The 56,715-nt window shown below is 72.6% G+C and carries 53 protein-coding genes (1 of these 53 running past the window's edge); 35 read left to right on the plus strand and 18 right to left on the minus strand.

Features of this window, described 5'->3' with window-relative positions:
- The 5 genes from Sri02f_RS05355 to Sri02f_RS05375 form a co-directional block, all read left to right on the plus strand.
- Positions 1–954 carry the 3' portion of a TraR/DksA family transcriptional regulator gene (locus Sri02f_RS05355; protein WP_174855587.1) on the plus strand. 63 nt of this gene lie to the left of the window's left edge, so the window shows 954 of its 1,017 coding nt (coding positions 64–1,017); its start codon lies beyond the left edge, outside the window; its stop codon occupies positions 952–954.
- Positions 955–1,021: 67 nt separating this feature from the next.
- Complete coding sequence (gene lspA, locus Sri02f_RS05360; RefSeq protein WP_108999911.1) at positions 1,022–1,618, plus strand: signal peptidase II; 597 nt, start codon at positions 1,022–1,024, stop codon at positions 1,616–1,618.
- 74 nt (positions 1,619–1,692) lie between these two features.
- Complete coding sequence (locus Sri02f_RS05365; RefSeq protein ID WP_108999912.1) at positions 1,693–2,637, plus strand: RluA family pseudouridine synthase; 945 nt, start codon at positions 1,693–1,695, stop codon at positions 2,635–2,637.
- Positions 2,634–3,104: a GNAT family N-acetyltransferase gene (locus Sri02f_RS05370; protein WP_108999913.1), complete on the plus strand. Its 471-nt coding sequence runs from the start codon at positions 2,634–2,636 to the stop codon at positions 3,102–3,104. Before Sri02f_RS05365 ends, Sri02f_RS05370 begins: the two co-directional genes overlap by 4 nt.
- A 65-nt stretch (positions 3,105–3,169) precedes the next feature.
- Entirely contained in the window at positions 3,170–4,756 is a 1,587-nt protein-coding gene (locus Sri02f_RS05375; protein ID WP_108999914.1) for a Na+/H+ antiporter, read from the plus strand.
- Positions 4,757–5,117: 361 nt separating this feature from the next.
- Here the strand turns inward: Sri02f_RS05375 and Sri02f_RS05380 are convergent, their stop codons facing one another.
- Positions 5,118–6,230, minus strand: coding sequence for a mechanosensitive ion channel family protein (locus Sri02f_RS05380; protein WP_108999915.1), 1,113 nt, complete (start codon positions 6,228–6,230; stop codon positions 5,118–5,120).
- Between the two features lie 98 nt (positions 6,231–6,328).
- Between Sri02f_RS05380 and Sri02f_RS05385 the strand changes: the two genes are divergently transcribed.
- A complete protein-coding gene (locus Sri02f_RS05385) occupies positions 6,329–6,898 on the plus strand; it encodes a dienelactone hydrolase family protein (protein WP_108999916.1) in 570 nt (189 codons plus the stop codon).
- Between the two features lie 36 nt (positions 6,899–6,934).
- Here Sri02f_RS05385 and Sri02f_RS05390 read toward each other — a convergent pair whose 3' ends face one another.
- The 4 genes from Sri02f_RS05390 to Sri02f_RS05405 form a co-directional block, all read right to left on the minus strand.
- On the minus strand, positions 6,935–8,614 hold the full coding sequence (locus Sri02f_RS05390) for an alkaline phosphatase D family protein (RefSeq protein WP_108999917.1): 1,680 nt from the start codon (positions 8,612–8,614) through the stop codon (positions 6,935–6,937).
- Between the two features lie 109 nt (positions 8,615–8,723).
- Entirely contained in the window at positions 8,724–9,533 is an 810-nt protein-coding gene (locus Sri02f_RS05395; protein ID WP_108999918.1) for a DsbA family protein, read from the minus strand.
- A gap of 97 nt (positions 9,534–9,630) precedes the next feature.
- Positions 9,631–10,323 (minus strand): hypothetical protein, encoded by a 693-nt coding sequence (locus Sri02f_RS05400; protein ID WP_108999919.1) that lies wholly within the window; start codon positions 10,321–10,323, stop codon positions 9,631–9,633.
- Between the two features lie 67 nt (positions 10,324–10,390).
- Positions 10,391–11,731 (minus strand): DUF2252 domain-containing protein, encoded by a 1,341-nt coding sequence (locus tag Sri02f_RS05405; RefSeq protein ID WP_108999920.1) that lies wholly within the window; start codon positions 11,729–11,731, stop codon positions 10,391–10,393.
- A gap of 213 nt (positions 11,732–11,944) precedes the next feature.
- Here Sri02f_RS05405 and dnaE point away from each other — a divergent pair, with 213 nt between their 5' ends.
- A complete protein-coding gene (dnaE, locus tag Sri02f_RS05410; RefSeq protein ID WP_108999921.1) occupies positions 11,945–15,484 on the plus strand; it encodes a DNA polymerase III subunit alpha in 3,540 nt (1,179 codons plus the stop codon).
- Between the two features lie 92 nt (positions 15,485–15,576).
- On the opposite strand, the gene Sri02f_RS41655 is transcribed toward dnaE, so the two are convergent.
- Positions 15,577–15,741 carry a hypothetical protein gene (locus Sri02f_RS41655; protein WP_167467490.1) on the minus strand — a complete coding sequence of 55 codons (165 nt, stop codon included), beginning with the start codon at positions 15,739–15,741 and terminating at the stop codon, positions 15,577–15,579.
- A 223-nt stretch (positions 15,742–15,964) separates the two neighbouring features.
- Here Sri02f_RS41655 and Sri02f_RS05415 point away from each other — a divergent pair, with 223 nt between their 5' ends.
- The 4 genes from Sri02f_RS05415 to Sri02f_RS05430 all read left to right on the plus strand — a co-directional run bounded on the left by Sri02f_RS05415 (position 15,965) and on the right by Sri02f_RS05430 (position 19,919).
- Positions 15,965–17,185: an NYN domain-containing protein gene (locus Sri02f_RS05415; protein WP_108999922.1), complete on the plus strand. Its 1,221-nt coding sequence runs from the start codon at positions 15,965–15,967 to the stop codon at positions 17,183–17,185.
- Positions 17,186–17,292: 107 nt separating this feature from the next.
- Positions 17,293–18,267, plus strand: coding sequence for an ABC transporter ATP-binding protein (locus tag Sri02f_RS05420; protein ID WP_108999923.1), 975 nt, complete (start codon positions 17,293–17,295; stop codon positions 18,265–18,267).
- 103 nt (positions 18,268–18,370) lie between these two features.
- Complete coding sequence (locus Sri02f_RS05425; protein ID WP_108999924.1) at positions 18,371–19,195, plus strand: ABC transporter permease; 825 nt, start codon at positions 18,371–18,373, stop codon at positions 19,193–19,195.
- Between the two features lie 34 nt (positions 19,196–19,229).
- On the plus strand, positions 19,230–19,919 hold the full coding sequence (locus Sri02f_RS05430) for a DUF2567 domain-containing protein (protein WP_108999925.1): 690 nt from the start codon (positions 19,230–19,232) through the stop codon (positions 19,917–19,919).
- A 125-nt stretch (positions 19,920–20,044) separates the two neighbouring features.
- On the opposite strand, the gene ybaK is transcribed toward Sri02f_RS05430, so the two are convergent.
- The 4 genes from ybaK to Sri02f_RS05450 all read right to left on the minus strand — a co-directional run bounded on the left by ybaK (position 20,045) and on the right by Sri02f_RS05450 (position 24,117).
- Complete coding sequence (ybaK, locus tag Sri02f_RS05435; protein ID WP_108999926.1) at positions 20,045–20,551, minus strand: Cys-tRNA(Pro) deacylase; 507 nt, start codon at positions 20,549–20,551, stop codon at positions 20,045–20,047.
- Between the two features lie 19 nt (positions 20,552–20,570).
- Complete coding sequence (locus tag Sri02f_RS05440) at positions 20,571–21,311, minus strand: LON peptidase substrate-binding domain-containing protein (RefSeq protein WP_108999927.1); 741 nt, start codon at positions 21,309–21,311, stop codon at positions 20,571–20,573.
- A gap of 11 nt (positions 21,312–21,322) precedes the next feature.
- Positions 21,323–22,375, minus strand: a complete 1,053-nt coding sequence (locus Sri02f_RS05445; protein ID WP_108999928.1) for a hypothetical protein — start codon at positions 22,373–22,375, stop codon at positions 21,323–21,325.
- A gap of 152 nt (positions 22,376–22,527) precedes the next feature.
- A complete protein-coding gene (locus Sri02f_RS05450) occupies positions 22,528–24,117 on the minus strand; it encodes an oxidoreductase (RefSeq protein WP_108999929.1) in 1,590 nt (529 codons plus the stop codon).
- A 167-nt stretch (positions 24,118–24,284) separates the two neighbouring features.
- Here Sri02f_RS05450 and hisD point away from each other — a divergent pair, with 167 nt between their 5' ends.
- From hisD to Sri02f_RS05495, 10 genes are all read left to right on the plus strand, one after another.
- Positions 24,285–25,610 carry a histidinol dehydrogenase gene (gene hisD / locus Sri02f_RS05455; RefSeq protein WP_108999930.1) on the plus strand — a complete coding sequence of 442 codons (1,326 nt, stop codon included), beginning with the start codon at positions 24,285–24,287 and terminating at the stop codon, positions 25,608–25,610.
- Positions 25,607–26,716 carry a histidinol-phosphate transaminase gene (locus Sri02f_RS05460; RefSeq protein ID WP_108999931.1) on the plus strand — a complete coding sequence of 370 codons (1,110 nt, stop codon included), beginning with the start codon at positions 25,607–25,609 and terminating at the stop codon, positions 26,714–26,716. Before hisD ends, Sri02f_RS05460 begins: the two co-directional genes overlap by 4 nt.
- Entirely contained in the window at positions 26,713–27,306 is a 594-nt protein-coding gene (hisB, locus tag Sri02f_RS05465; protein WP_108999932.1) for an imidazoleglycerol-phosphate dehydratase HisB, read from the plus strand. Before Sri02f_RS05460 ends, hisB begins: the two co-directional genes overlap by 4 nt.
- A 4-nt stretch (positions 27,307–27,310) precedes the next feature.
- Entirely contained in the window at positions 27,311–27,475 is a 165-nt protein-coding gene (locus tag Sri02f_RS41660; protein WP_167467491.1) for a CG2302 family histidine operon protein, read from the plus strand.
- Entirely contained in the window at positions 27,472–28,125 is a 654-nt protein-coding gene (gene hisH / locus Sri02f_RS05470; protein WP_373865070.1) for an imidazole glycerol phosphate synthase subunit HisH, read from the plus strand. The genes Sri02f_RS41660 and hisH overlap by 4 nt, the downstream gene beginning before the upstream one ends.
- The gene (gene priA, locus Sri02f_RS05475) at positions 28,122–28,847 is read left to right on the plus strand and encodes a bifunctional 1-(5-phosphoribosyl)-5-((5-phosphoribosylamino)methylideneamino)imidazole-4-carboxamide isomerase/phosphoribosylanthranilate isomerase PriA (protein ID WP_108999934.1); all 726 of its coding nucleotides are present in this window, start codon (positions 28,122–28,124) and stop codon (positions 28,845–28,847) included. The genes hisH and priA overlap by 4 nt, the downstream gene beginning before the upstream one ends.
- Positions 28,844–29,242: a RidA family protein gene (locus Sri02f_RS05480; RefSeq protein ID WP_069772618.1), complete on the plus strand. Its 399-nt coding sequence runs from the start codon at positions 28,844–28,846 to the stop codon at positions 29,240–29,242. Before priA ends, Sri02f_RS05480 begins: the two co-directional genes overlap by 4 nt.
- A complete protein-coding gene (gene hisF / locus Sri02f_RS05485) occupies positions 29,239–29,994 on the plus strand; it encodes an imidazole glycerol phosphate synthase subunit HisF (protein ID WP_108999935.1) in 756 nt (251 codons plus the stop codon). Before Sri02f_RS05480 ends, hisF begins: the two co-directional genes overlap by 4 nt.
- Before the next feature lie 133 nt (positions 29,995–30,127).
- On the plus strand, positions 30,128–30,715 hold the full coding sequence (locus Sri02f_RS05490; RefSeq protein WP_108999936.1) for an ArsR/SmtB family transcription factor: 588 nt from the start codon (positions 30,128–30,130) through the stop codon (positions 30,713–30,715).
- 11 nt (positions 30,716–30,726) lie between these two features.
- Positions 30,727–31,983 (plus strand): MFS transporter, encoded by a 1,257-nt coding sequence (locus Sri02f_RS05495; RefSeq protein ID WP_108999937.1) that lies wholly within the window; start codon positions 30,727–30,729, stop codon positions 31,981–31,983.
- Between the two features lie 28 nt (positions 31,984–32,011).
- Here Sri02f_RS05495 and Sri02f_RS05500 read toward each other — a convergent pair whose 3' ends face one another.
- On the minus strand, positions 32,012–32,647 hold the full coding sequence (locus Sri02f_RS05500; protein ID WP_108999938.1) for a TIGR03085 family metal-binding protein: 636 nt from the start codon (positions 32,645–32,647) through the stop codon (positions 32,012–32,014).
- Positions 32,648–32,772: 125 nt separating this feature from the next.
- On the opposite strand from Sri02f_RS05500, the gene hisI reads away from it, so the two are divergent.
- The 11 genes from hisI (at position 32,773) to lgt (ending at position 41,882) form a co-directional block, all read left to right on the plus strand.
- Positions 32,773–33,204: a phosphoribosyl-AMP cyclohydrolase gene (gene hisI / locus Sri02f_RS05505; RefSeq protein ID WP_108999939.1), complete on the plus strand. Its 432-nt coding sequence runs from the start codon at positions 32,773–32,775 to the stop codon at positions 33,202–33,204.
- 11 nt (positions 33,205–33,215) lie between these two features.
- Positions 33,216–34,700: an anthranilate synthase component I gene (locus tag Sri02f_RS05510; RefSeq protein ID WP_108999940.1), complete on the plus strand. Its 1,485-nt coding sequence runs from the start codon at positions 33,216–33,218 to the stop codon at positions 34,698–34,700.
- A gap of 86 nt (positions 34,701–34,786) precedes the next feature.
- Positions 34,787–35,437 (plus strand): TIGR02234 family membrane protein, encoded by a 651-nt coding sequence (locus Sri02f_RS05515; protein WP_108999941.1) that lies wholly within the window; start codon positions 34,787–34,789, stop codon positions 35,435–35,437.
- Positions 35,438–35,582: 145 nt separating this feature from the next.
- A complete protein-coding gene (locus tag Sri02f_RS05520) occupies positions 35,583–35,843 on the plus strand; it encodes an HGxxPAAW family protein (RefSeq protein ID WP_108999942.1) in 261 nt (86 codons plus the stop codon).
- Positions 35,844–35,922: 79 nt separating this feature from the next.
- On the plus strand, positions 35,923–36,357 hold the full coding sequence (locus Sri02f_RS05525) for a DUF2752 domain-containing protein (RefSeq protein ID WP_108999943.1): 435 nt from the start codon (positions 35,923–35,925) through the stop codon (positions 36,355–36,357).
- A 198-nt stretch (positions 36,358–36,555) separates the two neighbouring features.
- Positions 36,556–37,365, plus strand: a complete 810-nt coding sequence (gene trpC / locus Sri02f_RS05530; protein WP_108999944.1) for an indole-3-glycerol phosphate synthase TrpC — start codon at positions 36,556–36,558, stop codon at positions 37,363–37,365.
- A 23-nt stretch (positions 37,366–37,388) separates the two neighbouring features.
- Positions 37,389–37,634: a tryptophan biosynthesis modulator TrpM gene (gene trpM, locus Sri02f_RS44005; protein ID WP_373865071.1), complete on the plus strand. Its 246-nt coding sequence runs from the start codon at positions 37,389–37,391 to the stop codon at positions 37,632–37,634.
- 68 nt (positions 37,635–37,702) lie between these two features.
- Positions 37,703–38,986: a tryptophan synthase subunit beta gene (gene trpB, locus Sri02f_RS05540; RefSeq protein WP_108999945.1), complete on the plus strand. Its 1,284-nt coding sequence runs from the start codon at positions 37,703–37,705 to the stop codon at positions 38,984–38,986.
- The gene (gene trpA / locus Sri02f_RS05545) at positions 38,983–39,801 is read left to right on the plus strand and encodes a tryptophan synthase subunit alpha (RefSeq protein ID WP_108999946.1); all 819 of its coding nucleotides are present in this window, start codon (positions 38,983–38,985) and stop codon (positions 39,799–39,801) included. The genes trpB and trpA overlap by 4 nt, the downstream gene beginning before the upstream one ends.
- Positions 39,802–39,878: 77 nt before the next feature.
- Positions 39,879–40,655 (plus strand): thioredoxin domain-containing protein, encoded by a 777-nt coding sequence (locus Sri02f_RS05550; protein ID WP_108999947.1) that lies wholly within the window; start codon positions 39,879–39,881, stop codon positions 40,653–40,655.
- 96 nt (positions 40,656–40,751) lie between these two features.
- On the plus strand, positions 40,752–41,882 hold the full coding sequence (gene lgt / locus Sri02f_RS05555; protein ID WP_245970454.1) for a prolipoprotein diacylglyceryl transferase: 1,131 nt from the start codon (positions 40,752–40,754) through the stop codon (positions 41,880–41,882).
- A 69-nt stretch (positions 41,883–41,951) separates the two neighbouring features.
- On the opposite strand, the gene Sri02f_RS05560 is transcribed toward lgt, so the two are convergent.
- From Sri02f_RS05560 to Sri02f_RS05590, 7 genes are read right to left on the minus strand one after another with little or no spacing between them, the layout of a single operon-like run.
- Complete coding sequence (locus Sri02f_RS05560; RefSeq protein WP_108999948.1) at positions 41,952–42,785, minus strand: HpcH/HpaI aldolase/citrate lyase family protein; 834 nt, start codon at positions 42,783–42,785, stop codon at positions 41,952–41,954.
- Positions 42,782–43,978, minus strand: coding sequence for a CaiB/BaiF CoA transferase family protein (locus Sri02f_RS05565; RefSeq protein WP_108999949.1), 1,197 nt, complete (start codon positions 43,976–43,978; stop codon positions 42,782–42,784). The genes Sri02f_RS05560 and Sri02f_RS05565 overlap by 4 nt, the downstream gene beginning before the upstream one ends.
- Positions 43,975–44,349, minus strand: a complete 375-nt coding sequence (locus Sri02f_RS41665; protein ID WP_167467492.1) for a carbohydrate kinase family protein — start codon at positions 44,347–44,349, stop codon at positions 43,975–43,977. The genes Sri02f_RS05565 and Sri02f_RS41665 overlap by 4 nt, the downstream gene beginning before the upstream one ends.
- Positions 44,346–45,758, minus strand: coding sequence for an ADP-ribosylglycohydrolase family protein (locus tag Sri02f_RS05575; RefSeq protein WP_108999950.1), 1,413 nt, complete (start codon positions 45,756–45,758; stop codon positions 44,346–44,348). Before Sri02f_RS05575 ends, Sri02f_RS41665 begins: the two co-directional genes overlap by 4 nt.
- Positions 45,746–46,921: an ADP-ribosylglycohydrolase family protein gene (locus Sri02f_RS05580; protein ID WP_108999951.1), complete on the minus strand. Its 1,176-nt coding sequence runs from the start codon at positions 46,919–46,921 to the stop codon at positions 45,746–45,748. The genes Sri02f_RS05575 and Sri02f_RS05580 overlap by 13 nt, the downstream gene beginning before the upstream one ends.
- A gap of 8 nt (positions 46,922–46,929) precedes the next feature.
- Entirely contained in the window at positions 46,930–48,174 is a 1,245-nt protein-coding gene (locus Sri02f_RS05585) for an ADP-ribosylglycohydrolase family protein (protein WP_245970455.1), read from the minus strand.
- On the minus strand, positions 48,171–49,256 hold the full coding sequence (locus Sri02f_RS05590) for an ADP-ribosylglycohydrolase family protein (protein WP_245970457.1): 1,086 nt from the start codon (positions 49,254–49,256) through the stop codon (positions 48,171–48,173). Before Sri02f_RS05590 ends, Sri02f_RS05585 begins: the two co-directional genes overlap by 4 nt.
- 282 nt (positions 49,257–49,538) lie before the next feature.
- Here Sri02f_RS05590 and Sri02f_RS05595 point away from each other — a divergent pair, with 282 nt between their 5' ends.
- The 3 genes from Sri02f_RS05595 (at position 49,539) to Sri02f_RS05605 (ending at position 56,707) form a co-directional block, all read left to right on the plus strand.
- The gene (locus Sri02f_RS05595) at positions 49,539–50,270 is read left to right on the plus strand and encodes a VIT1/CCC1 transporter family protein (RefSeq protein WP_108999952.1); all 732 of its coding nucleotides are present in this window, start codon (positions 49,539–49,541) and stop codon (positions 50,268–50,270) included.
- A gap of 382 nt (positions 50,271–50,652) precedes the next feature.
- Positions 50,653–55,251, plus strand: a complete 4,599-nt coding sequence (gene gltB / locus Sri02f_RS05600; RefSeq protein ID WP_108999953.1) for a glutamate synthase large subunit — start codon at positions 50,653–50,655, stop codon at positions 55,249–55,251.
- Positions 55,244–56,707: a glutamate synthase subunit beta gene (locus Sri02f_RS05605; RefSeq protein ID WP_108999954.1), complete on the plus strand. Its 1,464-nt coding sequence runs from the start codon at positions 55,244–55,246 to the stop codon at positions 56,705–56,707. The genes gltB and Sri02f_RS05605 overlap by 8 nt, the downstream gene beginning before the upstream one ends.
- Positions 56,708–56,715 lie beyond the last annotated feature (8 nt).

The raw sequence follows: 56,715 nt of genomic DNA on the forward strand, positions 1-56,715 counted from the left end.
GCGGCCGGGGATCTGAAGGCCGGGCGGGCCGTGAAGACGGTGCGGTCGGCCGCCGCGGAGGGGACCGGGAAGACGACGGCCGGGAAGACGACGGCCGGGAAGGCGACGGCCGGGAAGGCGGCCGCCGCGAAGAAGTCCACGGCGAAGAAGACCGCCGCGGCGGGGACCGCCCAGGAGGGGGCCGCCGGGAAGAAGGCGGTCGCCGACCGGGCTCTCGCCAAGAAGGCCGTCGCCAAGAAGGCCGTCGCCGGGAAGACGGCCGTCAGGAAGGCGACTGCGAAGAAGGCGGTCCCCGGGAAGGCGGTCCCCGGGAAGGCGGTCCCCGGGAAGGCGGTCCCCGGGAAGGCCGCCGCCAAGAAGGCGGCGGCCAAGAAGGTCGCCGGTGCCAAGGGCGTGGCCGCGACCAGTGCGGGCAGGAAGAACACGGCCAAGAAGGTGGGCGCGGCCTCGGCCGCGGAGCAGACGGGAGCCACGACTGTGGTTGCGAAGAAGACTCCGGGTACGGCCATGGCGGCGAAGACCGCCGTCCCCAAGGCACGCCTCGCCGCGGCGGAGCCGGGCGAGCTCGCGGTGCGCCCGGGCGAGGAGCCCTGGACGCCCGAGGAGGTGGAGGAGGCGCGCGCGGAGCTGCAGTCCGAGATGGAGCGGCTGCGCGCGGAACTCGCCTCGTCCGAGGCGGCCCTGGTGGGCCTGATGCGCGACTCGGGGGACGGCGCCGGCGACGACCAGGCCGACACCGGCACCAAGAACATCACGCGCGAGCACGAACTGGCGCTGGCCGCCAACGCGCGCGAGATGCTGATCCAGACCGAGCACGCCCTGGAACGGCTGGACGCCGGCACCTACGGCCTGTGCGAGAACTGCGGGAACGCCATCGGCAAGGCCCGGATGCAGGCATTCCCGCGGGCCACGCTGTGCGTCGAGTGCAAGCAGAAGCAGGAGCGCCGGTACTGATCACCTGACGGCCGGGGGGTGTGCCGTACCCTCGTCCTCAGTCAGGCACCTAGGTTGAGGGACTCACGTGGCAGAGGCGGAGCGCGTCATCGGTACGCCGGACCCCCCAGAGACGGGATCCGAGCCGGAGCAGTCGTCCGGCCCGGCCGGGCACGAGAGCACCGGGACGCGGCCCAGGGGCAAGCGCCGCATCGCCGTGCTCTTCGTCGTGTCCGCGTTCGCTTACGCGCTCGACCTGGTGAGCAAGATGCTCGTGGTCGCCAAACTGGAGCATCATGCGCCGATCGAGATCGTCGGGGACTGGCTCCGGTTCGAGGCCATCCGCAACGCCGGCGCGGCCTTCGGCTTCGGCGAGGCCTTCACCGTGATCTTCACGGTGATCGCCGCGGCCGTGATCGTGGTGATCGCCCGGCTCGCCCGCAAGCTCTACAGCCTGCCCTGGGCGATCGCCCTGGGCCTGCTGCTGGGCGGTGCGCTGGGCAACCTCACCGACCGGATCTTCCGCACTCCGGGGGTCTTCGAGGGCGCGGTCGTGGACTTCATCGCGCCGAAGCACTTCGCGGTCTTCAACCTCGCCGACTCGGCGATCGTGTGCGGCGGCATCCTGATCGTGCTGCTCTCCTTCCGGGGGCTGGACCCGGACGGGACCGTCCACAAGGACTGAGATCCGACCGGGATCCGGGGCGATCGTCCACAGGCCCGTACGGCGGTGTCGCGCCCGTCCGGCATACTCGACGGGTGAGCACGATTCCCGAGATCCGTACCCTGCCCGTGCCGGACGGCCTGGAGGGCGAGCGCGTCGACGCCGCCATCTCCCGCATGTTCGGCTTCTCCCGTACGAAGGCCGCCGAGCTGGCCGCGGCGGGGAAGGTCACGGTCGACGGCTCGGTGGTCGGCAAGTCGGAGCGGGTCAGCGGCGGCGCCTGGCTGGAGGTCGAGATGCCGCAGGCCCCGGCGCCGGTGCAGATCGTCGCCGAGCCGGTCGAGGGCATGGAGATCGTCCATGACGACGACGACGTGGTCGTCATCGTCAAGCCGGTCGGCGTGGCCGCGCATCCCTCGCCCGGCTGGAGCGGGCCGACGGTGATCGGCGGGCTGGCCGCGGCCGGCTACCGGATCTCCACCTCCGGCGCGGCCGAGCGGCAGGGCATCGTGCACCGGCTCGACGTCGGCACGTCCGGTCTGATGGTCGTGGCCAAGTCGGAGCGGGCGTACACGTCGCTGAAGCGCCAGTTCAAGGAGCGCACGGTCGACAAGCGGTACCACACGCTCGTCCAGGGCCACCCCGACCCGACCAGCGGCACCATCGACGCCCCCATCGGCCGCCACCCCCAGCACGACTACAAGTGGGCGGTCACCGCCGAGGGCAAGCCGTCCGTCACGCACTACGACCTGATCGAGGCCTTCCGCGCGGCCTCCCTGCTGGACGTGAAGCTGGAGACGGGCCGCACGCACCAGATCCGCGTGCACATGGCAGCCCACCGCCACCCCTGCGTCGGCGACCTGACGTACGGCGCCGACCCCACCCTCGCCAAGCGGCTGGGCCTGACCCGGCAGTGGCTGCACGCCGTGCGGCTGGGCTTCGAGCACCCCGGCGACGGGCAGTGGGCCGAGTTCGCCAGCGACTACCCCGAGGACCTGGCCAAGGCACTCGACCAGGTCCGCGAGGAAACCTACGGATGAGCGGCTCGCGGGCGTACGAGGTGCGCGTCGCCGAGGACCTCGCCGACCGGGAGGCCTGCTTCGCCGTCCGCAAGGAGGTCTTCGTCGGCGAGCAGGGCGTGCCCGAGGACCTGGAGTACGACGAGCACGACGCCCACGCCGTGCACGTGCTGGCGGTCGGCGAGGACGGGCGGCCGCTCGGCGCCGGGCGGCTGCTGCACGGCGAGGCGGCCGCGGCCAGGACGGGCGATCCGTCGGTGGGCTCGCTGGGGCGGCTCGCCGTGACCCGCGAGGCGCGCGGTCTGGGCGTCGGCGCCGCCCTGGTGCGGGCCATCGAGGACGCGGCAAGCGCACGGGGTCTCACTGCGGTGGACCTGCACGCACAGACGCAGGCGCTGGGATTCTACGAACGGCTGGGGTACACGCCCTACGGTCCGGAGGACCTGGAGGCGGGCATTCCGCACCGGTCCATGCGGCGTTCGCTGTAGCGGACGGCGGGCGTGCGACGCTGGGGATCCGGATGTTCTTGATCGTCTAGACCCGGAGCGCGACCGTGGACCAGTTGGCCCTGTTGTTCGTCCTGCTGCTCGGGGCCGTGGTGAGCGTCCCGGTGGGGGACCGGTTCGGGTTGCCCGCGCCGGTGCTGATGACCCTGCTCGGCATCGTCCTCGCGGTGCTCGACTTCGTCCCCAACGTGGACGTCCCGCCCGACCTGATCCTGCCCCTCCTGCTGCCGCCGCTGCTGTACGCGGCGGTGCGGCGGACCTCGTGGCGGCAGTTCGCGGCGAACGTGCGGCCGATCTTCCTGCTCGCCGTGGCGCTGGTCTTCGTCACGACGATCTGCGTGGCCGCCGTGGCCCACACGATCGTGCCGGGTCTGCCGGTCGCCGCCGCCGTCGCGCTGGGGGCGCTCGTCGCGCCGCCCGACCCCGTGGCGGCGACCGCCGTGGCGGGGCAGCTCGGCCTGCCCCGCCGGCTGGTGTCCATCCTGGAGGGCGAGGGGCTGTTCAACGACGTCACGGCCATCGTGCTCTACCACGTGGCGATCGCGGCTGCCGTGAGCGGGTCGTTCTCGCCGTGGCGGGCCGGTCTCGACCTGGTCCTGTCCGCCGTGGTGGCGGTGGCCGTGGGCGTCGGGCTCGGGTGGGGCGCGAACCGGCTGCTGGACGTCCTCGGGGACACCACGCTGCAGATCGGCCTGACGCTGCTGGTGCCGTACGCCTCGTACGTCCTGGCGGAGGAGTTCCACGGGTCCGGGGTGCTGGCCGTGCTGACCACCGCGCTGTTCCTCGCCGAGTACGCCACCGACCCCGACGACGTGCTGACCCGGCTGGCCGGCCACACCTTCTGGGACATCATCGACACCCTCGTCACGGGCGTCGCGTTCGGACTGATCGGTCTGGAACTGCACAACGCGCTCCGCACGGCTTCCGGACGGTGGGAGGAGATGCTCGGGTGGGCGGGCGTGATCGTGGCGGTGGTCGTCGTTGTACGGCTGCTGTGGCTGATGCCCGCGACCTGGCTGACGCAACGGCTGCACGCCAGGAAGGACCACCTGGAGGACATCCCGACGAACTGGCGGGAGACCGTCGTCATGTGGTGGTCCGGGATGCGCGGGGTGGCCTCGGTGGCGTTGGCGCTGGCCGTCCCGCTGAAGACCGACGACGGGGGACCCTTCCCCGACCGGGACGAGATCGTCTTCATCGCGTTCGGCGTGATCATGGCGACGCTGGTGCTGCAGGGGCTCACCCTGCCGTGGCTGGTGAAGCGGCTCGGCGTGCAGTCGGACACCGACCGGGAGAAGGCGTTCGAGAAGGAGCTGGCGGTGCGGGCCGCGAAGGCGGCGAAGCAGCGGCTGCGCGAGATCGAGTCCGAGGAGGACCTCTCGGAGGAGCTCTCCGAGCAGATGCTGCGGCGCGCCTTCGACATCGGGCTGCGGATCAGCCCGGACGTCGGGGAGGACGAGCGGCGCGAGGGGCACGACCAGCGGGTGCGCCGCCTCAAGCGGGTGCGGCGGATCCAGAACGAGATGCTGAGCGCGGCGCGGCACGAGGTGGTGGCGGCGCGCAGCGAGGCGGGCGCCGACCCCGAGATCGTGGACCGGGTGCTGCGCCACCTGGACGTGCGCAGCCTGCGCTGAGGCGCTGAGCCGCTGTGCTGCCGAGGTGGACGGGCGGGCAGGCGGACGGGCCCGTGGCCTGGGCCCGCGGGGCGCGCCGCCCACGGGGTCGCCCCCCCGGGTATGCCGAGGCCACCGGGTTCTCCGGGGCGGCGATCGGGTCGGCGCGGCCTTCGCCCGGCCGGGTCGGTCGGGCCGGCCCGCGCGCCGGACGTCGCCGCCACACCGTCGCCGCCACATCGCACCGGCGCGCCTCCCCGGCCGCCGGACACGTCACCCCTCGAAGGTCGTCCCCGTCGCCCCCGTCCCCCCCGTCGCCCTCGTCGTCCCCGTCGCGCCCGTCGTCCAGGTCAACGGGGGTGCGGATCGGGGCGGGCGGCGCTCAGCGGGCCGTGCGCGGTGATTCGGGGGCGCGGCGGGCCGCACCGTCGGGGGAGGAGCTCTGGGCCGGCAGACGGCCCGGAGGCAGCGCCGCGTGCGCGGTGTTGACCCGCGGCAGCGCGTACGGGTGTTCCTTCCACAGCCAGCGGATCATCTCCTCGCGGACCTTGACCCGCACCGTCCAGATGTCGTCGGAGTCCTTGGCCGTGACCAGCGCCCGCACCTGCATGGTGTTGGGCGTGGTGTCCGTGACGTCCAGACCGCAGGCGCGGCCGTCCCAGGCCGGGCACTCGCGCAGGATGTCGCGTAGCTTCTCGCGCATCGCCTCCACCGGCGCCGCGTGGTCGACGTGCCAGTAGACGATGCCGGTCATCTGCGGGGTGCCGCGCGACCAGTTCTCGAACGGCTTCGAGGTGAAGTACGACACGGGCATCGTGATGCGGCGCTCGTCCCAGGTGCGCACGGTCAGGAAGGTCAGGGTGATCTCCTCGATCGTGCCCCACTCGCCGTCCACCACCACGGTGTCGCCGATGCGCACCATGTCGCCGAACGCGATCTGCAGGCCGGCGAACAGGTTGCTCAGGGTGGACTGGGCGGCCACACCGGCGACGATGCCGAGGATCCCGGCGGAGGCCAGCAGGGAGGCGCCCGCCGCGCGCATCGCGGGGAACGTCAGCAGCATCGCGGCGGCCGCGACCACGCCGACGACGGCCGAGACCACCCGCATGATCAGCGACACCTGGGTCCGCACCCTGCGGACCCGGGCCGCGTCGCGGTGCATCCGCGCGTAGTGCGAGTACGACGTCTCGACGACCGCCCCGGCGATCCGGATCACCAGCCAGGCCGCCGAGCCGATCAGCACCAGGGTGAGGGTGCGGCCGATGCCGACCTTGTGGTCCTGCAGCATCTGCGCCTGGTCGTAAGACCCTCTCAGCATCGCCGCGCACAGCACCAGCTGATACGGGATGCGACCACGGCGCAGCAGGCCCCAGAGAGAGGTCTCGGGGTGCCGCTGGTCGGCCTTGCACAGCAGACGGTCGGTGGCCCAGCCGATCAAAAAGGTCAGCGCCACCGAGCCGCCCACCACGATCACGGGGCGGAGCAGGTTCTCCATGCCTTCGAACGTAACCGGGTCCGCGTGACCTTGAACCTGCTACTTCTGTGAGGAGGCGCACGCACGGCGCCGTCGGCGCAGGCTGGCACGATGGGCGCATGAACATCATGCTCTTCCATTCGACCTACGGTCTGCGGCCCGCGGTGCGCTCCGCGGCGGACCGGCTGCGCGCCGCCGGACACGAGGTCAGCACCCCCGACCTCTTCGACGGGCGCACGTTCGGCACGGTCGAGGAGGGCATGGCGTACAAGGAGGAGACCGGCAAGGACGAGCTGCTGAGGAGAGCGGTTCTGGCCGCCGCTCCCTACTCGGAGCGAGGGCTGGTCTACGCCGGGTTCTCGCTGGGCGCCTCCGTCGCGCAGACCCTCGCCCTCGGCGACGCCAGGGCGCGCGGCCTGCTGCTCCTGCACGGCACCTCGGACCTCGCGCCGAACGTCACGGTGGACGACCTGCCGGTGCAGCTGCACGTGGCCGAGCCGGACCCGTTCGAGACCGACGACTGGCTGAGCGCCTGGTACCTGCAGATGGGCCGAGCCGGCGCCGACGTGGAGATCTACCGCTACGCGGGCGCCGGGCACCTGTACACCGACCCCGACCTGCCCGACTACGACGAGGAGGCCGCCGAGGCCACCTGGCGGGTGGCGCTCGGCTTCCTCGAGAGCCTGTGACCGGGAGCCGCGCGGCCGGATCCCCTCGGCCGGCGGCTACACCGGGTCGTACGTGCGCTCCACCTTCTGCGTGCCGCTGCGCGTGCGGTACGAGCGGGACCAGGAGGAGGTCGCCGCGGGGCTCGTCTTGTCGGACACGACGTAGTAGTCCATCTGCGCGCGCTCGGCGGTGATGTCCAGGACGCCGTAGCCGTGCCGGTCGGTGTCCACGAAGTGCACATGCCGGTTGGCGGCCCGGATGACCGGGGAGGCGACCGCGGTGAGGGTGCCCTCGGGGACCTTCACGATGTCGTCGAGGTTGTCGGAGGTCACCGAGGTGACGACGAACTCCGTGGCGGCCGAGGCCGACAGGGGGTAGGTCCCCGCGTCCACCGGCACGTCGTTCGCCCACGCCATGTGGATGTCGCCGGTCAGGAAGACCGTGTTGCGGATGGCGTTCGCGCGCAGGTGGGCGAGGAGCTCACGGCGGTCGTCGGTGTAGCCGTCCCACTGGTCGGTGTTGAGGCCGAGGCCGTCCTCGGGCAGGCCGAGCAGCTTGGCCAGCGGTTTGAACAGGTCGGCGGAGAGCGAGCCGATCACGAACGGCGAGATCATCACCGAGTTGCCGACCAGCCGCCAGGCGGTGTCGGACGCCTTCAGTCCGGCCTTCAGCCAGTCCAGTTGGGCGCGGCCGGTGATCGTGCGGTCCGGGTCGTCCACGGTGCCCTTGCCGACGGCGACCTGCTGGGAGCGGAAGGACCGCAGGTCCAGCAGGGACAGGTCGGCGAGCTTGCCGAAGCGCAGCCGGCGGTAGGTGGTGCCGGCGATCGCCGGGCGGACCGGCATCCACTCGAAGTAGGCCTGCTTGGCGGCCGCCTGACGGGCCGACCAGGCGCCCTCGGCGCCCTCGGTGTGGTTCTCCGCGCCGCCCGACCAGCTGTCGTTGGCGAACTCGTGGTCGTCCCAGATCGCGATGACGGGCGCCTTGGTGTGCAGCGCCTGAAGGTCCGGGTCGGTCTTGTACTTGCCGTGCCGGGCGCGGTAGTCGGCGAGCGTGAGGATCTCGTGGGCGGGAGCGGTCTGCCGTACGACCGTGCCGCGCGTGCCGTACTGGCCGGTGCCGTACTCGTAGATGTAGTCGCCCAGGTGCAGCCAGGCGTCCAGGTCACCGCGGGCCGCGAGGTGGCGGTACGAGGAGAAGTAGCCGGCCTCCCAGTTGGCGCAGGAGACCACGCCGAAGCGTAGGCCGGTCACCGACGCGTCCGCCGCCGGTGCGGTGCGGGTGCGCGCCACCGGGGAGTCGACGCCGCCGGCCGAGAAGCGGAACCAGTAGTCGGTGGCGGGCGCGAGGCCGCGGATGTCGGCCTTGACGGTGTGGTCGGACGCGGCGGTCGCGGTGGTCTTCCCCTGGGCGACGACGTCCGTGAGCGCCTTGTCCCGGGCGACCGTCCAGCTCACCTCGGTGTCCGGGCCGAGTCCGGAGCCCGGTATCGCCTCGGCGGTGGGCGTCACCCGGGTCCACAGCAGGACGCCGTCGGGCAGCGGGTCGCCGGAGGCGAGGCCGTGCAGGAAGACGGGGGCCTCGGCGGCGCGGGCGGGCAGCGCGGAGAGGAGCGGGCCGGCCAGCACGGCGGTGGCGGCAGCCGCCTTGACGACCGTACGGCGGCGCGGGGACGGCGAGTCGGGGCGCTGCGACAAGGCGTCGGCGCTCTCGGATGTTCCGTGTCTACTGGTCACGGCCGATCAGATTACTGACCGGTACTACATAAGAGCGGGCGAACTCCCAAAAGTTCGCCCGCTCTTCCTCGAAGCGTCGGATCGGCCGCCGCTCAGGAGACGTCAGCCGTCAGCCCTTGAGGGCCTCGCCCACGACCTTCTCGAAATCGGCCACGGTCAGCAGGGGGTTGCCGCCGTTGAGCTGCTTGCCGTCCATGACGAAGCCCGGAGTGCCGTTCACGCCCTCCTTGTTGTCGTCGAACGTCTTCGACATGGCCATCGCCCAGGGGTCGTAGGTGCCCTTCTTGACCGCGTCCTGGAACTTCGTGTTGTCCTTCAGCGCGGTGACGGTGTTCGCGACCTTGATGAGGTAGGCGTCGTCCTTGAACTTGTCGGTCGTCTCGTCGGGGTGCCATTTCGCCGAGTACAGCGCGCTCTTGTACTCGAGGAACGCCTCGGGGCTGACGTTCAGCGCCGCGCCCAGGGCGCTCAGCGCGTTCTTGGAGCCCTCGCCGTTGTCCTTGTTGTCGATGAACGTGGCCCCGACGTACTGGAACTTGTACTTGCCGTCGTCGATGTCCTTCTTCATGGTCGCACCGACGGTCTGCTCGAACTGCGCGCACACCGGGCAGCGCGGGTCCTCGTAGATCTTGAGCGTCTTCTTCGCGCTGCTCTTGCCGATGACCACCGTGGTGCCCTTGGAGCCCGTGGTGTTGGCGGGGGCGACGACCTTGGCGTCCTTCGCCGACTCCCAGTAGCTCGGCTTGTTGGCCTGGACGACGGCGTACCCTATGCCGCCGGCCACGGCCAGCACGGCGACCGCCGAGCAGGCGACGATGATCTGCCGCCTGACCTTGGCGCGCTTGGCCTCGCGCTCGCGCTCGATGCGCAGCCGCTCCCGGGCCGCGGTCTTGGACGCAGCGCTGTTCCGCTTGCTCATGATTTCTCCAAAGGGACGCGCACCCGTCGGGTACGCGGAAGTTCTGTGGGGACGTGCAGGACGGGGACCGAGTCCAGCTCGGCTGCCGCCGGTCCGGTCAGACCGCGGCGGCCGGGCACGGCGGGCCACGCCGTCCCAGGGAGTGCACGAGGATCCGCTCGCGGACGGTGGCCGTACGGGAGGCGGGGCGCGGCAGGCGGCGGGCCGCCGGGGCACGCCGTACGCCCACGGCGGCGACGGCCAGCAGCAGCGGTCGGAAGGTGTTCGCGGTGGCCGCCCGCAGCAGCTGGGCCAGCGCCCGCTCGCCCCGGCGCAGCCAGGCGGCGGCGAGTAGGCCGACGCAGACGTGCGCGGCGAGCAGCAGCCAGGCGGTCGCCGGGTCGGCGTGGGCCAGCAGAGCGCCGAGCCCGTCGGTGTCGGCGCCGGTGACCTGGGCCAGCGGGGTGCCGAAGGGCGTCCCGTCGCCGCACAGCACGTCCCAGCCGACCGAGGCCAGCGGGCCGGCGACCGGGCCGCCCGCCCGGCCGTAGCAGACGTGCTGCCCGGTGGTGAAGACGGTGTCTGCGGCCAGCTCCAGCGGGATCAGCAGGGCGGCGATCCGCCCGAAGCCGCGCTCGCGGCCGGCGAGGGCGTACGCGAGGGCGAACACGGCGGCCGCGATGGCGGCCACCGTGTTGAGCGGCAGCGGGACCCGCGACAGCAGCACGTGCGACGCGCTGCTGAGCGTCACGACGAAGGCCGTGAACAGCGCCGCGCGTACGGCTCTGAGGCGGGTCCCGGATATGTCCATTGCGGAGGAGAGTTTGCCACGTGCTCCTGTAGGAGACCGCTAAAGGGTTCCTGTGAGCAGCGGACCGTTAGAGACCTGGAATCCGGCCGTTGCGGAACAGGTCGACGAAGATCTGGTGGTCGGCGCGCGCGCGGGCGCCGTAGGCGTGCGCGAAGTCGACCAGCAGCGGCGCGAAGCCGTCCTCGTCGGCCGCGATGGCGGCGTCGATGGCCCGCTCCGTCGAGAACGGCACCAGCGACTCGCCGGACTGGTCGTCCGCGGCCGCGTGCATGGTGGCCGTGGCCCGGCCCAGGTCGGCGACGACGGCCGCGATCTCCTCCGGATCGTCGATGTCGCCCCAGTTCAGGTCGACCGCGTACGGCGAGACCTCGGCGACCAGCTGTCCCGCGCCGTCCAGCTCGGTCCAGCCCAGCCACGGGTCGGCGTGCGCCTGCAGGGCGCGCTGGGAGATCACCGTGCGGTGGCCCTCGTGCTGGAAGTAGCCGCGGATCGCCGGGTCGGTGACGTGCCGGGAGACGGCCGGGGTCTGGGCCTGCTTGATGTAGATCACCACGTCGTTCTCCAGGGCGTCGCTGTTGCCCTCCAGGAGGATGTTGTACGACGGCAGGCCCGCCGAGCCGATGCCGATGCCGCGGCGGCCGACGACGTCCTTGACACGGTAGGAGTCCGGACGGGTCAGCGAGGACTCCGGCAGCGTCTCCAGATAGCCGTCGAAGGCGGCCAGGACCTTGTAGCGGGTCGCCGCGTCCAGCTCGATGGAGCCGCCGCCCGGCGCGAAGCGCCGCTCGAAGTCGCGGATCTCCGTCATCGAGTCCAGCAGCCCGAAGCGGGTCAGCGAGCGGGCGTCGCGCAGGGCGTCCAGCAGCGGGCCCTGGGCGGTGTCCAGGGTGAAGGGGGGCACCTCGTCGCTCTTGGCGCCGGTCGCCAGCGCGTGGACGCGCTCGCGGTAGGCGCCCGCGTAGATCTCCACCAGCTCGGTGATCTGGTCGTCGGAGAGGGCCTTCGCGTACCCGATCAGGGCGAGCGAGGCGGACAGCCGCTTGAGGTCCCAGGTGAAGGGGCCGACGTACGCCTCGTCGAAGTCGTTGACGTTGAAGATCAGCCGGCCCGTGGCGTCCATGTACGTGCCGAAGTTCTCCGCGTGCAGGTCGCCGTGGATCCACACGCGCGAGGTGCGGTCGTCCAGGAACGGGCCGCCCCGCTTGGAGCCGAAGCCGTCGTTGGCGGTGAGGTCGTGGTAGAAGAGGCCCGCCGTGCCCCGGTAGAACGCGAACGCGGAGGCCGCCATCTTCCGGAACTTCACCCGGAACGCGGCCGGGTCGGCGGCCAGGAGCTCGCCGAACGCGGTGTCGAAGACGGCGAGGATCTGCTCGCCGCGGTGCTCGTCGTCGAGCTGCGGAACCGACATCGCTGGGTGCCTCCTGGTGCATACGTGTACGACAGCGTTTCTGTCGTCTCCAACGGGCGGAGCCGTGCGAAAGTGCCCGTGCCCCTCGCTGTGAAGGTACGCGGCCGAGCCCCCGGAGTGTCAGTGTCGAGGCATAGACTTCGACGCTGTCCCCCGGACCGTCCGCGACCCGTGGGGCGCCCGTCGACCCTTGTTTCCCTGGAGGCCGCAGCCGTGTCAAAGCCGCCGTTCACGCACCTGCACGTCCACACCCAGTACTCGCTGCTGGACGGTGCCGCGCGGCTGAAGGACATGTTCGACGCGTGCAACGAGATGGGCATGACCCATATCGCCATGTCCGACCACGGCAACCTGCACGGGGCCTATGACTTCTTCCACACCGCGAAGAAGGCCGGAGTCACTCCGATCATCGGGATCGAGGCGTACGTCGCCCCCGAGTCGCGGCGCAACAAGCGCAAGATCCAGTGGGGCCAGCCGCACCAGAAGCGCGACGACGTCTCCGGTTCCGGCGGCTACACCCACAAGACGATCTGGGCGGCGAACGCGACGGGCCTGCACAACCTCTTCAAGCTCTCCTCGGACGCGTACGCCGAGGGCTGGCTCCAGAAGTGGCCGCGGATGGACAAGGAGACCATCTCCCAGTGGTCCGAGGGGCTCATCGCCTCCACCGGCTGCCCCTCGGGCGAGCTGCAGACCCGGCTGCGCCTCGGCCAGTTCGACGAGGCCCTGAAGTCGGCCGCCGAGTACCAGGACATCTTCGGCAAGGACCGCTACTTCCTGGAGCTGATGGACCACGGCATCGACATCGAGCACCGGGTCCGCGACGGTCTGCTGGAGATCGGCAAGAAGCTCGGCATCCCGCCCCTGGTGACGAACGACTCGCACTACACGTACGCGCACGAGGCGGCCGCGCACGACGCGCTGCTGTGCATCCAGACCGGCAAGAACCTCTCCGACCCGGACCGCTTCCGCTTCGACGGCACCGGCTACTACCTGAAGTCCACGGACGAGATGTACGCCATCGACTCCTCGGACGCCTGGCAGGAGGGCTGCGCCAACACCCTCCTGGTGGCCGAGCAGATCGACACCACCGGCATGTTCGAGGCCAAGAACCTCATGCCGAAGTTCGACATCCCCGAGGGCTACACCGAGATCAGCTGGTTCAAGGAGGAGGTCCGCCGGGGCATGGAGCGCCGCTTCCCCGGCGGCATCCCCGACGACCGGCAGAAGCAGGTCGAGTACGAGATGGACGTCATCATCCAGATGGGGTTCCCGGGGTACTTCCTCGTCGTCGCCGACTTCATCATGTGGGCCAAGAACAACGGCATCGCGGTCGGCCCCGGCCGAGGCTCCGCGGCCGGCTCGATCGTCGCCTACGCCATGGGCATCACCGACCTCGACCCCATCCCGCACGGCCTGATCTTCGAGCGGTTCCTCAACCCCGAGCGCGTCTCCATGCCCGACGTCGACATCGACTTCGACGAGCGCCGGCGCGTCGAGGTGATCCGCTACGTGACCGAGAAGTACGGCGCCGACAAGGTCGCCATGATCGGCACCTACGGCAAGATCAAGGCGAAGAACGCCATCAAGGACTCCGCGCGCGTGCTGGGCTACCCGTACGCAATGGGCGACCGCCTCACCAAGGCCATGCCTGCCGACGTCCTGGGCAAGGGCATCGACCTCAACGGCATCACCGACCCCTCGCACCCGCGCTACAGCGAGGCCGGCGAGATCCGCGCGATGTACGAGAACGAGCCGGACGTCAAGAAGGTCATCGACACCGCCAAGGGCGTCGAGGGCCTGGTCCGGCAGATGGGCGTGCACGCGGCCGGCGTGATCATGTCCAGCGAGCCCATCGTCGACCACGCCCCGATCTGGGTGCGGCACACGGACGGTGTGACCATCACACAGTGGGACTACCCGCAGTGCGAGTCGCTCGGCCTGCTGAAGATGGACTTCCTCGGCCTGCGCAACCTGACGATCATGGACGACGCCGTCAAGATGGTGAAGTCCAACAAGGGCATCGACCTCGACCTGCTGGCCCTGCCGCTCGACGATCCGAAGACCTTCGAACTGCTCCAGCGCGGCGAGACCCTCGGCGTCTTCCAGTTCGACGGCGGACCCATGCGCTCGCTGCTGCGCCTGATGAAGCCCGACAACTTCGAAGACATCTCCGCCGTCTCCGCGCTCTACCGTCCGGGTCCGATGGGCATGGACTCGCACACCAACTACGCGCTGCGCAAGAACAAGCTCCAGGAGATCACCCCGATCCACAAGGAGCTCGAGGAGCCCCTGGAAGAGGTCCTGGCCGTCACCTACGGCCTGATCGTCTACCAGGAGCAGGTGCAGAAGGCCGCCCAGATCATCGCCGGGTACTCGCTCGGCGAGGCCGACATCCTGCGCCGCGTGATGGGCAAGAAGAAGCCCGACGAGCTGGCGAAGAACTTCACCATCTTCCAGGCCGGCGCCAAGAAGAACGGCTACAGCGACGAGGCCATCCAGGCCCTGTGGGACGTGCTGGTCCCGTTCGCCGGCTACGCCTTCAACAAGGCGCACTCCGCCGCGTACGGCCTGGTCTCGTACTGGACCGCCTACCTGAAGGCGAACCACCCCGCCGAGTACATGGCCGGACTGCTCACCTCGGTCAAGGACGACAAGGACAAGTCGGCCGTCTACCTCAACGAGTGCCGGCGCATGGGCATCAAGGTGCTCCCCCCGAACGTCAACGAGTCGGTGCACAACTTCGCCGCACAGGGCGACGACGTGATCCTCTTCGGCCTCGAAGCCGTACGCAACGTCGGCACGAACGTGGTCGAGTCGATCATCAGGAGCCGCAAGGCCAAGGGCAAGTACGCCTCCTTCCCCGACTACCTCGACAAGGTCGAGGCGGTGGCGTGCAACAAGCGCACCACCGAGTCGCTGATCAAGGCGGGCGCGTTCGACACCCTGGGGCACACCCGCAAGGGCCTCACCGCGCAGTTCGAGCCCATGATCGACAACGTGGTCGCGGTCAAGCGCAAGGAGGCCGAGGGGCAGTTCGACCTCTTCGGCGGTATGGGCGAGGAGGACACCAGCGAGCCCGGCTTCGGCCTCGACGTCGAGTTCACGACCGACGAGTGGGAGAAGACGTATCTGCTCGCGCAGGAGCGGGAGATGCTCGGTCTCTACGTCTCCGACCACCCGCTCTTCGGCCTGGAGCACGTGCTGTCCGACAAGGCCGACGCGGGCATCGCCCAGCTCACCGGGGGCGAGCACGCGGACGGCGCGGTGGTGACCATCGGCGGCATCATCTCCGGCCTGCAGCGCAAGATGACCAAGCAGGGCAACGCCTGGGCGATCGCCACCGTGGAGGACCTCGCGGGCTCCATCGAGTGCATGTTCTTCCCGGCGACGTACCAGCTCGTGTCGACCCAACTCGTCGAGGACGCCGTCGTCTTCGTCAAGGGCCGCCTCGACAAGCGCGAGGACGTGCCGCGGCTCGTCGCGATGGAGCTCCAGGTCCCCGACCTGTCCAACGCGGGCACCAACGCGCCCGTGATCCTCACCATCCCCGCCACCCGGGTCACCCCGCCGATGATCAACCGCCTCGGCGAGATCCTCACCCACCACCGGGGCGACAGCGAGGTCCGGATCAGGCTCCAGGGCCCGACGAAGACGACCGTTCTGCGTCTGGACCGGCACCGCGTCAAGCCCGACCCCGCCCTGTTCGGCGATCTGAAGGTGCTGCTCGGCCCGTCCTGTCTGGCCGGCTGATCGCGAGACGACGCAGATGAGGGGCGCACCCGGTATCGGTATCGGATGCGCCCCTCGCTGTGCCCGGGCTGCAACAGCCCGTCGTGCCGACGTCAGTTGTGGCCGAAGCGCTTCTGCCTGCCCTTGCGGGCCATGTCGGCCGGCGTCACCTGGGCGATGTGCTGCTCGGCCTGCGACTCCATCGTGGACGGCCGTGCGGTCTGCTGACCACGCTCGGACTGGGGCTGCTTACGTTCCTGCTTCTTGTTCTTGGCCATGGTGCTCTGCCTCCTGGGGGGATCTAGGGGCCAGGGCCGGGACCAGACTCACATAGGCTGACTTAGGACGCATTTCGGATAATTACCGTGTGTAACAGGGGTTGTCGGCACGCACATGCTCGAAACGCCACGCCGAAGATCGAGTTCGGGCCGTTAACCTCCGCGCCGTCGGGCAGACTCGAAGGAAGCCCGGAGCAAACCTCCCGGAAAGAGGGTGAGTCGTGTGGACCGCTGCATCGTCCTGGTGGACGCCGGGTATCTGCTGGGGGCGGCCGCGAGTCTCCTCGCCGGAGAGCCCTCACGATCCCGCATCACCGTCGACCACGCCGCCCTCGTCCAGGGCCTGCGCGAACAGGCCGAGTCCGAGACCGAACGCCCGCTGCTGCGCATCTACTGGTTCGACGGCGCGCCCGACCGCGTCCCCCAGCCGGAGCACCGCAGACTGCGGGTGATGCCCCGGGTGACCGTCCGGCTGGGCGCCCTGACCCGGAGCGACGGGCGGTGGGCCCAGAAGGGCGTCGACGCCGCCATGCACGCCGAGCTGACCGAGCTGGCCCGCAACCGCGCCTGCTCCGACGTCGTCCTCGTCACCGGCGACGGCGATCTGCTGCCCGGGATGATGGCCGCCAAGGAGCACGGCGTCGCCGTCCACCTGTGGGCCGTGCAGGCCGCCGACGGCGACTACAACCAGTCCGAGGACCTGGTCGCCGAGGCCGACGAGCGGCGCGTCCTGGACCGCACCTGGATCACCAAGGCCGTCCGTGCGAAGGAGCTCGGCGGGATCTGCGCGCCGCCGCCGGCCCCCCGCCCCGAGATCGCCGCCATCCTCTCCGCCCCGCTGCCCGACTCCGGCCTCGCGCCGACCGCCGAGCGCACCCCCGAGGAGACCGAGCACCCCTCCGGGGGCGGCGGCTCCGACAACGGCTCTCAGGAGCGCGTCCCCGCCCCCAAGGGCGTGCCGACCCCCAAGGACCTGGCCGCGCTGCGCGCACCCGGCGCCCAGGCCGCCCAGCACCCCGCCACCGCGACCCTGCGCTGGTCCTCCGACAAGGGCTGGGTCGACCGTCCCGGAGCCGTCCCCGAGCCCTCCGACGTCGCCTCGATGCCGACGCTCGCGCAGGTCACGACGGCGGAGCAGCGGTGGGCCGACCGCGAGGAGGACATCACCACCGTCGGCGGCGACCCCTACGAGGTGGGCCAGGTCTTCGCCCGCCGCTGGATCGGGCGCCTCGGAGAGCAGGGCCATCTGCAGAAGCTGTCGGGCATGTACCCGCGGATCCCGCACCGCATCGACGGCGAGCTGCTGAGGTACGCCGCCCGCTTCGGACTGCTCGCCCACAAGGACGACCAGATCGACGAACACGACCGCTACGCCATCCGGGCGGGTTTCTGGCGCGAGATCGACGTCCGCACGGGCGCCGAGCACGCCCCGGCGGGCGACTGAGCCGGGCGTCCCGGACGCCCCGACGGCGAGCGTATGTCCCCGACCCCGTAGTCTCGTGCCTTGTGAGTACGCGCGCGGCATCGGCAGTTCGGCATGGGGACGAGGTCGTGTGTGCCGTGCGCGGGCTGACGAAGTCCTACCCCGCGGTCCGGGGCCGGCGCGGCACTCCCGCGGCCCCCGAGGTGCGGGCCACCGACGACGTGCGGCTCGACATCCGGCGCGGTGAGATCTTCGGGCTGCTCGGGCCGAACGGCGCCGGCAAGACCACCCTCGTACGGCAGATGACCGGACTGATGCGGCCCGACGCGGGCAGCGTCGAGATCCTCGGCCACGACATCGTGCGCCACCCCGACCGGGCCGCGCGGATCCTCGCCTACCTCGGCCAGGAGTCCACCGCCCTCGACGAGCTCACCGTCTCCCTGGCCGCCGAGACCACCGGCCGGCTGCGCGGCCTCGACGTGCGCGCGGCCCGCCGGGAGCGCGACGCCGTCCTCGACGAGCTGGGCCTCACGCCGCTCGCCGGGCGGACGCTGCGCAAGCTGTCCGGCGGGCAGCGCCGCCTCGCCTGCTTCGCCGCCGCGCTGGTGGGCGAGCGGCCCCTGCTGGTGCTGGACGAGCCGACCACCGGCATGGACCCGGTGGCGCGCCGGGCCGTGTGGGCCGCCGTGGACCGCCGACGGGCCGAACGCGGGACGACCGTGCTGCTCGTCACCCACAACGTCATCGAGGCGGAGACCGTGCTCGACCGGGTCGCCGTCCTCGACCAGGGCCGCGTCATCGCCTGCGACACCCCCTCCGGACTCAAGGAGCAGGTCGCCGGCGAGGTGCGAGTGGAACTGGTGTGGCGCGAGCGGCCGCCGCTGGACGTGCCCGAGGTCGCCGCGCTGCGGGAGCGGGCCGTGGAGTCCGGCCGCCGCTGGACGCTGCGCCTGGCCCCCGACGAGGCCCGGGCCGTCGTCGCCACCGTCACCGGCGGGGCCGCCTTCGCCGCGCTCGACGACTTCACCCTGGCCACCCCTAGCCTGGAGGACGTCTATCTGGCGCTCGGCGGGGCGGCACGGCAGGGACTGGTGCGGGCGTGAGCGCGTGGGTGACCGGGGGCGCGAGGCGCGCCGGGGTGAGCGGGCGGGCCGGCGGGACCGTATGGGACGGTATGAGAACCGTAGGGAAGAGGAGCAGCGCCACGTGAGTGTCGTACCCGCCGGGGTTCTGCCGGGCGGCGCCCTGGCCGTCACCGAGACCGCCCGCACCGGCGCCGCCGAGCTCGCGCCGCGCGCCCGGCTGTGGCCGTCGCTCGTCGCCGTGTACCGGGCTCAGCTGTCCCGGGCCCGGGTGGCGCGCATCCCGCTGCTGTTCGTGGCGACCTTCCAGTCCGTCGGCATCCTGATCATGATGCGGGGCGTGGTCGACGGAGGGCACGAGGCGGAGTCCGTGGTGGCGGGGGCCGCGGTGCTGGTCGTCGCCTTCGTCGCGCTGAACCTGCTCGCCCAGTACTTCGGGCAGCTGCGGGCGAGCGGGGGCCTGGACCACTACGCGACGCTGCCCGTGCCGCCCGCGGCCGTGGTGCTGGGCGCGGCGGGCGCCTACGCCTCCTTCACGGTGCCCGGCACGCTGGTGACCGCCGTGTTCGGGTGCGTGCTGTTCGGGCTGCCCCTGACGCACCTGTGGGTGCTCGCGGCCGTGATCCCGCTGGCCGGCGCCGCCCTGTCCGGGCTCGGCGCGGCCTTCGGGCTGCTCGCGCCGCGGCCGGAGCTGGCCACGGTGCTCGGTCAGCTCGGCATGTCGGCGGCGCTGCTGCTGGGGGTGCTGCCGCCGGACCGGATGCCGGAGGCGGTGCGCTTCGCCCGTGACCTGCTGCCCTCGACGTACGGGGTCGAGGCGTTCGCCCGGACCTTCGGGGCCCGTCCCGACTGGGCGTTCGTGCTCGGCGACCTCGCCGTGTGCGCGGGCGTGGGCGTCGTCTCGCTCGCCGTCGCCACCTGGGCGTACCGCCGGGCCGCCGTCCGGTGACGCGCTCCCCGGGCGGGCCTGGCACGATGTCAGGGTGACCGCACCGCTGACTCCGCCTCCGCCGCCCCACGAACCGTCTTCGCACGAGGTCCGGCCGCCGTCGCCCGCAGGGCACGCGGGAGCGGCCGCCGCGCCGCACGACGTCGCGTACGGACAGGACGGGCCCGGGATGAAGACCGAACTGCGCGAAGCCGCCGTGATCACGGTCGCGGTCGCCGTCGCCGGGGCGCTGCTGGGACTGCTGTGGGTGTGGCTGGCCCCGAACGTGCCGCTCGTCGGCGACCTGGTGGACGAGCAGTGGGTCGTCTACTTCAAGGACACCGAGGGCGAGCAGGCGATCGGGGTGGACGGAACGTTCACGCTCCTGGCCCTCGCGTGCGGCGCGGTCAGCGCGGTCGCGGTGTTCCTGTGGCGGCGGCGTGGGGGAGTGCCGCTGGTCGTCGCGCTCGCGGTGGGCGGCTTCCTCGGATCGCTGCTGGCCTGGCGGCTGGGGGTGTGGCTCGGGCCCGATTCCGACGTGATCGCGCATGCGCGGTCGGCGGGCAAGGGGGTCACGTTCCCCGCGCCGCTGAAGCTCGGGGCGAAGGGCGCGCTCCTCGCCTGGCCGCTCGCCGCCTCGCTGGTGCATCTGGGGCTCACGGCCCTGTTCGGACCCCGGGACCCCGATCCCTACGAGCCGTACGGGCCGGTCCCCGAGGACGGGTACGGCGCTCCGTTGGCGTAGGGCCTGTGTGTGGATCACCCCGCATCCGCGGACACGGCCGCAGAGCGGTCCAGGGTCCGTCGGGGGCCGCAGAGCGGTCCAGGGTCCGTGGGGGGCCGTCCGGGCGGTTGCTCGCGACGAGAGCCTCAGACCCGGCCGATCGGGGACAGGACCGCCCCGGTGAGCTCCACCAGATCCGTCGGGGAGAGCTCCACCTCCAGGCCCCTGCGGCCCGCCGAGACGCAGACCGTGGCGTGGGCGGTCGCCGACTCGTCCAGGACCGTCGGGAGCTTCTTGCGCTGGCCCAGCGGGGAGATGCCGCCCCGGACGTAGCCCGTGGTGCGTTCGGCCAGGGTGGGGTCGGCCATCGCCGCGCGCTTGCCGCCCACCGCCGCCGCCAGGGCCTTCAGGTCCAGGGAGCCGGCGACCGGGACCACCGCCACCGTGAGGGTGCCGTCCACGTCCGCGACCAGGGTCTTGAAGACCCGGTCGGGGGAGACGCCCATCGCCTGGGCAGCCTCCTCGCCGTACGACGGGTGGCTCGGATCGTGGTCGTAGGCGTGGACCGTGAAGTCCACGCCGGCCGCCGTCAGGGCCACCGTCGCGGGAGTTCCCCCGGACTGCTGCTGTTGCTTCTTCGACTTCTTCGCCATGCGGGCCTTCTCGGTGACGTCAGTTGAGACTCGTCGGGCCACGGGTCAGGTCCGCCGCGGGCAGCGAGGGCAGGTTGCGGATGATCGCCGTCTCCGCGCGCAGCAGGGTCAGCTCGTCCCGCAGCCGGGAGGCCGTGTCCGGGGCCTGCAGCAGCCGCTGCTTGCTGGGGGTGTCCAGCATCATCGCGGCGGCCACCAGGTACGACACCACCGAGGGGTCGTCCGGGAGGTCCGCGCCCGTGGACAGGGAGCGTTCGCGGGCGCCCGCCAGCCGCTTCTGGTACTGGCGGAAGGACCGCAGCACGCCCTCCGCGAGGGCGCCCGCCTCGTCGCCCGGGTCCTCGGGCAGCTCCTGCAGCTCGGCCGTCAGGAACGGACCCGAGGCGTCCACCGACAGGAGCTTCACGCGGGTCGTGCCGGTCGCCAGCACCTCGAAGGTGCCGTCGGCCCGTTCGCGGATCGTCGCCGCGTCGGCCACGCAGCCGACGCCGTGGAAGGCCTTGACCGGGTCGTCGCCGAAACCGGCCGCGGGGCCGTGTTCGGGCAGCGCCGTCTGGTCGGGCAGGCCCGGGGAGCTGGGCGCCACCTCGTGGCCGTCGCGGATGGCGACGACGGCGAACCGGCGCGATTCGTCCTCGGGGGTCTTCAGCAGATCGCGCATCATGGCGCGATAACGCTCCTCGAAGACGTTGAGCGGGAGCACGAGTCCCGGGAACAACACCGAGTTCAGGGGGAAGAGCGGCAGACGGACGGTGGTCACGACGCAGAAGCCTAATGGTCCAGCGGGCGGGCTCGTCCGCCGTGCCCGCTCCCCGGATGCCAGGGGGGCTGCTCGGACGGTCCCGAGCGCACTTCCTCGCGCACCGCGAGGAAGTGGCCGAGGGGGTCGTCGGACAGCCTGTCCCAGGGGAAGGACGTGGCGTACGGGCCGATCAGGCGCAGTTGGGCGAGGGCCTCGTCGCGCCGGTCCAGGCGGACCAGGACGTACGTCAGCACGTTGCGGATCTCGGCCGGCCACGGGTCGGCGGCCGGGAAGCGGGCCGACAGCGCGACGGCCCGGTCGGCGGCCGCGTCCAGCCGTTCGCGGGGCACCTCGGGGCCGCAGCCGTCGGTCAGGTAGGCGAAGGCGGCCCGCGCCGGCAGCGCCTGGACGAGGGAGCCGGCCGGCGCGTCCTGCGCCGCACGGTCGGCGAAGTCGAAGCACTCGCGGTGGGAGCCGTGCCAGGACTCGGCCAGATAGCGCTTGGCGGCCACATGGCAGCCGTAGTGGTGCGGGGCGCGGCGCACCGCGGCCGCCCACAGCTCGCCGAAGTACTTGTGGCCGGCGTGCGTGCCGCGGGCGTGGTCGAGGGCTATCCGCCACGGCACCGGGTCGCGGACGTCGCTCTGCGCGGCCGCCGTGATCAGCGGGCTCACCTCCCGCAGCAGCTCGGCCCGGGCCGGCGATGCCCACGCGCGGGCCACGGCGAGCTGCGCGGAGACGAGCAGGACGTCGGGGTCGCGCGGGGCCGCGGCGCGCCAGTCCTCGAACCACTCCGGGCGGGAGCGGGCGAAGGAGGCCAGCCGGGTGGCGTACCGGTCGCGGTACTCCCACTCGGCCTGTTCGCGGGTGTGCAGCAGCAGGGCGGCGGCGGGGGCGTAGGCGCCCAGCCCGGCCGCGACCAGCGCGGGCCCGAGCCGGTCGTCGGGCACGTCGAGGAGCACCTCGTCGTCGGCGGGGAGCCCGGCGGCGCTGTGGGGGGCGACGTACCGTGCCGTCCGGGACGTCCGCGACGTCCGGGAGGCGCGGATGAAGGGGGGCAGCAGAGCCATGGTGTCGACCATTGAAAAGCCGCAGGTTCAGATCGCGCCAGAGGGTGCGGGCAACCTGCGGAAAGTTGTACGCCGCCGGGTCAAGGGAAGGTAAAAGGCGGCCTGCCGCGGATCCCCCCGGCCGGGGGCGGGGACGGCGGCCGACCGCCCCCGTGCGGGCGCGGTCAGTTCCGGCGCAGCAGCCGCGTCGCTCCCGCCGCCACCGCCGTCGCCAGGATCCAGCCCAGCAGGATCAGCGCCGTCGACAGCCACTGCCAGCCCCCGCGCAGCTGCCACTGGCCGACCTGCCCCAGGTCGATGACCGGCAGCAGCAGGTCCAGGGCGAACAGGGCCGGGTTCCAGGGCGGATGCCCCCCGGGATCGACGGCCGGATGCGCGGCGTGCGCGAAGGCCAGCGAGCTCGCGGCCCACAGCACCGCCATCCACACCGCCGCCCGGCCCGGCCGGTACCCGTAGGCGACGGTCCAGTCCTGCGCGTAACCCCAGAGCTTCGCGGCCGGCGGCAGGGTCTCGCGCCGGCGGCGCTGCTTGGCCAGCAGCACCTCGCGGGCGTCCTCGTCCTCCCCGCCGGCCCGCAGCACGGCCGCCAGCCGCTCGTACGGCTCCGGGGCGTACTCGGCGGTCGCGGCGGCCACCCAGCGCAGCCGCTCCGCCAGCGGGAACGGACCCTGCGGCACCAGGTTCTCGTACACGAAGCCGCCCATGTGCAGACTCCCGGGACCCGGCCACGCGCTCGCCCGGTCCACCAGGTTGACCACCCGCGCGCCGGACAGCACGACCTTGCCGCGCCTCGGCTGTTCCCCGAGGAAGCGCAGTTCGGACGTCTGGACCCGGCGCAGCGACAGCTCCTGGTCGTCCGTGAAGACGAACCGGGCCCGCTCCAGGTCCACCGCGTCCCCGAACCGGCCGTCGTCCAGGCGCACCCCGCCCCGGCACTCGAAGCGCTGGATGCGCGTCCCGCGCGCGGGGGTCGTGCCGCTGAGCGCCTGCCCTCCGACGCCGGCCGGGGTCAGGTACAGCGAGCGCTCCACGGTGAGCTGGGGCGCGTTCAGCGCCAGCCGCGTGTACGGGTTGGCCAGCCGCGCCCCGCGCAGGCTCAGCGACACCCCGATCTTGGCGCTGCGCAGACTCAGCTCGCCGTGCGACTCCAGCAGCTCGGCCTGCAGGTCCTGGCCGACCGTCATGCCGTCGGCGGCGATCGAGCGGCCCGTGCGGTCGCGGTAGACGATCGCCTGGTTGAGCAGCAGGTCCGTGCCGATGTGCGCGTCGGTGAGCCGGACGCCGTTGTGGAAGCGGCAGCGGGGCAGGTGCAGATCGCCCTCGGTGTGCAGCCGGGCGGCCTCCAGCCGCGGCACCGAGCAGTCCACCATCCGCAGGGTCGTGAACCGCGCCTCCGGCAGACGCACCTCGTGCTCGAAGCGGCAGTGCTTCATCTCCATGTACGGCACCACCGTGCCGCCCGCGAGGTCCAGGGAGCCGCTGATCTGCACACCGGCGAGCTTCAGCGCGGCCACCCGGCCGGCCAGCGCGGGCGGCCCGGCCAGCAGCAGCCAGGCGACGATCCGCGCCCGCACGGTGCGCGACGCGCCCCACGGATGCCCGCCGTGCGGATCGTCGACGACCGTGTCCCCGCTGCTCAGGTCGTACACGCTGCCGTTGCGGAAGGCCTGCCACATGCCGGCCTCGGCCGCGGTCAGATCGTCCGGCAGATCTCCGGCGTCGCCCCCCGTTCGGATGCCCGCCCCCTCGGTCACTCCACGCGCCCCTCTCCTCACTCACTGCTTTCGCACAGCTGTTCATGCCCGGTGAAGGGCCCCCGGACGCCGTACCCGAAGAGGATCTTCCGGATTCCGGCCATGGTCTGTATCAGCCATTGATACGCGCGGACGACCCCCGATCCCGGTCTGAGAGAATTGACCACGTGATCTCCCGAATCGATCTGCGCGGCGACGCCCTCCCCGAGGGACCCGCCCTGCGCGACCTGCTGCCCCGAGCCGACTTCGACGTCTCGGCCGCCCTGGAGAAGGTGCGTCCGATCTGCGAGGCCGTGCATCATCGGGGCGACGCGGCGCTGATCGACTTCGCGGAGAGGTTCGACGGGGTGCGGCTGGAATCCGTACGCGTTCCCGCGCGCGCGATCGCCGACGCGCTGGAGCGGCTCGACCCGGCCGTGCGCGCGGCCCTGGAGGAGTCCGTCCGCCGCGCCCGTCTCGTCCACCGCGAGCAGCGCCGTACGACGCACACCACCCAGGTCGTGCCCGGCGGCTCGGTCACCGAGAAGTGGGTTCCGGTCGGGCGGGTCGGGCTGTACGCGCCCGGCGGCCGGTCGGTCTACCCGTCGTCGGTCATCATGAACGCCGTGCCGGCGCAGGAGGCGGGCGTCGAGTCGATCGCCCTGGCCTCGCCGCCGCAGGCCGCGTTCGGCGGGCTCCCGCACCCGACGATCCTCGCCGCGTGCGCGCTGCTGGGCGTCGACGAGGTGTACGCGGTCGGCGGCGCCACGGCCGTCGCCATGTTCGCCCACGGCACCGAGTCCTGCGCGCCGGTGAACATGGTCACCGGACCCGGCAACATCTGGGTGGCCGCGGCCAAGCGCTACTTCACCGGCAAGATCGGCATCGACACGGAAGCGGGCCCGACCGAGATCGCGGTCCTCGCGGACTCCACCGCCGACCCGGTGCACGTGGCGTCCGACCTGATCAGCCAGGCCGAGCACGACCCGCTGGCCGCCGCCGTCCTGGTCACCGACTCCGTGGAACTGGCGGACGCCGTCGAGAAGGAGCTGGAGCCGCAGGTCGCGGCCACCCGGCACGTCGACGACCGGATCGTCCCGGCGCTCGCCGGCCGGCAGTCGGCGATCGTGCTCGTCGACGGCGTCGAGGAGGGCCTGCGGGTCGTCGACGCGTACGGCGCCGAGCACCTGGAGATCCAGACCGCCGACGCCGCGGCCGTGGCCGACCGGGTCAGGAACGCGGGCGCGATCTTCGTCGGCCCCTGGGCGCCGGTGTCGCTCGGCGACTACGCCGCCGGGTCCAACCACGTCCTGCCCACGGGCGGCTGCGCCTGCCACTCCTCCGGGCTGTCCGTGCAGTCCTTCCTGCGGGGCATCCACATCGTCGACTACACGCGCGAGGCGCTCGCCGACGTCGCCCACCATGTGGTGACGCTGGCGGAGGCCGAGGACCTGCCGGCGCACGGCGCGGCGATCAAGGCAAGGTTCGGGTGGAAGGTGCCGACGACCCAGTGAACATCGGAATCGACGATCTCCCCGTACGCGACGAACTGCGCGGCAAGTCCCCCTACGGCGCGCCCCAGCTCGACGTCCCCGTACGGCTGAACACCAACGAGAACCCCTACCCGCTGCCCGAGCCGCTGGTCGAGCGGATCGCCGAGCGGGTGCGCGAGGCCGCCCGCCACCTCAACCGCTACCCGGACCGGGACGCGGTCGAGCTGCGCACCCGGCTCGCGCAGTACCTCACCGACACGACGGGGTACACGGTCGGCCCGGCCGACGTGTGGGCCGCCAACGGCTCCAACGAGGTCATCCAGCAGCTGCTGCAGACCTTCGGCGGCCCCGGACGCACGGCGATCGGCTTCGAGCCCTCCTACTCGATGCACGGGCTCATCGCGCGCGGCACCGGGACCGGCTGGATCTCCGGTCCCCGCGACGAGGACTTCACCGTCGACCTCGCGGCGGCCGAGAAGGCCATCGCCGAGCACCGCCCGGACGTCGTCTTCGTCACCACCCCCAACAACCCCACCGGCACCGCCGTCCCCGCCGAGACGGTCCTCGCCCTGTACGAGGCCGCCCAGGCGGCCAAGCCGTCGATGGTCGTCGTCGACGAGGCCTACGTCGAGTTCAGCCACAGCGCGTCACTGCTGCCGCTGATCGAAGGACGGCCGAATCTCGTCGTCTCACGGACGATGTCGAAGGCCTTCGGCGCCGCCGGCCTGCGCCTCGGCTACCTCGCCGCGCACCCCGCGGTCGTGGACGCCGTCCAGCTCGTGCGGCTGCCCTACCACCTGTCGGCCGTCACCCAGGCGACCGCGCTGGCCGCGCTGGAGCACACCGACACGCTGCTGAAGTACGTCGAGCAGCTGAAGTCGGAGCGCGACCGGCTGGTGAGCGAGCTGCTCGCCGCCGGCTACGAGGTCACGGCGTCCGACGCCAACTTCGTGCAGTTCGGGCGGTTCGAGGACGCCCACGCGGTCTGGCGCAGGATCCTCGACCGGGGCGTCCTGGTCCGGGACAACGGCGTGCCCGGCTGGCTGCGGGTGACCGCCGGCACCCCCGAAGAGAACGACGCGTTCCTCGACGCGGTCCGTGAAGTCAAGAAGGAGCAGAGCGCATGAGCCGCGTAGGACGCACAGAGCGCACGACGAAGGAGACGTCGGTCCTCGTCGAGATCGACCTCGACGGCTCCGGCAAGGTCGACGTGTCGACCGGCGTCGGCTTCTACGACCACATGCTCGACCAGCTCGGCCGGCACGGGCTGTTCGACCTCGTCGTGAAGACCGACGGCGACCTGCACATCGACTCCCACCACACCATCGAGGACACCGCCCTCGCGCTCGGCGCCGCCTTCAGGCAGGCCCTCGGCGACAAGGTGGGCATCTACCGCTTCGGCAACTGCACGGTCCCGCTGGACGAGTCGCTCGCCCAGGTGACCGTCGACCTGTCCGGCCGCCCCTACCTCGTGCACACCGAGCCCGAGAACATGGCGCCGATGATCGGCGAGTACGACACGACGATGACCCGGCACATCCTGGAGTCCTTCGTCGCGCAGGCGCAGATCGCCCTGCACGTGCACGTGCCCTACGGGCGCAACGCACACCACATCGTGGAGTGCCAGTTCAAGGCGCTGGCCCGGGCGCTGCGCTACGCCTCCGAGCGCGACCCGCGCGCGGCCGGCATCCTCCCCTCCACGAAGGGCGCGCTGTAACACCATGAGCGGACTGTCCACCGTCCTGATCGTCGTCGGCCTCTTCCTCGCGGGAGGCGTCTACTCCTTCGTCAAGCAGAAGATGCCCAGGAACCTGATCGTGCTGCTGTCGATCGGCGCCGCGATGTGTCTCGCGGCGGGTGTCGTGAGGCTGGAGGTGTGGAATTGAGCGGCGTCGCGAAGAGCGCGAAGAAGGTCGTCGTCTTCGACTACGGCTTCGGCAACGTCCGTTCCGCCGAGCGGGCCCTCGCGCGCACCGGCGCCGACGTCGAGATCACGCGTGACTTCGACACGGCCATGAACGCCGACGGGCTTCTGGTGCCGGGCGTCGGCGCCTTCGCCGCCTGCATGCGGGGCCTGAAGGAGGCCCGCGGCGACTGGGTCATCGGCCGCCGGCTGTCCGGCGGGCGCCCGGTGATGGGCATCTGCGTCGGCATGCAGATCCTCTTCGCCCGCGGCATCGAGCACGGCGTGGAGACCGAGGGCCTCGACGAGTGGCCCGGCGCGGTCGAGCCGTTGCAGGCCGAGATCGTGCCCCACATGGGCTGGAACACCGTCGACGCCCCGGCCGGATCCGAGCTGTTCGCGGGCCTGGACGCGGACGCGCGCTTCTATTTCGTGCACTCCTACGCCGTCCAGGACTGGTCCCTGGAAGTGCTCAACCCGACGATGCGCGCTCCCAAGGTGGCCTGGTCGACGCACGGCAAGCCGTTCGTGGCCGCCGTGGAGAACGGCGCCCTGTGGGCCACGCAGTTCCACCCCGAGAAGTCCGGCGACGCCGGAGCCCAGCTCCTCACCAACTGGATCGGAACACTGTGAGCAAGCTCGAACTCCTCCCCGCCGTCGACATCCGCGACGGCCAGGCCGTCCGTCTCGTGCACGGCGAGTCCGGGACCGAGACCTCCTACGGCTCCCCGCTCGAGGCCGCCCTCGCCTGGCAGCGCTCGGGCGCCGAGTGGCTGCACCTGGTCGACCTGGACGCCGCGTTCGGCACCGGCGACAACCGCGCGCTGATCGCCGAGGTCGCCCAGGCGATGGACATCAAGGTCGAGCTCTCCGGCGGCATCCGCGACGACGACACCCTCGCCGCCGCCCTCGCCACCGGCTGCACGCGCGTGAACCTGGGCACGGCCGCCCTGGAGACCCCCGAGTGGGTCGCCGAGGTCATCGCCGAACACGGCGACAAGATCGCGGTCGGCCTGGACGTCCGCGGCACCACCCTGCGCGGCCGCGGCTGGACCCGCGACGGCGGCGACCTCTACGAGACGCTGGAGCGCCTCGACAAGGAGGGCTGCGCGCGGTACGTCGTCACCGACATCGCCAAGGACGGCACCCTGCAGGGCCCCAACCTGGAGCTGCTGCGCAACGTGTGCGCCGTGACCGACCGCCCCGTGGTGGCGTCCGGCGGCGTCTCGTCCCTGGACGACCTGCGGGCCATCGCCGAGCTGGTGCCGCTCGGCGTCGAGGGCTCCATCGTCGGCAAGGCGCTGTACGCCAAGGCGTTCACCCTGGAAGAGGCCCTGGAGGCGGTGGCCCGGTGAGCGAGCTGCGACGCGTCGCGACCGGCGCGCCCTGGGAGGACGTCTTCGGATACTCCCGCGCGGTGGAGCTGCCCAGCGGCCTGGTGCTGGTCTCCGGCTGCACCTCGATCGTGGACGGCGAGATCGCCGGCGGCGGCCCCTACGACCAGACGCTCAACGCCTTCAACGTCGCTTTCGCGGCGCTGGCGGAGCTGGGCCTCGGGCGCGAGGACGTCGTGCGCACCCGTATGTACCTCACCCACGCGCGGGACGTGGACGACGTCGGACGCGCTCACAAGGAGCTGTTCGACACCGTCCGGCCCGCCGCGTCCATGCTCATCGTGGCCGGTCTGGTGGACCCCAGTCTGGTCGTCGAGGTCGAGGTCGAGGCGTTCCGCAGGGGGGCCTCGGCATGACGCTCGCCGTACGGGTCATCCCCTGCCTGGACGTGGACGCCGGCCGGGTCGTCAAGGGCGTCAACTTCCAGAACCTGCGCGACGCGGGCGACCCCGTCGAGATGGCCAAGGTCTACGACGCCGAGGGCGCCGACGAGCTGACGTTCCTGGACATCACCGCCTCCTCGGGCAACCGCGAGACCACCTACGACGTGGTGCGCCGCACCGCCGAGCAGGTGTTCATCCCGCTGACCGTCGGCGGCGGGGTGCGCACCCCGCAGGACGTCGACAAGCTGCTGCGGGCCGGCGCCGACAAGGTGGGCGTGAACACCGCCGCGATCGCCCGCCCGGAGCTGATCAGGGAGATCGCCGAGCGGTTCGGCAGCCAGGTGCTGGTGCTGTCGGTCGACGCCCGGCGGACGGAGTCGGGTTCGTTCGAGGTGACGACGCACGGCGGCCGTAAGGGCACCGGCATCGACGCCGTCGAGTGGGCCCACCGGGCGGCCGAGCTGGGCGCGGGCGAGATCCTGCTCAACTCGATGGACGCGGACGGCACGAAGGACGGCTACGACCTGGAGATGATCGCCGCCGTCCGCAAGCACGTGAGGATCCCGTTGATCGCCTCCGGCGGCGCCGGGCGGCTCACGGACTTCCCGCCGGCCGTCGGGGCGGGCGCGGACGCGGTGCTGGCCGCGTCGGTGTTCCACTTCGGCGACCTGAGGATCGGCGAGGTCAAGGACACGCTCCGGCAGGCGGGTCACCCGGTGCGGTGACGCCCGCGTGGGCGCGGTGACGTGCATCGGGCCCCGGCCGCCTCGGTGGCCGGGGCTCACTCATGGCCAGATGCGAAAGGAAAGTTGCGCAAAACTAATTGCGCAACTTCTCTTTCGTTTCTACCGTGAGGCCATGACAAGCGGGGAGAACCGGCGGATCACCGACGTGGGCACGCTCAAGGCGCTCGCCCACCCGTTGCGGCTGAACCTGTACCGGGCGCTGTACCTGGAACGCGTGGCCACGGCCTCACGGCTGGCCGAACTGGTCGACGAGGCCGTGTCGCTGGTCAGCTACCACTTGCGCAAACTCGCCGAACACGGACTGATCGAACAGGCCGAGCCGCAGAGCGCGGACGGGCGCGAGCGGTGGTGGCGGCCCGCGTCGGACGGCATCAGCATCCACGACGAGGACTTCCGCGACGCACCGGAGAAGGCGGCCGCGCACCGCTCGGCCTCCCGGCTCTTCTTCGCCCACCGCAGCGAGCTGTACCACCGCCATCTCGACGAACGGGCCTTCTGGGCCCCCGAGTGGAACAGCGCCTCGTTCGACTCCGAGTACCTCTCCCGGCTGACCTCCGCCGAACTGGCCGAGCTGGGCCGGGAGGTGCACGCCCTGATGACCAGGTACGTCGACAAAGGGCGCGCGGCCGAGGCCGACGGAGACACCGAAGGACGCGAGAACGTCGCCCTCCATCTGTACGGCTTCCCGTTCCGCCCCTGAGAGGCCTGGCCATGACCACCGTGCCCCGGACGTCCGCCGTCCGCGCCGCCGCCGAGCGCCCCGCCCACCGCGACGGCAACGTCCTGCGCTGGCTGGGCGCGTACGCCTCCTCGATGGCCGGCGACGGCGTCTACTACGTCGCCCTGTCCTGGGCCGCCGTCCAGGCCGGCACCCCCGCGCAGGCGGGACTGGTGCTGTCCGTGAGCGCACTGCCGCGCGCGGCGCTCATGCTGGGCGGGGGAGTGATCGCCGACCGGTTCGGGCCGCGCCGGGTCGTGATCGGCAGTGACGCGGTGCGCTGCGCCGCCGTCCTCGCGGTGGCGGGGCTGCTGCTCCTCACCGGCCCCCGGCTGTGGCCCCTCACGGCGCTCGCCCTGGTGTTCGGCACGGTGGACGCCGTGTTCGTCCCCGCCGTGGGCGCGCTGCCCGCCCGGATCACCGACCGCGGCCAGCTCGCCCGGGTCCAGGGCATGCGCGGCCTCGCCTACCGGTTCGCCGTCATCGTGGGCGCCCCGCTCGGCGGGCTGGGCGTCGCCGTGGGCGGCGCGGCCGCCGCGTTCGGGCTCGCCGGGCTGCTGACAGCCCTGTCCCTGCCGCTGCTGGTCGGCGTGCGGATGCGGGAGCTGCCGCCGGACGACACCGCGGACGCACGCGGCCGGACCGCCTGGGCCGACCTGGTGGCCGGACTGCGCCACATCCGCCGCCACCGGGTCCTCGCCCCGCTCACGGCCGCCATCGCCCTCGGCGACCTCGGCTTCGTCGGACCGCTCAACGTGGGCCTGACCCTGCTCGCGGACGAACGCGGCTGGGGCGCCTCCGGCATGGGCGGGGTGCTGTCCGGATTCGGCGTCGGCGCGGGCGCCGCCGCGCTGCTGCTGACCCTGCGGGGACGGCTCCCGCACGCCGGCCGGGTGGCCGGCTGCTCGATCCTGGCGGCCTCGCCGGCCATCGGCGCCCTCGCGTACGCGCCGACCCTCGCCGCGGCCGTCGGCACCGCCGTGCTGATCGGGCTGCTCGCCGGGCTCAGCGGCGCCGTGTGCGCGGCCCTGCTGCAGACCCAGGCCGACCCCGCCTACCTGGGCCGCGTCACCGCCGTCACCAGCCTCGTCAGCCTCGGCCTCACCCCGCTCAGCATGCCGCTGACGGCCGCCGCCGTCGGCGCCTGGGGCACCGGCCCCGTGTTCGTCGTCAGCGCCGGGGTCTGCGGGCTCGGCGGGGTCGTCGCCCTGGGCGTGCCCGCACTGCGGCGCGCGGAACTCCCGCGCTGACGCCGACCCCGGTGCCGCACCGGAGGGATCAGATGCCGAGCTGCTTGCCGCCGTGCAGCCGGTCGATCGCCTCCTTCTCGCCGTCCAGCTCCACCACGGCGGCGCTCTGCCGGCCGTACAGGAGCAGCAGCAGCTCCGACGGCTCCCCGGTCGCCGTCACCACCGGGGTGCCCCGGTTGGCGACCGCCGTGCGGCCGTCCGGGCGGCGCAGCACCAGCCCCGTCGGGGCGCTGCGGCCCATCAGCCGGGCCGTGCGCTCCAGCCGGGACCACAGGGCGTCCTGGAACACCGGGTCGACGGCGCGCGGCGTCCAGTCGGGCCGGGCGCGGCGGACGTCCTCGGTGTGGACGTAGAACTCGATCGTGTTCGACGCCTCGTCCAGTTGCTTGAGCTGGAACGGCGAGAACCGCGGCGGGCCGGTGCGGATCAGCTGCAGGAGCTCCTCGTACGGCTTGGCGGCGAACTCCTCCATCGTCCTGTCCAGCCGGGACGCGAGCTGTTTGATCACAAGGCCCCCGGCGGCGTCCGGACGGCGCTCGCGCACCACCACGTGCGCCGCCAGGTCCCGGGTCAGCCAGCCCTCGCAGAGAGTCGGCGCCTCGGGGCCCGCCGTCTCCAAGAGGTCGGCGAGCAGAAGCCGTTCACGCTTGGCGAAAGTCGACATGCGGCCAGCCTACGGCGACGCAGCGGCCGCGCCCACCCGTCGGGACCGCGCCACCGCCGCCCGTCCGCCGCCCACCCACTGGACACCGCGCCGTCACTGTCAGTGGCGCGCGGCACAATGGCACCATGACCAGCGCACCCCCGCCCGCCCGCCGCACGGGCAGCCGCCTCGCCCCCGAGATCGCCGCGCGCCTCAAGCGCAGCGCGGACGGACTCGTCCCCGCCATCGCCCAGCAGTACGACACCGGTGAGGTGCTCATGCTCGGCTGGATGGACGACGAGGCGCTGCACCGCACGCTCACCACCGGCCGCTGCACGTACTGGTCGCGCAGCCGCCGCGAGTACTGGGTCAAGGGCGACACCTCCGGCCACTTCCAGCGGGTCAGGTCCGTCGCCCTCGACTGCGACGCGGACACCGTGCTCGTCAAGGTCGACCAGGTCGGCGCCGCCTGCCACACCGGCGCCCGCACCTGCTTCGACGCCGACGTGCTCCTCACGGACGACGTCGCCGACGCCCCCGCGGCCACCGATTCCGGCCTCCCCGCCTCGGATCAGTAAGGTCAGCCGCCATGGACCTCGAGACGTTCCGCAAGCTGGCCTCCGACCGCCGCGTCATTCCGGTCACCCGCAAGCTCCTCGCCGACGGCGACACCCCGGTCGCGCTCTACCGCAAGCTCGCCGCCGAACGCCCCGGCACCTTCCTCCTGGAGTCCGCGGAGAACGGCCGTACGGCGTTTCGATGGTCCCGGTACTCCTTCGTGGGCGTCCGCAGCGCCGCCACGCTCACCACGCGCGAGGGCCGCACCCACTGGCTCGGCACCCCGCCCGTCGGCGTCCCCGTCGACGGCGACCCGCTCGCCGCGCTGCGCGCCACCGTCGAGACCCTCCACACCCCGCACCAGGAGGGCATGCCGCCCTTCACCGGCGGCATGGTCGGCTACCTCGGCTACGACATCGTGCGCCGTCTGGAGAAGGTCGGCCCCGGCGAACGCGACGACCTGCGGCTCCCCGAGCTGACCATGCTCCTGACCAGCGATCTCGCCGTCATGGACCACTGGGAGGGCTCCGTCCTGCTGATCGCCAACGCGATCAACCACAACGACCTCGACACCGGCGTCGACGAGGCCTACGCCGACGCCGTGGCCCGTCTCGACGCCATGGAGGCCGACCTCTCCCGCCCGGTCGCCCAGCCCCCGGCCGTGCTGCCGCCCTCCGAACTCCCCGAGTACACCGCCCTGTGGGGCGGCGCCGACTTCCGGGCGGCCGTCGAGGACATCAAGGAGCGCATCCGTGCGGGCGAGGCCTTCCAGGTCGTCCCCTCCCAGCGCTTCGAGACGCCGTGCACGGCGAGCGCGCTGGACGTCTACCGGGTCCTGCGGGCGACGAACCCCTCGCCGTACATGTACCTGTTCCGCTTCGACGGCTTCGACGTCGTGGGCTCCTCCCCGGAGGCCCTGGTCAAGGTCGAGGACGGACACGCCATGGTCCACCCCATCGCCGGCACCCGGCACCGCGGGGCCACCCCGCAGGAGGACCAGGCCCTCGCCGACGAACTGCTCGCCGACCCCAAGGAGCGCGCCGAGCACCTCATGCTCGTCGACCTCGGCCGCAACGACCTGGGCCGGGTCTGCGAGCCGGGCTCGGTCGAGGTCGTCGACTTCATGTCCGTCGAGCGGTACTCGCACGTGATGCACATCGTCTCCACCGTCACCGGCAAGGTCGCCCCGGGCCGCACCGCCTTCGACGTCCTCACCGCCTGCTTCCCGGCCGGCACCCTCTCCGGCGCGCCCAAGCCGCGCGCCCTGCAGATCATCGACGAACTGGAGCCCTCCCGGCGCGGCCTGTACGGCGGCTGCGTCGGCTACCTGGACTTCGCGGGCGACTCCGACACCGCCATCGCCATCCGCACCGCCCTGCTGCGCGACGGCACCGCCTACGTCCAGGCCGGGGCGGGCATCGTCGCCGACTCCGACCCGGTCGCCGAGGACCAGGAGTGCCGCAACAAGGCGGCGGCCGTCCTGCGCGCCGTCCACACCGCCAACCGGCTCGGCTGACCGGGCGCTTGGCGGGGCGGTCCGGCGGAGATAGGACGCGTCTCACGTGAACCCCGGGTGCCGGTTCGCCCGGGGTTCAGGCGATAGTGGGGTACGTGACTGCTGCTGTTCCTCCCCCCCGTTCCGAGACCGCCGCCGCCCGGTCGAGCCGCCGAAGCCTCGCCGTCGCCCTGCTGAGCGGCGCGCTGGGCTCGGCCCTGACCTTGCTGGCCACCCGCCAGCGCTGGTCCGAGGGCACGGCGACGGTCGCCGGCGGCCCCTTCTCCCTGACCGCCCGGGGCAGCGACGTCACGGGCGTGCCCGCGGCGCTCGCCATAGTGGGCCTGGCCGCGCTCGTCGCCGTCTTCGCGGTCCGCAGGGCCGGCCGGCTCGCCGTCTCCGCCCTCCTCGCGCTCTCCGGCGCCGGGATCATGGCCGCCGCCCTGCTCGGCGCCGGCGACAGCTCCGCGCTCGACGAGCAGGCCGCCAAGGCCACCGGCGACACCTCGTCCGCCGTCGCCTCGTTCAGCCACACCGCATGGCCCTACGCCGCCGCCGTGGGCGGCGCCCTGATCCTCCTCGCCGGCCTGCTCGCCCTGCGCTACGGCCGCCGCTGGCCCGCCATGTCCGGCCGCTACGAACGCGACGGCTCCCCGCGCCCCCGGCGCGCGGCGAGGCCCGCCGACCCCGAGCGGCCCGAGGAGATGTGGAAGGCCCTGGACCGGGGCGAGGACCCGACCGGGATGGACCCGGCCTGACCAGGTGACCGTCCCCGGTCGCCGATGTGGTGAATCAGACTCGACGGGATCGCGACCCCCTCGTCCGGCGCGCCCGCGCGTACGGGACAATGGACGACGAGCGTCCGGCTCGAACGGACACAGAGACAGCAATGAGGAGCAAGTCATGGCGGGCAGCAGCCACGGACACACCCCGGCCGCCTGGACCGGTGTCACCATCGCCTTCATCGGTTTCACCGTCGCGGGCGTGTTCATGGTGATGGCCGAGCCGATCGGCTTCTGGGCCGGCATGGTGATCGTGGCCCTCGGCGGCGTCGTCGGCGCGGCCATGCGCGCCGCGGGTCTGGGCCAGCCGAAGGCGGCGCACCCCGTGCACCAGGTCTCGGCGCCCGCGGCGACCGCCAAGCCCGCCGGCGTCGAGGGCTGAGTCCCGCAGAACCTCGTGAGGGGCGGCCGGTGCCCGACCGGCCGCCCCTCACGCGCGCCCGGCGCCCCGCCGGGGCACAATGCGAGGCGTGAACGCCGACAGCCGGCGCGTGACGCCGACCGCCGCGGGCAGGCTCGCCGTGCCCGCAGGGATCCTCGCGGCCGTCGTCGCGGCCTTCGCGTACGTGGGAGCCGTGGACCCGGGCGAGCCCGGCCACTACCCGGCCTGCCCCCTGCTGCGCGTCACCGGTCTGTACTGCCCCGGCTGCGGCGGTCTGCGCAGCGCGCACGCCTTCGCGCACGGCCACTTCCAGGCCGCCCTCCAGGACAACGCGATGGCCGTCGTCGCGTATCTGGGATTCGCGGTGGTGTGGACCGCATGGGTGGTCCGCGCGGCACGCGGACGGCCCGTGCGCGTCGACCTCGGCTCGGTGCAGCTGTGGGCACTGGGCGCTTCACTGCTGGCCTTCACCGTCGTCCGGAACCTGCCCTTCGGTGGCTGGCTGCATCCTTGATCAACGGATGAACGTGCAGTACGGAGGCCCCTTCCGCCCGAGCCGGGCGAAGCTGGTCCGAGGTCGGGCCGGGGACCGCCGTCGACCGGATGCGAGGCCTGCGCCTTCCTCCGGATACCATCGCAGTGACCACCTTTTTCTCCACTGGTCGCTGGAACTGTCCACCGTCTCTCAGGCATCCGGAAGGGGGCCGCTCGCGTGAGTGTGCTCGACGAGATCATCGACGGAGTCCGTGCCGACCTCGCGGAGCGGCAGGCGCGCGTCAGCCTCGACGAGCTCAAGGAGCGCGCGGCGAAGGCCCCCGCCGCCAAGGACGGGGTGGCCGCGCTCCGGGGCGACGGCGTCAAGGTGATCTGCGAGGTCAAGCGCTCCAGCCCGTCCAAGGGCGCCCTGGCCGCGATCGCCGACCCGGCCGGCCTGGCCGCCGACTACGAGGCGGGCGGCGCCGCCGTCATCTCCGTCCTCACCGAACAGCGCCGCTTCGGCGGCTCGCTCGCCGACCTCGAGGCGGTCCGCGCGCGGGTCGACATCCCCGTGCTGCGCAAGGACTTCATCGTCACCTCCTACCAGCTGTGGGAGGCCCGCGCCTACGGCGCCGACCTCGCCCTGCTGATCGTCGCCGCCCTGGAGCAGTCGGCTCTGGAGTCGCTGATCGAGCGTGCCGTGTCCATCGGCCTCACCCCGCTCGTCGAGGTCCACGACGAGGACGAGGTGGACCGCGCGGTCGACGCGGGCGCCAAGGTGATCGGCGTCAACGCGCGCAACCTCAAGACCCTGGAGGTCGACCGGGGCACCTTCGAGCGGGTGGCACCCGAGATCCCGGCGAACATCGTCAAGATCGCCGAGTCCGGGGTGCGGGGCCCGCACGACCTCATCGCGTACGCCAACGCCGGCGCCGACGCGGTCCTGGTCGGAGAGTCCCTGGTGACCGGCCGCGACCCCAAGACCGCGGTCGCCGACCTGGTGGCGGCGGGCGAACACCCCGCTCTGCGCCACGGCCGCGGCTGACCGGGCCGGTAGGGTAGACGCCGATGACTGTCACCGTGACCACCGTGGACCGCTACGCCCGCCTCGCGCGCGGCTGCCGTCCTCGCGGTTGCCGCGCGCCTGCGCGCAGGGTGCACGGTCGCCGGGTGCGCTACGTCATCGGTGACGAACCCGGACAGGTCAACGGCATGCGATGGCCTGACCGGGGGCGCGGGACAGCGTCCGGCCATGCGGCTCCGCCGCGTGAGCCCGCCCGGCCGCACACGACCGGCCGGCCGCACCCGGCCTGAGGCCGTAGGACGACCCACCGCCCCCACGGCGATCAGTGTTCTTCACAAACTCACCGTGAGGTTTCCGCATGCCCAGCGAGTTCTTCATTCCCGATCCCGAGGGTCAGGTGCCCACCGCCGAGGGCTACTTCGGCGCGTTCGGCGGCAAGTTCATCCCGGAGGCCCTCGTCGCCGCCGTGGACGAGGTCGCCGTCGAGTACGACAAGGCCAAGCACGACCCCGAGTTCGCCCGCGAGCTCGACGACCTGCTCGTCCACTACACCGGCCGCCCCAGCTCCCTCACCGAGGTGCCGAGGTTCGCCGAGCACGCCGGCGGCGCCCGGGTGTTCCTCAAGCGCGAGGACCTCAACCACACCGGCTCCCACAAGATCAACAACGTGCTCGGCCAGGCGCTGCTCACGCGGCGCATGGGCAAGACCCGCGTCATCGCCGAGACCGGCGCGGGCCAGCACGGCGTCGCCACGGCCACCGCCTGCGCGCTCTTCGGACTCGAGTGCACCATCTACATGGGCGAGATCGACACCGAGCGCCAGGCCCTCAACGTGGCGCGCATGCGCATGCTGGGCGCCGAGGTCGTGGCCGTGAAGTCCGGCAGCCGCACGCTGAAGGACGCCATCAACGAGGCGTTCCGCGACTGGGTCGCCAACGTCGACCGCACGCACTACCTGTTCGGCACGGTCGCCGGGCCGCACCCCTTCCCCGCGATGGTCCGCGACTTCCACCGGGTCATCGGCGTCGAGGCCCGCCGCCAGATCCTGGAGCGCGCCGGCCGGCTGCCCGACGCGGCCGTCGCCTGCGTCGGCGGCGGCTCCAACGCCATCGGTCTGTTCCACGCGTTCATCCCGGACGCCGGCGTCCGGCTGATCGGCTGCGAGCCGGCCGGTCACGGCATCGAGACCGGTGAGCACGCGGCGACCCTCACCGCGGGCGAGCCCGGCATCCTGCACGGCTCGCGCTCCTACGTCCTGCAGGACGACGAGGGCCAGATCACCGAGCCCTACTCCATCTCGGCGGGCCTGGACTACCCGGGCATCGGCCCCGAGCACTCGTACCTGAAGGACACCGGCCGCGGCGAGTACCGCGCGGTCACCGACGACGCGGCCATGCAGGCGCTGCGTCTGCTGTCACGCACCGAGGGCATCATCCCGGCCATCGAGAGCGCGCACGCCCTCGCCGGCGCCCTGGAGGTCGGCAGGGAGCTGGGCCAGGACGGGCTGATCGTCGTCAACCTGTCCGGCCGCGGCGACAAGGACATGGACACGGCCGCCCGTTACTTCGGCCTGTACGACACCGACGCCGAGGTCGCCGCCGACGCGGCCGACACCGCCGAGATCGAGGGGGACGCCAAGTGAGCGGGAACATCCACCTGCTGTCGGACACCCTCGCCGCCGCGAAGGCCGAGGACCGCGCCGCGCTCATCGCCTACCTCCCGGCCGGTTTCCCGACCGTGGACGGGGGCATCGAGGCGATCAAGGCCGCCCTGGACGGCGGCGCGGACGTGGTCGAGGTCGGTCTGCCGCACAGCGACCCCGTCCTCGACGGCCCGGTCATCCAGACCGCCGACGACATCGCCCTGCGCGGCGGGGTGCGCATCGCGGACGTCATGCGCACGGTCCGGGAGGCGTTCGAGGCCACCGGCAAGCCGATCCTGGTCATGACGTACTGGAACCCCATCGACCGCTACGGCGTGGAGCGGTTCACCGCCGAGCTGGCCGAGGCGGGCGGCGCGGGCTGCATCCTGCCCGACCTGCCGGTGCAGGAGTCCGCGCTGTGGAGGGAGCACGCCGACAAGCACGGTCTCGCGACGGTCTTCGTCGTGGCGCCGAGCAGCCAGGACGCGCGCCTGGCGCGGATCACCGAGGCGGGCAGCGGCTTCGTCTACGCGGCCTCGCTGATGGGCGTCACCGGCACCCGTGAGTCGGTGGGCGCGCAGGCCCACGAGCTCGTGGAGCGGACCCGGGCCACCGGCGCCGGCCTGCCGGTCTGCGTCGGCCTCGGCGTCTCCGACGCCCGGCAGGCCGCCGAGGTCGCCGGCTTCGCCGACGGCGTGATCGTCGGATCGGCCTTCGTCAAGCGGATGCTGGACGCGCCGGACGACGCGGCCGGGGTCGAGGCGGTCCGCGCGCTCGCGGGCGAGCTGGCGAAGGGCGTGCGCCGCCAGGCGTGAGAAGAAGTCCGGTCACCCGAACGGGTGGACCTGGGGTCGGGGAGGCGCATTGCGCCTCCCCGGTTCGTTCTGGGGGTGTGAGCGAGAAGAATCGTGACGGAAAGCGCAACGCCCGCGAACGGCTGGCGGCGGAGCGCGAGAAGCAGAAGGCCGCCGAGCGGCGGCGGCGCACACTGATCGTCGGGGCGAGCGTGGTCTGTGTGCTCGGCCTGGCGGCGGTGATCGGCGTCGTCGCCGCGAACTCCGGCAAGGACGACAGCGCGAAGAAGGCGGGCCCGGTCGTGGCTCCCTCCGGGGCCCTGGGCCAGGACGCGCTGGCGATCCCCGTCGGCAAGGAGGGCTCCAAGTCCACGCTCACGGTCTGGGAGGACTTCCGCTGTCCGGCCTGCAAGGGTTTCGAGACGGCGTACCGTCCCACGGTCCACGAGCTGACGGACGCCGGAAAGCTCAAGGTCGAGTACCACCTGGCCACCCTCATCGACGGGAACATGGGCGGCAGCGGCTCCCGCCGGGCGGCCAACGCGGCGGCCTGCGCCCAGGACGCCGGGAAGTTCTCCGCGTACCACGACGTGCTGTACGAGAACCAGCCGGAGGAGACGAAGGACGCCTACGCCCAGAACAGCAGGCTGATCGAGCTCGCGGGCAAGGTCGACGGGCTCGACACGCCCGCCTTCCGCACCTGCGTCCAGGACGGCACGCACGACAGCTGGGTCGTGAAGTCCAACCAGGCCTTCCAGAACGGCCACTTCGGCGGCACCCCGACCGTGTTGCTCAACGGCAAGAACATCTACCAGGACCAGTCGATGACACCGGCGAAGCTGAAGCAGATGGTGGAGTCGGCCGACCAGGGGTGACGAAAGGAGTAAGGCCATTTCACACCCGCCCGTTATGGAGCCGTAGCCGGGCTGCCCGCCGTCGGCCCGGCCCGGCACGGTAGCGTCGACCCTGCCATGGAACTTGCCTACATTCCCAGCCCGTCGCACGGGGTGCTGTACCTCGGCCCCGTACCACTGCGCGGCTACGCGTTCTGCATCATCATCGGCGTCTTCGTCGCGGTCTGGCTCGGCAACCGGCGCTGGGTCGCCCGGGGCGGGCGGGTCGGGACGGTGGCCGACATCTCCGTCTGGGCGGTGCCCTTCGGGCTGGTCGGCGGCCGGCTCTACCACGTGATCACGGACTACGAGCTGTACTTCAGCGCGGGCCGTGACTGGGTGGACGCCTTCAAGGTCTGGCAGGGCGGCCTCGGCATCTGGGGCGCGATCGCGCTGGGCGCGGTGGGAGCCTGGATCGGCTGCCGTCGCCGGGGCATCCCGCTGCCCGCGTACGCCGATGCCATCGCGCCCGGGATCGCCCTCGCGCAGGCGATCGGCCGCTGGGGCAACTGGTTCAACCAGGAGCTGTACGGCAAGGAGACCGACCTCCCCTGGGCGCTGCACATCACGTCCTCCGCGGACGGCCGGGTGCCGGGCTACTACCACCCGACGTTCCTGTACGAGTCGCTGTGGTGCATCGGCGTCGCCCTTCTCGTCATCTGGGCCGACCGCCGCTTCAAGCTGGGCCACGGCCGGGCGTTCGCCCTGTACGTCGCGGCGTACTGCGTGGGCCGCGCGTGGATCGAGTACATGCGGGTCGACGACGCCCACCACATCCTGGGTCTGCGGCTCAACGACTGGACCGCGCTGGTCGTCTTCCTGCTCGCGGTGACGTACATCGTCGTCTCGGCGAAGAAGCGGCCCGGGCGCGAGGCGGTCGTCGAACCGGGCGCGGACGCCTCCGGCGCGTCGGCCGGGACCGCGGCCGACGGCGAGGACGACCCGAAGGCCGACGCCGGGGCGGAGAGCACCGAGAAGACCGCCGAGAAGAGCGCCGAGAAGTCCGCGGACACGGGTGCCGGGAAGAGCGCGGCGAAGACCGGCGGCTCCGGGGACGAGTCCGCCGCCGCGGAGTCCTCGGCCGCGAAGGCCGAGGCCGACGCGGAGGGCGAGGGCGCGCAGGACGCCGGGGCCAAGGCCGCCGGGGCCAAGGCCGCCGGGGGCGGCGTGAAGAAGGACGAAGCGGAGTCGGCCGGCAAGAAGGGCTGACGGCCGACGGCACGACGACGAGGGCGCCCGGGTTCTGCCGGGCGCCCTCGCTCGTCTGCGGGGGCGGGTTCAGTCGCCGCGGGCCGCCAGCGACAGGGTGCGCTGGGCGGCCGCCACCACGGCCGCGTCGATGAAGCGGCCGTCGGGGAGGGCCTGGGCGCCCTGTTCGGTGGCCGCCGCCTTCACGATCGTCTCGGCGTCCTCCAGCTCCTGCTGGGTGGGCAGATAGGCCCGTTCGATGATCGGGAGCTGGCGGGGGTGGATGGCGGCGCGGCCCAGGAAGCCGAGGGTACGGCCGTGGGCGCAGCTGACGGCGAGGCCGTCCAGGTCCCGGATGTCGGGGTGGACCGACTGGGGCGGCGGCGCCAGGCCGGCGGCGCGGGCGGCGACGATCACGCGGGAGCGGGACCAGTCGAGGCCGGCGTCCGCACGGACGCCCAGGTCGGCGCGGAGGTCGGCCTCGCCGAGGGCGATGCCGCGCAGGGCGGGGTGGGCGGAGGCGATGGCGTAGGCGTGTTCGACGCCGAGGGCCGTCTCCAGGAGGGCGTGGAGGGGGGTGGCCCCGCCTTCGGCCCGCTGTGTGGTCCGGGCCACGCGGGTGATCTGGTGCGGGGACGTCACCTTGGGCAGGCGCAGGCCGCGGACGCCGGGCAGGGCGGCCAGCGTGCGCAGGTCCGCCGCGGCGAACGGGGTGTCCAGGGCGTTGACCCGGACGTGGACGGGGACCGGCTGGGGTTCGCGCAGGCGCTCGGCGGTGGCGGCGCGGGCGTACTCCTTGCGGTCCGGGGCGACCGCGTCCTCCAGGTCGACGATGACGGCGTCGGCGCCGCAGGCGAGCGCCTTGCTGACGGTCTGCGGGCGGTCGCCCGGCACATAGAGCCAGGTCAGAGGGGGCTTCGTCATAGGGCGCCCTCCGCGCGCAGGGCGGTCAGCTCGGCCGGCGTGAGGCCCAGCTCGGTCAGGACCGTCTCCGTGTCGGCGCCGTGCGGGCGGCCCGCCCAGCGGATCGCCCCGGGGGTCGCCGAGAGGCGGAAGAGGACGTTCTGCATGCGGATGCTCCCCAGCTCCGGGTCGTCGACGGCGGTGATCGTGTCGAGAGCCTGGTACTGGGGGTCGGTCATCACGTCCCGGACGTCCTGGACCGGGGCGACGGCCGCCTCCGCCTTCTCGAAGGCGGCGAGGACGTCGGTACGGGTGCGGGCGGCGATCCAGGCGCCGACCGCCTCGTCGAGGACGTCGGCGTGCGCGGCCCGGCCGGCGCCCGTCGCGAACCAGGGCGCGTCGATCAGATCGGGCCGCCCGACCAGGCGCATCACCCGTTCCGCGACGGACTGCGCCGAGGTCGACACGGCGACCCAGCCTCCGTCGGAGGTGCGGTAGGTGTTGCGGGGGGCGTTGTTCGCGGACCGGTTGCCGGTGCGGGCCTGGACGTAGCCGAGCTGGTCGTACCAGAGGGGCTGCGGGCCGAGGACGGTGAGGATGGGCTCGATGATCGCCATGTCGACGACCTGGCCCTCGCCGGTGCGGTCGCGGGCGGCGAGGGCCGTCATGACGGCGTAGGCGGTGGCCAGGCCGGCGATCGAGTCGGCGAGGCCGAACGGCGGAAGGGTGGGCGAGGCGTCCGGCTCTCCCGTGATGGCCGCGAATCCGCTCATGGCCTCGGCGAGGGTGCCGAAGCCGGGGCGGTGCGCGTAGGGGCCGAACTGGCCGAAGGCGGTGACCCGGGCGAGGACCAGCCGGGGGTTCGCCGCCGACAGCTCCTCCCAGCCCAGGTCCCACTTCTCGAGGGTGCCGGGACGGAAGTTCTCGATGATCACGTCGGCGGTGGCGGCCAGCCGCAGCAGGGTGGCGCGGCCGCCCGGCTTGGACAGGTTCAGGGTGATGGTGCGCTTGTTGCGGCCGAGGAGTTTCCACCACAGGCCCACGCCGTCCTTGGCGGGGCCGTGGCCTCGGGAGGGGTCGGGCTGGGCGGGGTGCTCGACCTTGACGACCTCCGCGCCGAAGTCGCCGAGCATGGTCGCGGCGAGGGGCCCGGCGAAGAGGGTGGCCAGGTCGAGGACGCGCACACCGTGCAGGGGAGGAGTCGCCGCGGTCATGAGGCGTACCGCCTCTGGACCGCGCAGCGGTACGGCGTCGAGGCGGACGCGCCGGCGCGTCGGGCCGACAGCGCGGCCGGGGCGGCCGCCCCGGTGAGTGCCTCCCGCGCCGGGCGGCCCTCGCCGGGGACCACGGCGAGGGCGGCGGCGAAGGGGTCGCCCGCGCCGGTCACCGAGACCGCGCCGCCCGCGTGGGCGGCGGGGATCGCCTGGTTGACGCGGGGGGCGGCGGCGCTCGCCCGGTCGGTGCCCTTGCCGCCGGGGACGGTGCCGAACTCTCTTCCCGGCAGGGTCTCTTCGCGCTGCGGGGGTGTCTCGGCGTAGGCGACGAGGTCCGTGTTCGTGCTGCCGAGCACGTCGGTGTCGGTCATGGGCGGGAAGCCTCCCGGTGGGTGAGGGACCAGGTCAGGTGGGCCAGGGCGTCGAAGCCGACGCCGTTGAAGTCGGCGACGGAGGTGGCCAGCCGGTTCTTGAGGGGGGCCGTCCAGTGGTCGGGGAGGGCGGCCGGGTCGCCCGCGAGGAGGGCGGCGACGCCGCCGGCTGTCGCGCCCGCCGAATCGGTGTCCAGGCCGCCGGCCACGGCGCCGCGCACGGAGCGGGTGAAGTCGCCGTCCGCGTGGGTGAGGGCGGCGGCGACCAGGGCGGTGTTGGGGACGGCGTGGACCCAGTGGTACGCCCGGTGAGCTGCGTGGAGTTCGTCCACGACGGTGTCGAACCCGTCCCGGCCGGGGTGTTCTTCGGCGAGCCGGACGGCGTGCTCGACGGCGCGGAAGAGACGGGAGCGCGGGGGGACGACGGTCAGTCCGGTGCGCAGACAGGCGTGGACGTCCTGGGCGCCGGTCGCTGCCGCGGCGATGACGGCCGCCGTGAACATCGCCGCGTAGACGCCGTTGGCGGTGTGGGTGAGACAGGCGTCGCGGTGGGCCTGTTCCGCGGCGGCGGCCGGGTCGCCGGGGTTGGTCCAGCCGTGGACGTCGGCGCGGATCAGGGCCCCGATCCATTCGCGGAAGGGGTTGCGGTGGCGTGCGGTGTGCGGGGGTTCGACGCCGCAGAGCAGGTTGCGCAGGGCGATGCGTTCGGCGGTGAAGGCGCGGCCGGGCGGGAGTTCGTCGAGCCAGAGCCGGGCGACGTCCGCGGTGGTGAAGTTCGTGCCGTGGCGTTGCAGCAGGAGCAGGTTGAGCAGCGGGTAGTTGAGGTCGTCGTCCTCGGGCATGCCGTCGATGTTCTCGGCGAGCGAGGTGCTCGCCGAGCGGCGGTTCCAGGGGTGGGCGTCGAGGAGGGGCCCGGGGACTCCTCGGGCGGTGAAGTACCCGTCGAGGGGCCAGTTCCCGGCGGAGCGGGCGAGGGCGCGGACGGCGTCCAGGGGGAGCTTCTCGACCGGCTTGCCGAGGAGACAGCCGACGGCCCGGCCCAGCCAGGCCGCCTCCAGCCGGGCCGGTGCGGCAGCCGGGGGCCGGGCCCGGTGGGGGGCCGGGGGACGGGCGTCGTCGGGCCGGCCCGGCCAGCGCGGGCACAGGGCCCTGATCCTCTCCAGCTCCGTCGGTTCGTCCTGCGCCGTTCTGCTGGGCAGGTCGGCCAGTTCGTCCAGGAGGTCCTCGGCGAGGAGGCGCAGATAGCGGGAGGCGCGCTGCGGTGAGGCGCCCGCGCGGGCCGGCGCCTCGCAGCCGCCCGCGGCCTTCCAGCGGGCGGCGATCGCCCGGGCCTCCCGGCCGTCCTCGGCGGCCTGGCGCAGCTCGTGGCCGAGGAGGTCCTCCGGCTGGACCCAGGTCAGTCGGAGCATCTCGTGCCTCCCAGGGCGTGGAACGCCTGCTCGTGGGCGCGGCGGCGGTCCACATCGCGGGCGAAGATCTCCCGGGCGACCTCGACGAGCGTCGCCGCGGGCTGCCAGAGGTCGAGCCTGCTGGCCTCGGAGACCTGCTTGGACCAGTCGTCGGGGACGGGGGAGCCCAGCGCCCCGGCCAGGGCTCCCGCCATCGTGGCGATGGAGTCGCAGTCGCGGCCGTAGTTCACCGAGCCGAGCACCGCCCGCCGGTAGTCGCCGCCGGCCACCAGCAACATGCCGAGTGCGACGGGGAGTTCCTCGATCGCGTGCACCCGGGAGGGGCGGCGGGCGGCCAGTGAGGGCCGGCGGTAGTCGGGGCCGACCGTGTCGAAGGGCTCCACCGCCTTGCGGAGCGGGACGAGCGCGGACTCGAAGTCGGTGTGGCGGGCCGCCGTTTCGCAGACCGCCTCGATCGCCGCGCGCGTGCCGTCCTTGGCCAGCGACAGACAGCCGGCGACCACCGACTCCGGCGTCGCGCGCGGAGCGCAGGCCGCCGCCACCGCCGCCGCGAACACCCCTGCCGCCTCACGGCCGTACGACGACTGGTGGGCGCCCGCGACGTCCAGCGCCTCGGCGTACGCGCGCGCCGGGTCGGCCGCGTTGACCAGTCCCACGGGGGCCATGTACATCGCGGCGCCGCAGTTGACGATGTTGCCGACGCCGGCCTCGCGCGGGTCGGCATGGCCGTAGTGAAGCCGGGCCACCAGCCATTTCTCCGCGAGGAAGATGCGGTGCAGGGGGAGTGCCTCCGCCTCCAGTTCCGGGATCCAGCGGGGTGTCGTGATCAGGTCCGGCACCAGGTGGTCGGCGACGGCGTAGGCGTCCAGGTGGTCGCGTACGGCGGCGTAGACCCTGATCAGGGCGTGGGTCATCAAGGTGTCGTCGGTGACGTGGCCGTCGCCCTTGTGGTACGGGGCGATGGGGCGGGCGGTGCGCCAGTCGTCGCCGTTCCAGGGGCCGACGACGCCGTGGATCCGGCTGCCGTGCCGCTGGAGGATCTGCTCGGGGGAGTAGCCCTCGACGGGGCCGCCGAGGGCGTCTCCCACGGCGGCCCCCACGAGGGCGCCGGTGAGGCGTTCTTCCAGGGTTGCGCCGTTGCTTTCCGGTGCTTTGGGCGTCATGCCCCGAATCATCCTCCTGGTGGGGCCGGTTGTGCGGCTTCCAGGAGTTCGGCGAGTTCCACCAGGTCGGTGCCGGTGAGACGGGGGAGCGCACAGCCGGAGAGGGTGCGGCAGCTGTCGCGCCACGTGGCGGGGATCGCGTCGCCGCCGCCCAGCGCGCCGGTCAGCGCGCCGGCCAGCGCCGGGGCCGAGTCGGCGACCCGGGACAGACAGGCCGCGGCCGGGACCGCCTCGCAGATGCGGCCGCCGGACGCCGTCGCCAGGGCGAGCGCCACGGGGACCGTCTCCGCCGCCGCGATGCCGTAGCTGTAGACGTGGTCGACGATCTGGTGCTCCAGCAGGGGGACGAGCGCGAAGGCGCCGTCGGCCTCGCGGGCCAGCCGCAGCGCGTGGCGGGCGTTGCGGCCGATCTCGGTGTGCTCGGGGAGCTCGGCGAGCGCCGCCGCCACGCACTCCTCGGGGTCCGCGCCGACGAGGGCCAGCGCGAGGGCCGCCGCCATCGCGCGCGCACCGTGCACACCGTCGCCGTCCTGGGTGTAGCGGGCGTCGAACTCGGCCAGTGCGGCGGCGAGCCGGGGGTCGCCGGGGTGGGCCACGGCCAGGACGCAGGCGCGTACGCAGGCCGCGTCGTCGAAGTAGTGGGGGTTGTCGTGGCCGGTGGCCGGGGGGCGCAGGCCGGCGGCGAGGTTGCCCAGACCGGCCCGGACGGAGATGCGGGCGCGCAGCGGCAGCACGGCGGACTCGACCTCGGGGGCGCGCTCGGCCGCCGCCGCCACCTCGCAGGCGATCGCGTTCCAGGCGAGGTCGATCGCGGCGCGCGTGCGGCGTTCGCGGCTCAGGTCGCCGAGGGCGTCGTCGTCGCCGGCCCGCAGCATGGCCTCGGCCGCGAACGCCGCCCACTCGGCGTCGTCGGAGGGGCCCAGGCGCAGGGGCTCGGGAGGCTGGTTCAGGGCGATGGGCACGGGGAGGGTGGTCGTCGCGTTGTGCTCGGCGAAGGTGTCGAGCTCGCGGGTGAGACGGCGGGTCCACTCGGGCATCCGGGCCGCGCGGTGCCGGGCGGCGGGCCAGCCCGCGGCATCGCCCGCGGCGAGGCCGAGCAGCAGACCGACGACGCGGCGCGCGCCCCGCGGGCGCGGCGCGCCGGGGGCCGGCGGGGCGTCCTGCTCGAGGGCGCCCGGTGCGGGGGTCTCCTGGGCAGCGGTGGGGGTGGCCCTGTCCGGGGCTGGGGGGAAGGTTGCCGCCTCGGTCGTCATTCGCCCGCCTCCGCGCCCTCGTCGGTGGCCGCCAGGGTGAAGGCGGTCGGGTCGGGGGCGGGCGGCCGGGCGAGGCCCATCAGGCTCGGCACGAGGTCCTCCACGACCACTCCCTCGCCCCACTTGCCGCCCTCCTCGGGCATCAGCAGTTCCGCCACGTCCAGGACGTGATGTCCCGCCATCGAGGGCAGGCAGCTTCCCCGGACCGGGCCGATCGCCGCCGCCCAGTCCGGCGGGATCGCCGCGACTCCTCGCGTCGCGCCGGCCAGGGCGCCGGCCACCGCCGCCGTGGTGTCCGCGTCGCGGCCCATGTTCACGGCCGTGAGGACGGCCTCGCGGAAGTCGCCGTCGGCCGCCGCGTACGCGCCGAAGGCGAGGGCGACCGCCTCGGGGGCGAGGTCGGTCCACGGGTAGCCGCCGATGACGACCGCGGAGCGGACCGCCCGTTCGCCCCGGTGGGCCACCGCCACCGCCCGGCGCAGGGAGCGCGCCGTCCAGGAGTCCTCGGGGACGACCGCCAGGGCCGAGGCCACCACGGCGGCGGGCGGCGCTCCGGCCATGGCCGCCGCGACCCCGGCGGCGACCGCCTGACCGCCGTGGATGCCCTCGCCGTCGTGGCTCACCGACCCGTCGATCGCGACCAGCCGCGCCGCTTCGGCCGGGCGCCCCGCGGCGAAGACGCCGAAGGGCGCCGCGCGCATCGCCAGGCCGTCGCTCCAGGCGTGCCGGTGCTGGGCCGAGATCGGCGCCGCCAGGCCTCGGCGGAGGTTCTCCAGGGTGCCGCGTTCGCTGAAGCCGGCGCCGCGGAAGGGGCCCTCGTCGAGGTCGGCGATCCACTGGTGCCAGGCCGATTCCACGTGGGCCGGGGTGAGCGCCGAGCCGTGGCGGGCCAGCAGCAGGCCGGAGAAGATCGCGTACTCGGTGTCGTCGGTGCCGGCCGGCCTGTCGGTGACGTACCCCGTGATGCGGCCCCAGCGGGCGCGGATCTCGGAGGGCTTCAGGTTCTCCGCGGGTGCGCCCAGAGCGTCTCCCACGGCGAGGCCGAGCAGGGCGCCGCGGGCTCGGTCACGGATCGTCGGCATGGGCGGCCTCTCCTCCGGGGGGGGTCCGCACGGGCGCGGAGCCGTCTGCGGATGTGTCCCACCGTCGGCGGTTGACCTGAGCCTGAAATCCACTCATGTCACCCGGTCGACATCTGTGCACACTTGCTCTCGAATGAGCACTCGAGGGTAAAGCCGCTGGTTAGCCGAGCCTTTCCTTGCTGGCGACCCGGAATCCGCAGGCGTATTTTGGTGTTGTCAGAACTTAGAACGTGTCCAAAGTTAGCTTTGGCTTAGCTACCTTTCCGTCCCAGGGGGATCTTCGTGGCCATCATCGAGACCGAGGCGTCGCTGCACGAGGCGCACCGTGACAACCACACCCACCGGGACGTCAACGGGGGCTGGCTGCGTCCCGCGGTGTTCGGCGCGATGGACGGCCTGGTCTCGAACCTCGCCCTGATGACGGGCGTCGCCGGCGGATCCGTCGGTCAGCAGACCATCGTCATCACCGGTCTCGCGGGGCTGGCGGCCGGCGCGTTCTCCATGGCCGCCGGCGAGTACACCTCCGTCGCCTCGCAGCGCGAACTCGTCGAGGCCGAGCTGGACGTGGAGCGGCGGGAGCTGAGGAAGCACCCGCAGGACGAGGAGGCCGAGCTCGCCGCGCTGTACGAGTCGCGGGGCGTCGAGCCCGAGCTGGCGCGGCAGGTCGCGCAGCAGCTCTCGCGCGACCCGGAGCAGGCGCTGGAGATACACGCCCGCGAGGAGCTGGGCATCGACCCCTCCGACCTGCCGTCGCCGCTGATCGCGGCCGTGTCCAGCTTCGGGGCCTTCGCGCTGGGCGCCCTCCTGCCCGTGCTGCCCTATCTGCTGGGGGCCGCTTCGCTGTGGCCGGCCGTGCTGCTCGCGCTCGCCGGGCTGTTCGCCTGCGGCGCGGTGGTGGCCCGGGTGACCGCGCGGACCTGGTGGTTCAGCGGGCTGCGGCAGCTCGTCCTCGGCGGCGCGGCGGCCGGTGTGACGTACGCCCTGGGCACGTTGTTCGGAACGGCCGTAGGATAGATCGGATCGTACTTATGCGTTGGGCCGCATAAGTAGTTGTTACTGACTGGTTTCGGCTGCTTAACCAGCGGGCATGAGCCGTAAGCGCTGTGGGCAATGACGCCTGCGGCGCACTCGCGGGGTGGGTGACGCCGCTCCCCCCGCCCCTTCCGGCCCGGCGGGCCATGATCCGACCGATCCCTCCCGTCCGGTCCCCCCATACTTTTCAGCCACGTCCGCGGTACCCCGCCGTCGACCCGTGGCGTCCGCATGCTGGAACGGAGTATCCGGTTCCCGAGAACCGCTCCATCATGTAACCTGCACGAAATTTTGCGTTACGCAGAGGGCCAACGTCGTCCCTTCGCCAGCAGACATGCCACTTGAGACGACGACGGGAGAGCCGATGCGTACGCCGCGCCAGCCGTCCCAGCATTCCGCGAATGGCCAGAACTGGTCCTTCATGGATGCTCGCCCTGCTGCGCAGGGTATGTATGACCCCCGCAACGAGCACGACGCCTGCGGCGTCGGCTTCGTGGCCACCCTCACCGGCGAGGCGAGCCATGCGCTGGTCGAGCAGGCGCTCACCGTTCTGCGCAACCTCGAACACCGCGGCGCCACCGGCTCCGAGCCGGACTCCGGCGACGGCGCGGGCATCCTGACCCAGGTCCCGGACGCCTTCTTCCGCGAGGTCGCCGGATTCGAGCTCCCCGAGGCCGGCCACTACGCCGTCGGCATCGCCTTCCTCCCCGAGGACGGCATGGCGGACACCGTCTCGCGGATCGACACGATCGCCGGCGAAGAGGGCCTCACCGTCCTCGGCTGGCGCGAGGTGCCGGTCGCCCCCGAGCTGCTCGGCGCCACCGCCCGCTCCACGATGCCCGCCTTCCGCCAGGTCTTCGTCACCGACGGCCGCTCGCAGGGCATCGACCTCGACCGCAAGGCGTTCGTGCTGCGCAAGCGCGCCGAGCGCGAGGCGGGCGTGTACTTCCCGTCGCTCTCCGCGCGGACGATCGTCTACAAGGGCATGCTGACCACCGGCCAGCTGGAACCCTTCTTCCCGGACCTGTCCGACCGCCGCTTCGCCTCGGCCGTCTCGCTCGTCCACTCGCGCTTCTCCACGAACACCTTCCCCTCGTGGCCGCTCGCGCACCCGTACCGCTTCGTCGCCCACAACGGCGAGATCAACACCGTCAAGGGCAACCGCAACTGGATGACCGCCCGCGAGTCCCAGCTGGTCTCGGACCTGTTCGGATCCGACGACAAGGCCATCGAGCGGATCTTCCCGGTGTGCACCCCGGACGCCTCCGACTCGGCGTCCTTCGACGAGGTGCTCGAACTGCTCCACCTCGGCGGCCGCTCACTGCCGCACTCCGTGCTGATGATGATCCCGGAGGCGTGGGAGAACCACGACTCCATGGACCCGGCCCGGCGCGCCTTCTACCAGTTCCACTCCACGATGATGGAGCCCTGGGACGGCCCGGCCTGCGTCACCTTCACCGACGGCGTCCAGGTCGGCGCCGTGCTCGACCGCAACGGTCTGCGCCCCGGCCGCTACTGGGTCACCGACGACGGCCTCGTCGTCCTCGGCTCCGAGGTCGGCGTCCTCGACATCGACCCGGCCAAGGTCGTCCGCAAGGGCCGCCTCCAGCCCGGCCGCATGTTCCTCGTCGACACCGCCGAGCACCGCATCATCGAGGACGACGAGATCAAGGCGCAGCTCGCCGCCGAGAACCCCTACGCCGAATGGCTGGAAGCCGGCGAGATCGAGCTGATCGACCTCCCCGAGCGCGAGCACATCGTGCACACCCACGCCTCGGTCACCCGGCGTCAGCAGACCTTCGGCTACACCGAGGAAGAGCTGCGCATCATCCTCGCCCCGATGGCCAAGACCGCCGGCGAGCCCCTCGGCTCCATGGGCACGGACTCGCCGATCGCCGCGCTCTCCGCCCGCCCGCGCCTGCTGTTCGACTACTTCACGCAGCTGTTCGCGCAGGTCACCAACCCGCCGCTGGACGCCATCCGCGAGGAGCTCGTCACCTCGCTGCGCTCCTCCCTGGGCCCCGAGGGCAACCTGCTGGAGCCCACCGCCGCGTCCTGTCGCTCGGTCACCCTGCCCTTCCCGGTGATCGACAACGACGAGCTGGCCAAGCTCATCCACATCAACGCCGACGGCGACATGCCCGGCTTCAAGGCCACCACGCTCTCCGGCCTGTACCGGGTGCACGGCGGCGGCGACGCGCTGGCCGCCCGGATCGACGAGATCTGCGCCGAGGCCGACGCGGCCATCGACAACGGCGCCCGGCTCATCGTCCTGTCCGACCGCCACTCGGACGCCGAGCACGCGCCGATCCCGTCGCTGCTGCTCACCTCGGCCGTCCACCACCACCTCATCCGCACCAAGCAGCGCACCCAGGTGGGCCTGCTGGTCGAGGCCGGCGACGTCCGCGAGGTCCACCACGTCGCCCTGCTCATCGGGTTCGGCGCGGCCGCCGTCAATCCGTACCTGGCCATGGAGTCGGTCGAGGATCTGCTGCGCGCGGGCACCTTCCTCGACGGCATGGAGCCCGAGCAGGCGATCCGCAACCTGATCTACGCGCTCGGCAAGGGCGTCCTGAAGGTCATGTCCAAGATGGGCATCTCCACCGTCGCCTCCTACCGCGGCGCCCAGGTCTTCGAGGCCGTCGGTCTCGACGACGCCTTCGTCGACCGGTACTTCAGCGGCACCGCCACCAAGATCGGCGGCATCGGCATCGACGTCGTCGCCAAGGAGGTCGCCGCCCGGCACGCCAAGGCCTACCCCGCCTCCGGCATCGCCCCGGCGCACCGCGCCCTGGACATAGGCGGCGAGTACCAGTGGCGCCGCGAGGGCGAGCCGCACCTGTTCGACCCCGAGACGGTCTTCCGCCTCCAGCACTCCACCCGCACGGCCCGCTACGACATCTTCAAGAAGTACACGGACCGCGTGAACGAGCAGTCCGAGCGCCTCATGACGCTGCGCGGCCTCTTCGGGCTCAAGTCGGACCGCCCGTCGATCCCCGTCGACGAGGTCGAGCCGGTCTCCGAGATCGTCAAGCGCTTCTCCACCGGCGCCATGTCGTACGGCTCCATCTCGCAGGAGGCGCACGAGACGCTCGCCATCGCCATGAACCAGCTGGGCGGCAAGTCCAACACCGGTGAGGGCGGCGAGGACCCGGAGCGCCTGTACGACCCCGCGCGCCGCTCCGCCATCAAGCAGGTCGCCTCCGGCCGCTTCGGCGTGACCTCCGAGTACCTGGTCAACGCGGACGACATCCAGATCAAGATGGCCCAGGGCGCCAAGCCCGGCGAGGGCGGCCAGCTGCCCGGCCACAAGGTCTACCCGTGGGTCGCCAAGACCCGCCACTCGACCCCGGGCGTCGGCCTGATCTCCCCGCCGCCGCACCACGACATCTACTCCATCGAGGACCTGGCCCAGCTGATCCACGACCTGAAGAACGCGAATCCGCGGGCGCGGATCCACGTGAAGCTGGTCTCGGAGGTCGGCGTCGGCACGGTCGCCGCGGGCGTGTCCAAGGCCCACGCGGACGTGGTCCTCATCTCGGGCCACGACGGCGGAACCGGCGCCTCGCCGCTCACCTCTCTCAAGCACGCGGGCGGCCCCTGGGAGCTCGGTCTCGCCGAGACCCAGCAGACCCTGCTGCTCAACGGCCTGCGCGACCGGATCGTGGTCCAGACCGACGGCCAGCTCAAGACCGGCCGTGACGTGATCATCGCCGCGCTGCTCGGCGCCGAGGAGTTCGGTTTCGCGACCGCCCCGCTCGTCGTCTCCGGCTGCGTCATGATGCGCGTCTGCCACCTGGACACCTGCCCCGTCGGCATCGCCACCCAGAACCCGGTGCTGCGCGACCGCTTCGCCGGCAAGGCCGAGTACGTCGTCAACTTCTTCAAGTTCATCGCCGAAGAGGTCCGTGAGCTGCTGGCCGAGCTGGGCTTCCGCTCGATCGAGGAGGCCGTCGGCCACGCCGAGGTCCTCGACGTCGAGCGCGCCGTCGAGCACTGGAAGGCACAGGGCCTGAACCTGGCCCCGCTGTTCCACGTGCCCGCCCTGCCCGAGGGCGCCGCCCTGCACCAGGTCGTCGCGCAGGACCACGGCCTGGAGAAGGCACTCGACAACCAGCTCATCAAGCTGGCCGCCGACGCGCTCGCCGCGGACTCCGCGACCGACGCCCAGCCGGTGCGCGCCCAGGTCTCCATCCGCAACATCAACCGCACGGTCGGCACCATGCTCGGCCACGAGGTGACCAAGCGGTTCGGCGGCGCGGGCCTGCCCGAGGACACCGTCGACATCACCTTCACCGGCTCCGCCGGCCAGTCCTTCGGCGCCTTCCTCCCGCGCGGCGTCACGCTGCGCCTGGAGGGCGACGCCAACGACTACGTCGGCAAGGGCCTCTCCGGCGGCCGGGTGATCGTCCGTCCCGACCGGGGCGCCGACCACCTCGCCGAGTACTCGACGATCGCCGGCAACACCATCGCCTACGGCGCGACCGGCGGCGAGCTGTTCCTGCGCGGCCGCACCGGCGAGCGGTTCTGCGTGCGCAACTCCGGCGCGACGGTCGTCTCCGAGGGCGTGGGCGACCACGGCTGCGAGTACATGACCGGCGGTCACGCGGTGGTTCTCGGCGAGACGGGCCGCAACTTCGCGGCCGGCATGTCCGGCGGCATTGCCTACGTGATCGACCTGAACCGCGACAACGTCAACGCCGGCAACCTCGCCGCCGTCGAGACTCCGGACGACGCGGACAAGCAGTGGCTGCACGACGTGGTGCGCCGCCACGCCGAGGAGACCGGCTCCACGGTCGCCCAGAAGCTGCTGGCCGACTGGGACGTCGCGGCGGAGCGCTTCAGCAAGATCATTCCCAGTGCCTACAAGGCAGTGCTCGCCGCCAAGGACGCCGCCGAGCAGGCGGGACTCTCCGAGTCCGAGATCACCGAGAAGATGATGGAGGCGGCGACCAATGGCTGACCCGAAGGGCTTTTTGAACCACGGCCGCGAGGTCGCCGAGTCCCGTCCCGTCGACGTGCGTCTGAAGGACTGGAACGAGGTCTACGTCCCCGGTTCGCTGCTGCCGATCATCGGCAAGCAGGCCAGCCGGTGCATGGACTGCGGCATCCCGTTCTGTCACAACGGCTGTCCGCTGGGGAACCTGATCCCCGAGTGGAACGACTACGCCTACCGCGAGGACTGGTCGGCGGCGTCGGAGCGGCTGCACGCCACGAACAACTTCCCGGAGTTCACCGGGCGGCTGTGCCCGGCGCCCTGCGAGTCGGCGTGCGTGCTCGGCATCAACCAGCCGCCGGTCACCATCAAGAACGTCGAGGTCTCGATCATCGACAAGGCGTGGGAGACCGGTGACGTCGCCCCGCAGGCCCCCGAGCGCCTGTCCGGCAAGACCGTCGCGGTCATCGGCTCGGGCCCGGCGGGCCTGGCCGCCGCCCAGCAGCTGACGCGGGCCGGTCACACCGTCGCCGTCTACGAGCGCGCGGACCGCATCGGAGGCCTCCTGCGGTACGGCATCCCCGAGTTCAAGATGGAGAAGCGGCACATCAACCGCCGTATCGAGCAGATGCGCGCGGAGGGCACCCGCTTCCGCACCGGCATCGAGATCGGCCGCGACCTCAAGGCGACCGACCTCAAGAAGCGCTACGACGCCGTCGTCATCGCCGCCGGCGCCACGACCGCCCGCGACCTGCCGGTCCCCGGCCGTGAGCTCAAGGGCGTGTACCAGGCGATGGAGTACCTGCCGCTGGCCAACAAGGTGCAGGAGGGCGACTTCGTGGCGCCCCCGATCTCGGCCGAGGGCAAGCACGTCGTCGTCATCGGCGGCGGCGACACCGGCGCCGACTGCGTGGGCACCGCCCACCGTCAGGGCGCGGCCTCCGTCACCCAGCTGGAGATCATGCCCCGTCCGGGCGAGGAGCGGAACGCGGTCTCCCAGCCGTGGCCGACCTTCCCGATGCTCTACAAGGTCACCTCCGCGCACGAGGAGGGCGGCGAGCGGGTCTACTCCGTCTCCACCACCCACTTCGAGGGCGACGAGGACGGCAACGTCCAGTGGCTGCACCTCACCGAGGTCGAGTTCGTCGAGGGCAGGCTGACCCAGAAGCCGGGCACGGAGCGCAAGATCCCCGCCCAGCTGGTGACGCTGGCGATGGGCTTCACGGGCACGGACCGCGAGAACGGTCTCGTCGAGCAGTTCGGCCTGGAGCTCGACGAGCGCGGCAACGTCGCCCGCGACGCCGACTTCGCGACCAACGTGCCGGGCGTGTACGTCGCCGGCGACGCGGGCCGCGGCCAGTCGCTCATCGTGTGGGCGATCGCGGAGGGCCGCTCGGCCGCCCGCGGCGTCGACCGGTTCCTCACCGGCGTCAGCGAACTGCCGGCCCCGATCCGCCCGACGGACCGCTCGCTGATGGTCTGACGCCCCGC

Origin of the sequence: Streptomyces rishiriensis (genome assembly GCF_003112535.1) — a bacterium.
Lineage (GTDB): Bacteria > Actinomycetota > Actinomycetes > Streptomycetales > Streptomycetaceae > Streptomyces > Streptomyces rishiriensis.

Excerpts from the sequence above, each read along its gene's own strand:
- hisF (WP_108999935.1), top strand. The coding sequence starts at position 29,239 with ATGACGCTCGCCGTACGGGTCATCCCCTGCCTGGACGTGGACGCCGGC.
- hisB (WP_108999932.1), top strand. The coding sequence starts at position 26,713 with ATGAGCCGCGTAGGACGCACAGAGCGCACGACGAAGGAGACGTCGGTC.
- trpM (WP_373865071.1), top strand. The coding sequence starts at position 37,389 with ATGACTGTCACCGTGACCACCGTGGACCGCTACGCCCGCCTCGCGCGC.
- ybaK (WP_108999926.1), bottom strand. The coding sequence starts at position 20,551 with ATGGCGAAGAAGTCGAAGAAGCAACAGCAGCAGTCCGGGGGAACTCCC.
- Sri02f_RS05385 (WP_108999916.1), top strand. The coding sequence starts at position 6,329 with ATGAACATCATGCTCTTCCATTCGACCTACGGTCTGCGGCCCGCGGTG.
- Sri02f_RS05370 (WP_108999913.1), top strand. The coding sequence starts at position 2,634 with ATGAGCGGCTCGCGGGCGTACGAGGTGCGCGTCGCCGAGGACCTCGCC.
- Sri02f_RS05400 (WP_108999919.1), bottom strand. The coding sequence starts at position 10,323 with ATGGACATATCCGGGACCCGCCTCAGAGCCGTACGCGCGGCGCTGTTC.
- Sri02f_RS05490 (WP_108999936.1), top strand. The coding sequence starts at position 30,128 with ATGACAAGCGGGGAGAACCGGCGGATCACCGACGTGGGCACGCTCAAG.
- Sri02f_RS05525 (WP_108999943.1), top strand. The coding sequence starts at position 35,923 with ATGCGAGGCGTGAACGCCGACAGCCGGCGCGTGACGCCGACCGCCGCG.
- Sri02f_RS41660 (WP_167467491.1), top strand. The coding sequence starts at position 27,311 with ATGAGCGGACTGTCCACCGTCCTGATCGTCGTCGGCCTCTTCCTCGCG.
- Sri02f_RS05380 (WP_108999915.1), bottom strand. The coding sequence starts at position 6,230 with ATGGAGAACCTGCTCCGCCCCGTGATCGTGGTGGGCGGCTCGGTGGCG.
- trpB (WP_108999945.1), top strand. The coding sequence starts at position 37,703 with ATGCCCAGCGAGTTCTTCATTCCCGATCCCGAGGGTCAGGTGCCCACC.
- Sri02f_RS05575 (WP_108999950.1), bottom strand. The coding sequence starts at position 45,758 with ATGCTCCGACTGACCTGGGTCCAGCCGGAGGACCTCCTCGGCCACGAG.
- gltB (WP_108999953.1), top strand. The coding sequence starts at position 50,653 with ATGCGTACGCCGCGCCAGCCGTCCCAGCATTCCGCGAATGGCCAGAAC.
- hisI (WP_108999939.1), top strand. The coding sequence starts at position 32,773 with ATGACCAGCGCACCCCCGCCCGCCCGCCGCACGGGCAGCCGCCTCGCC.
- Sri02f_RS05560 (WP_108999948.1), bottom strand. The coding sequence starts at position 42,785 with ATGACGAAGCCCCCTCTGACCTGGCTCTATGTGCCGGGCGACCGCCCG.
- lgt (WP_245970454.1), top strand. The coding sequence starts at position 40,752 with ATGGAACTTGCCTACATTCCCAGCCCGTCGCACGGGGTGCTGTACCTC.
- Sri02f_RS05405 (WP_108999920.1), bottom strand. The coding sequence starts at position 11,731 with ATGTCGGTTCCGCAGCTCGACGACGAGCACCGCGGCGAGCAGATCCTC.
- Sri02f_RS05510 (WP_108999940.1), top strand. The coding sequence starts at position 33,216 with ATGGACCTCGAGACGTTCCGCAAGCTGGCCTCCGACCGCCGCGTCATT.
- Sri02f_RS41655 (WP_167467490.1), bottom strand. The coding sequence starts at position 15,741 with ATGGCCAAGAACAAGAAGCAGGAACGTAAGCAGCCCCAGTCCGAGCGT.
- Sri02f_RS05590 (WP_245970457.1), bottom strand. The coding sequence starts at position 49,256 with ATGCCGACGATCCGTGACCGAGCCCGCGGCGCCCTGCTCGGCCTCGCC.
- Sri02f_RS05580 (WP_108999951.1), bottom strand. The coding sequence starts at position 46,921 with ATGACGCCCAAAGCACCGGAAAGCAACGGCGCAACCCTGGAAGAACGC.
- Sri02f_RS05495 (WP_108999937.1), top strand. The coding sequence starts at position 30,727 with ATGACCACCGTGCCCCGGACGTCCGCCGTCCGCGCCGCCGCCGAGCGC.
- Sri02f_RS05520 (WP_108999942.1), top strand. The coding sequence starts at position 35,583 with ATGGCGGGCAGCAGCCACGGACACACCCCGGCCGCCTGGACCGGTGTC.
- Sri02f_RS05500 (WP_108999938.1), bottom strand. The coding sequence starts at position 32,647 with ATGTCGACTTTCGCCAAGCGTGAACGGCTTCTGCTCGCCGACCTCTTG.
- Sri02f_RS05605 (WP_108999954.1), top strand. The coding sequence starts at position 55,244 with ATGGCTGACCCGAAGGGCTTTTTGAACCACGGCCGCGAGGTCGCCGAG.
- Sri02f_RS41665 (WP_167467492.1), bottom strand. The coding sequence starts at position 44,349 with ATGACCGACACCGACGTGCTCGGCAGCACGAACACGGACCTCGTCGCC.
- Sri02f_RS05565 (WP_108999949.1), bottom strand. The coding sequence starts at position 43,978 with ATGACCGCGGCGACTCCTCCCCTGCACGGTGTGCGCGTCCTCGACCTG.
- Sri02f_RS05445 (WP_108999928.1), bottom strand. The coding sequence starts at position 22,375 with ATGGTCGACACCATGGCTCTGCTGCCCCCCTTCATCCGCGCCTCCCGG.
- Sri02f_RS05395 (WP_108999918.1), bottom strand. The coding sequence starts at position 9,533 with ATGAGCAAGCGGAACAGCGCTGCGTCCAAGACCGCGGCCCGGGAGCGG.
- Sri02f_RS05585 (WP_245970455.1), bottom strand. The coding sequence starts at position 48,174 with ATGACGACCGAGGCGGCAACCTTCCCCCCAGCCCCGGACAGGGCCACC.